We start from the raw sequence: 47,387 nt of genomic DNA, 5'->3' as shown, positions 1-47,387 counted from the left end.
GGCAAATCCTTGACGCGGCCGCCGCGGATCATCACCACGGAATGTTCCTGCAGGTTATGGCCTTCGCCCGGAATATAGCCGATGACCTCGAAACCATTGGTCAAACGAACCTTCGCGACCTTGCGCAAAGCCGAGTTCGGCTTCTTCGGCGTGGTCGTGTAGACGCGCGTGCAGACGCCGCGCTTCTGCGGGCTCGCCTGCAGATGGCGCGATTTCTCGCGATAAATTTTCGGTTGCCGCGGCTTGCGGATCAACTGGCTGATTGTCGGCATCCATCGCCCTTCCGAAGCGAGCAGTGAAACGATTTTCCCCGGATGCGGCGATTGTGTCGCCGGTCCGGCCATCTCGCCATTGGCTGCAAGAGCCTATGGCGAAACGAATGAGCGCCTTCAGCCTGTGGGGCATCCGGCGCTGAAAGACAGAGGAACAACGCGATGCGCGCCATTCGTGTCGATGAACGATCCCCCGAGGGAACCGATTGACTTGTCAAGTCGCAATGCTGGTCAACAGCGTTTAGACTGCCTGGGTTTCCGGCGAGGCGCCAAAAACATGCCCGTCTACGGCCTGTCTGAAGTGCGCGGAACATAGGGGCGGGATTTTGCGCCGTCAAATGGTTTTTGGAGAAATCTGTCGAAAAAATGCGGTTCCGCAGTGAAATCGACCGCTTTGGAAAGGCGAATTTAAGCTTTCGGCTGGATTGCCCGCGCGGAGCGACGCATCTTCGAGTGGATCGGCGTTTCCATCGCCGAATCGGTGGGGAAAGTCACTTGCCATTAGCGCAGGGAATACGTTCGCGTGGGCGAATTGCGAATGGGTCGATGACTCAACCCTGATGGAAGGCTTATTTGGAAACGCCTTGTGCGGAGGCGCAGCGCCGGATCGCCTTGAAATGGTCCATTGGTTGGTCTATTATTGTTAACGATCGCCTAAGGGAAATGCCATGCGCGTAACGGTGACCGAAGCAAAGGGGCAATTGACGGAATTGGTGCGCCGCGCCGAGGCGGGAGAGGAGATTATTCTGACGCGCCACGGCCGTCCAGCCGTCAGGTTAACCCCAGTCCAGAGCGTGCTCAGTCCCGATAAACGACTTGCGCTGCTCGATTTATTGTCATCCAAGGCATCCGCAAAGGCCTCCGACGGCCCGACTGCGGCGCATAGTCAGGACTTTCTTTACGACGAGGACGGACTGCCGAAATGATCGCGGTCGACACTTCTGCGTTGATGGCGATCCTGAAGCGCGAGCCTGAGGGCAATGTATGTTCGCAGGCGCTCGCCAATGCTGGGCGAGTGCTGATTTCCGCCGGAACGGTCGCCGAGGCGCTGATCGTCGCAGGCGGGCGCGCCAATATCGCCGCTGAAATGTTGAGCCTGTTTTACCTGTTCGATTGGGAGATCGTCAGCGTCACCTCAGATTCGGCGCATCGGGTCGCCGAGGCCTACGCCAAGTGGGGAAAAGGCGTCCATTCTGCGGGGCTTAATTTTGGCGATTGCTTCGCTTATGAAGTCGCCAAGACGAATGATTGTCCCTTGCTTTTTGTCGGCAATGATTTTTCCCAGACCGATGTGACGGCGGCGATCTGATCCCATGAAAAGGCGGACGACATGAAATCCTACCGCAAGGAACTCTGGTTCGATACGCCGGGCCGCCGCGCCCTCGTCAATATCACGCCGCAGGTTGAAGCCGCCTTGCGCGAGAGCGGCGTGCAGGAAGGTCTGGCGCTGGTCAACGCCATGCACATCACCGCCTCGGTGTTCATCAACGACGACGAGAGCGGGTTGCATCACGATTATGAAGTCTGGCTGGAAAAGCTCGCGCCGCATGAGCCGGTCGCCTCCTATCGCCATAACCGCACGGGCGAGGACAATGCGGACGCCCATATGAAACGCCAGATCATGGGCCGCGAGGTGGTGGTGGCGATCACCGCCGGAAAACTCGATTTTGGGCCGTGGGAGCAGATTTTCTATGGCGAATTCGACGGCGGGAGGAGGAAGCGGGTTTTGGTGAAGATCATCGGAGAATGACGCCGCTTGTTCCGGCCGCCTTGCGCCCTGGGCTTCAAAAATCTAAACCTCGCGCAAAGCCGAGGATCAAATGACCCCCTTCCAACCCCAATCAGAATTTCTGCGCACCCTTTCCGCGCGAGGGTTCATCCATCAATGTTCCGACCTCGAAGGGCTGGACAGGAAGGCGCTTTCCGGCGACCTCATCGCCTATATCGGCTTCGACTGCACCGCCGCCTCGCTGCATGTCGGCTCGCTGCTGCCGATCATGATGCTGCACTGGCTGCAAAAGTCCGGCGGGAAGCCGATCGCCCTGATGGGCGGCGGCACGACGCGCGTCGGCGACCCGTCCGGCAAGGACGAAAGCCGCAAGATGCTGACTGTCGAGCAGATCGAAGCCAACAAAAGGTCGATCCAGAAAATTTTCGAGAAATTTCTGACCTTTGGCGCGGAAAAGACCGACGCCTTGCTCAGCGACAACGCGGAATGGTTGTGCAAGCTCAACTACATCGACTTCCTGCGCGACGTCGGCCGGCATTTTTCCGTCAACCGCATGATGGCGATGGATTCGGTCAAGCTGCGGCTGGAGCGCGAGCACGAGCTGTCCTTCATCGAATTCAACTACATGTGCCTGCAAGCCTATGATTTCGTCGAGCTGAACCGCCGCCATGATTGCGTCTTGCAGATGGGCGGCTCGGATCAATGGGGCAATATCGTCACCGGCCTCGATCTCGGCCGGCGCATGGGCACGCCGCAGCTTTACGCGTTGACCTCGCCGCTGCTGACCACGGCCTCGGGCGCGAAAATGGGCAAAACCGCCGCCGGCGCGGTCTGGCTCAACGCCGACATGCTGCCGGTCTACGATTACTGGCAATATTGGCGTAACGCCGAGGACGCCGACGTCGCAAGGTTCCTAAAGCTGTTCACGACCTTGCCGCTCGACGAGATCGCCCGGCTGGCGGCGCTCCAAGGCGCGGAAATCAACGAGGCGAAAAAAATTCTCGCCAACGAGGCCACCGCTTTGCTGCATGGACGCGCCGCCGCCGGCCAGGCCGCCGAGACCGCGCGCAAAACCTTCGTCGAGGGCGTGGTGGCGCAGGACCTGCCAAGCGTCGCAATCGCCGCCGCCGAGGTCGCGGCGGGCCTGGGCGTGCTGTCGGCCTTTGTCAAGGCCGGCCTGACGCCCTCGACCGGCGAGGCGCGGCGCCAGATCAAGGGCGGCGGGCTGAAGCTCAACGATGCGACCGTGACCGACGAGCGCTACGTGCTGGGCGCGGTCGATTTTGCCTGTGACGGCGTCGCCAAGCTTTCGGTCGGCAAGAAGAAACACGTGCTGCTCAGGCCGGAGTGAGTGCAAGACCTCAGACTCTCGCGCCGCGTCGCGTCGCTTCGCCGTTGCGCGGACCGCCTCAGTCGCTGTCCACGAAATAGGCGTCCACGGTCGCCTCGGAGACGTCTTCGAGCCGGGCCGGCGACCATTTCGGCTTGCGGTCCTTGTCGATCACCGCCGCGCGAATGCCTTCGCGCATGTCGTGACCGCGCATGATGTGGGTGGCCGCCGTCAACTCCATCGCCAGACAGGGCGCGAGCTTGCCATATTGCCGGCCCTTGCGCAGGGCGCGCAGGGTAATTTTGAGCGAGGTCGGCGAATTGCCGCGAATTTTCTGCAAATCCTCCAGCGATTGGGGTTCGCCCCCCGCCTCCAGCCGCGCGCAGATTTCCTCGACGCTGTCGGACGCATAAGCGGCGTCGATCCGCTGGCGGTCGTCGGCCAGTTGGCCAGGCGCGGGCGGCGTCGCCAGCGCCCGCAGCCGGCTCGCGACATCCTCCGTCGTGCGGCAGTCGCTCAGCAGCCGGGGCAGATCGGCGAGCCGCGCATTCTCGATATGCACATCGGCGAGGCCGAGGAAAAGCGCGTCGGCGGCCCCGATGCGACCGGCGGTCAGCGCCAGCTGGGTTCCGCCTTCGCCGGGCGCCTGCGACAAGAGATAGGAGCCGCCGACGTCGGGCAGGAAGCCGATACTGGTCTCCGGCATGGCGATGGTGGTGGTCTGCGTGACGATGCGATGCGAGCCGTGGGCGGAAAGGCCGATGCCGCCGCCCATGACGATGCCGTTCATCACCACGACGACGGGCTTGGAATAATCGGCGATGGCCTGGTTGAGCGCATATTCGTCGCGCCAGAACGCCGCCGGCCTCGGATCGCCGGCCAGCATGGCCTCGTATATGTCGCGAATATCGCCGCCGGCGCAAAAGCCGCGCTCGCCCGCCCCCCGAATCAGCACGAGATGAACGGAAACGTCGGCGCTCCACGCCGCCAGCGCCGACGCGATGGTCCTTACCATGCCATGGGTCAGCGCATTGATCGCCTTGGGGCGATTGAGCGTGATGAAGCCCACCCCTTCGGCGACATCGACCAGAACTTCCGCTTCCGCATTCATGCCGGCGACCTGCCAATTCTCGTTTGCCCGGGATCACCTAAACCGACCCGGGGCGCCGGCTCAACCCGGTCGAACTGCCTACATATAAAATGGCGTCGATCTCAGCTCTGCGCCTCTTCTTCCGAGCGTTCGTAAATATGCGGCGCAACCCCGCGCTTGCTCAGCGCCGCGCCCAGTTTGGCGCGCAGGAAGCCGCTGGTGGTATAGCGGGTGACCTCGCTGTAATAGGCGTCCATCAGACCCCGCACCATGTCGGAATAGTCGTCGAGCAATTCCGGCATGATGACGAATTTGTCGTAGTTGACCACCGCGCTGACCTTGCGCCCGAGCGGCGCGAGAATCGATTGCACCAGCAGCCTGATGTTCTCGATATCCGCCTTGCTGCGCACCGAATAGCGTTCGAGATTGACGAAGAACAGGCCCTTGCTCGCGTCCCAGTTGAACCTCTGCTCGATCGGCAGGCTCAGGAGATCGTCGCGCAGCCCCATCGGCTTGTCGGCGAAAATCCGCGCATCCATCAAGGCGGGATCGCGCGCGACGATCGGCTTGAAATCCATATGGGACAGAATATCGCGCTCGATATCGACGCCGGGCGCCACTTCGATCAGCTCTATCCCGTCCTCGCGCAGGGCGAAGACGCAGCGTTCGGTGACGTAGAGCACCGGCTGCTGGCGCGAGAAGGCGATCTTGCCGGAAAAGGTGCGGTGCTCGACCTCGGCTACGAATTTGCGCGACTTGCCTTCGCGCAAAATCGCCAATTTCCCCTCCTTGAGCGCCACTTCGAGATTGCCGGCGGTGAAGGTGCCGACGAAAATCACCTTCTTGGCGTTCTGGCTGATATTGATGAATCCGCCGGCGCCGGCCAGTCGCGGACCGAATTTCGACACGTTCAGATTGCCGCTGCGGTCGGCCTGCGCCAGCCCCAGAATGGCGAGGTCGAGGCCGCCGCCATCGTAGAAGTCGAACTGATAGGGCTGGTCGATCACCGCCTGGGTGTTGACCGCCGCGCCGAAATCCGTGCCGCTCGCCGGAATGCCGCCGATGACCCCGGGCTCGGCGGTCAGGGTGAACAGATCGATGATCTTTTCCTCGTTGCCGACGGCGGAGACGCCTTCCGGCATCCCGATGCCGAGATTGACGACGCTGTTGGGCTTGAGCTCCAGGGCGGCGCGGCGGGCGATGATCTTGCGTTCGGACATCGGCATGACCGGCAGGGCGCCGGCGCGCACGCGGATTTCGCCGCTATAGCCCGGATTATATTGGGTGGAGAAGGTCTGCCAGTGGTTTTCGGGCTTGGCCACCACCACGCAATCGACGAAAATGCCGGGAATTTTCACCTGGCGCGGATTGAGGCTGCCGCTTTCGGCGACCCGCTCGACCTGGGCGATGACAATGCCGCCGGAATTATGCGTCGCCATGGCTATGGCCAGCGATTCGAGGGTCAGCGCCTCTTTTTCCATGGTCAGGTTGCCGTCGGCGTCGCCGGTGGTGGCGCGGATGATGCCCACATCGATGGGAAAGGCGCGATAGAACAGATATTCCTTGCCGCCGATGATCATCAGCTCGACGATATCCTCGGTGGTCCTGGCGTTGAGCTTGCCGCCGCCGTTGCGCGGATCGACGAAAGTGCCGAGGCCGACGGCGCTGATATGGCCGGGCCGATGGGCGGCGATGTCGCGAAACAGATGCGAGATCACGCCCTGCGGCAGGTTATAGGCCTCGATCAGGTTGGAGGTGGCCAGCGCTTGCAGTTTCGGCGCAAGGCCCCAATGGCCGCCGATGATCTTCTTGACCAACCCCTCATGGCCGAGGTGATTGAGGCCGCGTTGCTTGCCGTCGCCCTGCCCCGCCGCATAGACGAGCGTGAGGTCGCGGGGCGCGCCGGCCACTTCCGGTTCGCTGGCGCTGCCCTTCAGAAAGCGCTCTTCCAGCGCCATGGCGATTTCTTCGGCGAAACCAATGCCGACGAAGCCGCCGGTGGCGAGGGTGTCGCCATCCTGGATCAGCCGGACCGCCTCGGCGGCGGTGACGACCTTGCCGAGTTCGGAAGCTCTGAGATAGGGCAGCGCGGGATGGTTGGGCATTTTTCTCCCCCTTGTTAGCGATCGGATGGCGCCGCGCCGCGACAGGCAAGACCCGGCCTGCGTTCCGGCATGAACCGATGCGGAAAAGGCGCGGGAATTGAATTTCCAGGACCGGCGCCGGCCGAGTTCGACGGCGGCAAATGCGGCAAACGGCCCGCATCGCCCCGAACAGCGCCAGGGCCGACTATCCAGATCATCGTTTCCTCCGCCTGTTGGCGCCCGTTCGTTCGACGACGGGAAGTCCTTGGCCCGGATATGAACACGGCCCGACGACGGGCGAAAGGCGGTTTCTCATCCGTGTCCGGAAAATTTTGCGGCCAATCGTCGCCGGGCGCGTCGCGCGGCGGCGACCGGCGAAACATTCGAGCACCGGTTGTTGACAGAAAAGGCGCGAAAAAAATCCCTTAAATCGCGCCGGGTTCCTCGGCATCGCAAGAACCAAGGGCCGGGACGAATTTTGCTTTTGCCGCGAAAATTGACAAGTTTGGCTTGTATCGTGGTCCAGTTCGATTTATGTGCTTGGCAGCTTAGTATCTGAAATCTTGGATTTTTCGGCAATTCCGCGACCTTTCGCGCCGAGACGCAGCCGAGCGCCAGCCGTCCTTCGACGCTGTCGGCAGATTGTCGGAAAAGTCCGGGAAAACGCCTTTAGCCCACCTAACCTGATGCGAGCCTTCGATGAAAATTGCAATTTACGGTTTGGGATACGTCGGACTTACCGCCGCCGCCTGCCTGACTTCCGAGGGGCATTGGGTGCTCGGCGTCGATGTCAGCGAACGCAAGGTCAAGGAAGCCAATTCCGGCAAGTCGCCGATCCAGGAGCCGGGTCTCGAGGACCTGCTTTCCAAGGCGGTCGCCGGCGGCCTGCTGCATTGCACGACCGACGGCTCGCAGCAACTCAACCAATGCGACCTGGCGATCGTCTGCGTCGGCACCCCGAGCGGCGTCGACGGGTCGCACAACATGACCTATATCGCCGAAGTGTCGCGCCAGATCGCCACAGCCGTCGATCCCAAACGCCAAACGCCGCTGACCGTCGTCTATCGCTCGACGATTCGTCCCGGCACGATCGAGGAATTGATCAAGCCGATTTTCGAATCGACGCTCGGCAAGAATTTCAGCTGCATCGAACTGGTCTATAATCCCGAGTTCCTGCGCGAAGCCTATGCGATCAACGATTATTTCAATCCGCCGAAAATTGTCATCGGCACGGTCGACAGCCTGCCCAACCCGCGCATGGAAGAATTGAACAAGAACATCAAGGCGCCGGTTTTCTATACGAAATATCGTGAATCCGAGATCACGAAATTCGTCGACAACACGTTTCACGCGGTAAAAGTGGCCTTCGCCAACGAAATCGGCCGAGTCTGCACGCAGCTCGGCATCAGCGCCAGCAAGATGCATGAAATCTTCATCTCCGACACGAAGCTGAACATTTCGCCCTATTATTTCCGGCCGGGCGGCGCTTTCGGCGGCTCCTGCCTGCCCAAGGACGTGCGCGCGCTGCAATATATTGCGGCGGATGTCGGGGCCAACACCCGCCTGATCGACGCCCTGCTGCGCTCCAATGAAGCCCACAAGCATTTCCTCTACGAACAGGTGACGGCGGACCTGCCGCCGGGCGGATCGGTGCTGATGCTTGGCCTGGCGTTCAAGAAGGAAAGCGACGACCTGCGCGAAAGCCCGAAAGTCGACATGGCGCGCAAATTGCTGAACGCCGGATACAAACTTTCGATCTATGACCCCTATCTCCATCCACAACAGCTGATCGGGCAGAATCTCGGATACAGCTTCCTGCATCTGCCGACCCTGCCGGATCTCCTCGTTTCGGCGGAAACCATCGCAACCCAGACCTATGATGTCGTCGTCGACATGAGCGGCATGGCGGCAGGACTGACCCTCAATTGCGGCAAACTCCTCAATCTCGACCGGCTTTCCTGAAATCTTTCGCGTTTCATGCGAACCGCGAAAGACTCCCGATTGCCTTTCTTGCACGCCGCTCCACGGAGAGCCTCAAACATGCGTGAGAATATCTCCCTGCTCCACAGCGCGAACCTCACCCCGACCGACGCGACCGGCGCCGAATCCCGGTCCGACTCCGCGACTCCGCTGGCCGGGCGGAAAATCCTGATCATCGTCGAGAATCTGCCGCTGCCGTTCGACCGCCGCGTCTGGCTGGAGGCGCGGACGCTGAAGGCCGCCGGCGCCGAAGTCTCGATCATCTGCCCGACCGGCAAAGGCTACGAGACGCTCGAAGAGGACATTGAGGGCGTCCATATCTACCGGCACCCGCTGCCGGTGGAAGCGGCCTCTGCGGGCGGCTATCTGCGCGAATATCTCGCCGCCCTGACCGCCGAGACGCGGCTGGCCTGGAAGATTTTCTTCCAGCGCGGGTTCGACGTCATCCAGGGGTGTAATCCGCCCGACCTGATTTTCCTCGTCGCGCTGCCCTTCAAATTGCTCGGGCGCAAATTCATCTTCGACCATCACGACGTCAATCCGGAGCTTTACGAGGCGAAATTCGGACGTCGGGACTTTTTCTGGCGCCTGCTCAATCTCGTCGAGCGCCTGACCTTCATGACCGCAGATGTCTCGATGGCCACCAATGAAAGTTACCGCGCCATCGCCATCCGGCGCGGCAAGATGGACCCGGACAAGGTTTTCGTCGTTCGTTCCGGCCCGGAAATCGAGCGCATCAAGCCGGTCCCGCCCAATCCCGCCTGCAAGCGCGGACGCCGCTACCTGGTCGGCTATGTCGGCGTGATGGGCGACCAGGAGGGCATCGACCTGCTGCTGGAATCGGTTCGCCACATCGTCCACGATCTCGGCCGGACCGATATCCAGTTCACCCTGGCCGGATCGGGTCCAAGCGTCGACGCGCTCAAGGAGCTCAGCCGCAAACTCAAGGTCGACGACTATGTCGCCTTTTCCGGACGCGTCCCGGACGCCGAACTGTTCGAGTTGCTTTCGACCGCCGACGTCTGCGTCAATCCCGACCGCGTCAACGCCATGAACGATCTATCGACCATGAACAAGATCATGGAATATATGGCTTTCGCCAAGCCCATCGTCCAGTTCGACGTCGCCGAAGGCCGTTTTTCGGCGCAAGACGCCTCGCTTTACGCCGACAAGAACGACCCTGTCGATTTCGCCGACCGCATTCTCGAACTGCTGGGCGACGACGACAAACGCCGCGAAATGGGAGAATACGGGCGCAAGCGGGTCGTCGAGGAACTGTCCTGGGCGCGCCAGCGTCCCGCCCTGCTTCAGGCCTACCTCACCGCCCTCGCCTGAGCTTATTTCACAAGTTTCTGATTTTTCAAGTATTTCTCCATCGGGCCCGCTATTTGTGCTAGCGTGCCCTTTATTGATGCGCTGGGCGTCATGATCGGTGGCGGGCCAGCGAGGCCGCTTTCAAACTTGAGCCGGCAAAAAAGTTTAACCTAGGTCAATTCCGCGGCCTCGCGACGCGATATAATCTGGTCTTTTGGATCGTGAACTTTTCATAGACACAACCTGAGATAGTATTGGGCTGTCGTTGACCATCGGCCCGTGAAATGGACCGATGGGTTGCGCCTGCTGGAGCGGCGCCGTCCGGCCGGGCGTCGCGAGACGGCAGTCGTCAGGGACGCGGCGGACGCCGGCAAGCCGGAAGCCCCATAACAAGGGTCCAGGACAAGGTTATCCTGGGCAATGGCATAACGAGGCGATCGATTTGAACCAGAACGTTGACCCCAACCCCTCGCAGGAGCCATTGCGCCATTCGGGTTTGCGGGCCTTGTGCGGCATCGCCGCGTTTTATCGGATCGCCGCCGATCCTGGCCATCTGGCCAAGGAACAGGCGCTGTCCGCCGATGAGGCCAGCCCCCGCGATCTGATCCGCGCGGCCATATCCATCGGGCTCAAGGCCCGCATCGTCGAAAATCCCTCGGCGGCCCGCCTGGCCGGCGCGCCGGTTCCCGCGATCCTGCGGCTTAAGGGGGGCGGCTACATCATTTTCGGCGGCGCCGCGGCGGGCGAGAAATGGCGCGTCGTCGATCCCGTCACCCACATCGCCCGCGAACTGCCGCTCGAAGAATTGCGGGCGGAGATCGAGCCGGAGCTGATCCTGGTCGCCCGCCATTTCAGCGGCGCCGGCATCGATCCGCGCAGCTTCGGCTTTCTGTGGTTCGCGCCCTCGCTATGGCGTTATCGCAAGCCGCTCGCCCATGTGCTGATCGCCTCGTTCTTCGTGCAGATTTTCGCGCTGGTGTCGCCGCTGTTCTTCCAGGTGGTGATCGACAAGGTGCTGACCCATCGCGGTTATTCGACCCTGTTCGTGCTGGTCGGCGGCCTCGCCCTGATCGGCCTGTTCGACGTGGCGCTGCAATATCTGCGCTCCTACGCCCTGTCGCACACCACCAATCGCATCGACGTCGAACTGGGACAGCGGCTGTTTCGTCACCTGACCCGGCTGCCGGTCTCCTATTTCGAGACGAGGCCGACCGGCCAGACCGTGGCGCGGGTGCGCGAACTGGAGACGATCCGCAATTTTCTCACCGGACAGGGCCTGTTTTCGGCGCTCGACCTGTTCTTCACCTTCGTCTTCATCGCCGTGCTGTTCGCCTATTCGTGGAAGCTGACGCTGATCGTGCTGGCGACCATCCCGCTCTACATCGCCATCGCGGCGCTGACCCGCCCGCTGTTGCGCGAAAAGCTCAACGAAAAGTTCAATCGTGGCGCGGAAAGCCAGCAGTTTCTGGTCGAATCCATCGTCGGCATGCAAACCATCAAGGCCGCCTCGGTGGAGCCGGTGGTGGCCCAGCAATGGGAGGAACGGCTCGCGGCCTATGTCCGTTCCGCCTTCGGGACCGCCATGCTCGGCGCAAAGGGCCAGAACGCCATCCAGTATATTTCGAAACTCTCCACCGCCCTGTTGCTGCTGTTCGGCGCCAAGGCGGTGATCGACGGCGAACTGAGCGTCGGCGAGTTGGTCGCCTTCAACATGATCGCGGCGCAGGTGGCGCAACCGGTGCTGCGGCTGTCGCAACTGTGGCAGGATTTCCAGCAGGTGCAGATTTCGGTCGAACGGCTCGGCGACATTCTCAATTCGCCGGTCGAGCCGACCCCGAAAGTGCGCGCCCAATTGCCCCCGCCGCGCGGCAAGATCGAGTTCCGCAATGTCTCCTTCCGCTATCGCCCCGATGCGCCGCAGGCGCTAAAGCAGGTCTCGCTGCGGGTCAAGCCGGGCACGGTGATCGGCATTGTCGGCCCGTCGGGCTCGGGCAAATCGACCCTCACCAAGCTCATCCAGCGATTCTATATTCCGGAAGAAGGACAGGTGCTGCTCGACGACGCCGACCTCGCCCAGGTCGATCCCTCCTGGCTGCGCAGCCATATCGGCGTGGTGCTGCAGGAAAACCTTTTGTTTCACCGCACCATTCACGAGAATATCGCCTTGGCCAACCCGGCCCTGGCGCGGCCGCAGGTGATGGCGATCGCGCGGCTCGCCGGCGCCGACGAATTCATCGGCAAATTGCCCAAGGGCTATGACACGATGATCGAGGAGCGCGGCGCCAATCTCTCCGGCGGCCAGCGCCAGCGCATCGCCATCGCCCGGGCGCTGGCGACCAATCCGCCGATCCTGATCTTCGACGAGGCGACTTCGGCGCTCGATTACGAGAGCGAACGGATCATCCAGCAAAACATGCGGCAGATCGTGCAGAACCGCACGGTGTTCATCATCGCCCACCGCCTCGCGGCGGTGCGCGAGTGCGACGTCATCGTCGGCATGATCGACGGACGGCTGGTCGAAGCCGGATCGCACGCCGAATTGCTGAAAAATCCCCAGGGACTTTATGCGCGTCTGTGGGCGATGCAGAACGAACGGGCGGAAGCATGAGCGAAGTCCAGGAAACCAGGCAAGCCAAAGAAGCCAGGGAAGCCAAGGAAGCCCCGGCTGCGCCGGTCGCGCGCAAACCGCAACCCTTCGTCGCCGACCGGGAATTTTTGCCGGCCGATCTGGAAATACTGGAAACGCCGCCCTCGCCGGTGCGGATGGCGCTGATCCTGCTGATCGGCGCGCTTGTGGTCTGCGCCCTGGTATGGAGCTGGTTCGGCCGTCTCGACATCGTCGCGGTGGCGCAGGGCAAGATCCAGCCAGCCGGCCGGGTCAAGGTGATCCAACCGCTGGAGGCCGGCAAGGTCGCGGCGATTCGCGTCGAAAACGGCCAGCAGGTGAAGGCCGGCGACGTGCTGATCGAAATGGACGCCGGCGATGCGCGGGCCGAGGAGGCCGACGCCCAGGCCGCCTACAACGCCTATGGCGCCGAGGCGCTTCGCCGAAACGCCGCCGTCGCCGCCGCCCAGGCGCGCAAGCTGGCGCCTCCGCCGGCGATCGACTGGCGTCCCGAGATGCCGCAACCGATCCGCCAGCGCGAGGAACAAGTGCTGTCCGGCGATCTGGCGCAACTTTCCGACGCCGTCGCCAGCTTCGACGCGCAGATCCGCCAGAAGGAAATCGAGCGCGACCGCCTGAGCGCCACCATGGCGTCGCAAAGCCAGTTGATCGCGACGCTACAGGAGCGCGTGGACATGCGCTCGTCGCTGGTCCAGTCGGGTTCCGGCGCGAAGTCGGCGCTTATCGACGCCAAGGAGACAATGCTATATCACACGGCGCAACTGTCCACCCAGCAGGGCCAGCGCGACTCGGCCATCGCCAATCTCGACGTGCTGGCGCGCGACCGCGACAAGACTTTTTCCAATTTCATCGCCGAAAACGGCCAGAAACTCGACGAAGCGCAAAGGCAGGCCGACGGCGCGCGCGAAAAGCTGGTCAAGGCCAAGCTGAAGTCGGAGCGCATGGACCTGCGCGCTCCAATCGATGGCGTTGTCTACGGGCTTTCGGTCAGCACCATCGGTCAGGTGGCGGGCAGCGGCGAGGAATTGATGCGCATCGTGCCGGAAGGGGCGACGCTGGAAATCGAATGCTATCTGGCCAACAAGGACGTAGGCTTCGTCAAGCCGGGCCAGGCGGCCGTGGTCAAGATCGAATCCTTCCCCTTCACCCGCTATGGCACGCTGGAGGCGACGGTCGAACGGGTGGCGAGCGACGCCATCCCCGAACCCGAGGCGCAGCAGGCGGAAGGCGATTCGGCGCGCCGGCAGAAGGAAAAAACCTTCGGCGGCGGCCAGCGCACGCAAAATCTGGTGTTTCCGGTGACGCTGAAACCTTCGCGCACCAAAATGAACATCGACGGCCAGACCATCCCGCTGACGCCCGGCATGGCGGTCAGCGTCGAAATCGCCACCGGCAATCGCCGCATTCTGGAATATATCTTCTCGCCGCTGGTCGAAACCGCCTCGCAGGCGATGAAGGAAAGATAGGCGGCGACCTTTTGCCGGAGGTCCTGACCTTCGGTAATACCCGGACTCTGAAGTCGTGACTTCCGAGTCCCGGTCAGGCGCGAATCCGCAGCCGGGCGCGCGCTAGGAAAAAGGAATAGACTTTTGGAAGCGGAGGCGGTCGTCATTGGCGCCGGCGTGGTGGGGCTGGCGGTTGCCCGCCGACTGGCCGAGGCCGGGCGCGAACTCATCGTGCTGGAGGCCGAAAACACCATCGGTTCGCAAACCTCCTCGCGCAATTCCGAGGTGATCCATGCGGGACTTTATTATCCCCGGGACAGTTTGAAGGCCCGGGCCTGCGTCGCTGGCCGGAAAAAACTTTACGCCTATTGCGAATCGCGGAAAATTCCGGCGCGCAACATCGGCAAATTGATCGTAGCGGCCGCGCCGGCGCAAGAGGCCCGTCTCGCCGGCCTGTTGCGTCAGGGCCTGGAGAATGGCGTTGACGACCTGCGCTGGCTCGATGGCGCGGAGGCGGCGCGGATCGAGCCGGAAGTCCGCGCCCACGCCGCCCTCCATTCGCCCTCGACCGGAATTATCGACAGCGCCGCTTTGATGCTGTCGCTTCAGGCGGATGCCGAAAATAGCGGCGCCCAATTCGCGTTTCGCAGCAAGGTGACGCGGATCGACCGCTCGGGCGGGCGTTTCGCCGTCTTTACCGAGGATAGCGCGAACGAGCCGCTGCTCTGCCGGATTCTGGTCAATTGCGCCGGCCATGGCGCCCATGGCGTCGCCCGCGCGATGGAAGGTTACCCATCGGAACTGGTCCCGCCGCGCTTTCTCGCCAAGGGCAATTATTGCTCGGTTTCGGGCCGCTCGCCGTTTTCGCATCTCGTCTATCCCCTGCCCGCGCCGGGGAGCCTCGGCGTGCATGTGGCGCTCGACCTCGCCGGAAACATGCGGCTGGGCCCGGACCTGCACTGGGTGGACGAGCTCGATTATCGGCCGACGCCGGGCGTCGAGCCGGCTTTCCGCGACGCCGTCGCACAGTTCTGGCCGGGGATTCTTTCGCGCGACATTGCCGTGGCTTCCTGCGGCGTCCGGCCGAAAATCGGCGGGCCGGGCGAGGCGGCCGCCGATTTCCGCCTCGACGGGCCGCGCCGCCATGGGATCGGCGGCCTTGTTCATTGTTTCGGGATCGAATCGCCCGGCCTGACCTCGTCGCTGGCGCTGGCGGACCTGATCGCGGCGCAACTCGGGGCGGAATAAAAAGAAGGCGCCGCCGGAACTCACCGGCGGCGCCTTCGATGATCGGCCTGCGCCCGTCCGGTTCACACCGGCTGGGCGGTTTCCTTCGGCTTCCTGCGGGCGCGCACTTCCGGCTCGGCGCGCACTTTCTTGCGGCCGGCCTCGACGATCTCCTTGTCGGGACGCGGCAGCACCGGCCCATCGGGGAAGACGAACACCAGTTTCGATTCCGACCCCTCGCCGGCGACCACCACCCGCACCGTTCCGCCGTTCTTGAGCCGGCCGAACAGCACCTCGTCGGCCAGCGGCGTCTTGATATGGGTCTGAATGACCCGCGCCATCGGCCGCGCGCCCATCGCCTGATCATAGCCGCGCTCGATCAGCCAGAGCCGGGCCTCGTCGGAAAGTTCGATCGCCACATTGCGGTCGGCCAGTTGGACTTCGAGCTGCATGACGAACTTGTCCACCACCTTGGCGATGACCTCGGTGGGCAGATGGCTGAACGGCACGATGGCGTCGAGCCGGTTGCGGAATTCCGGCGCGAACATCCGGTTGATCGCCTCGACGTCCTCGCCGCTGCGCTTGTTCTGGGTGAAGCCGAAGCTCGCCCGCGCCATGTCGGCCGCGCCGGCGTTGGTCGTCATAACCAGGATCACGTTGCGGAAGCTGATCTGCTTGCCGTTGTGATCGGTCAGCTTGCCGTGGTCCATCACTTGCAGCAGGATGTTGTATAGGTCGGGATGGGCCTTTTCGATTTCGTCGAGCAGCAGCACGCAATGCGGATGCTGGTCGACGGCGTCGGTCAGAAGCCCTCCCTGCTCGAAGCCGACATAGCCGGGAGGCGCGCCGATCAGCCGGCTGACCGTATGGCGCTCCATATATTCCGACATGTCGAAACGCACCAGTTCGACGCCCAAAGCCTTCGCAAGCTGGTTGGCCACTTCGGTCTTGCCGACGCCGGTGGGACCGGAGAACAGGTAGGAGCCGATCGGCTTTTCCATGTCGCGCAGACCGGCGCGGGCGAGTTTGATCGCCGAGGTCAACACGCCGATGGCCTCGTCCTGGCCATAGACCACCCGACGCAGGGTCGTATCGAGATGGCGCAGCACCTCCGCGTCGTCCTTGGACACGGATTTGGGAGGGATCCGCGCCATGGTCGCCACGGTCGCCTCGATCTCCTTGACGCCGATGACGCGCTTGCGGCGATTTTCCGGCGTCAGCATCTGCGCCGCGCCCGATTCGTCGATCACGTCGATGGCCTTGTCGGGGAGCTTGCGGTCATGGATATAGCGCGCCGAAAGCTCTACCGCCGCCTTCACGGCCTCCTGGGTGTAGCGCAGCTTGTGATATTCCTCGAAATAGGGCTTCAAGCCCTTGAGGATCTCGATGGCGTCGGGGATCGACGGTTCGTTGACGTCGATTTTCTGGAAGCGCCGCACCAAAGCGCGGTCCTTCTCGAAATATTGCCGGAATTCCTTGTAGGTGGTCGAGCCGATGCAGCGCAGCCCGCCCTGGGCCAGCGCCGGCTTGAGCAGGTTAGAGGCGTCCATCGAACCGCCGGAGGTCGCCCCGGCGCCAATCACGGTGTGGATTTCGTCGATGAACAAAATCGCCTTCTTGTGCTGCTCGATCTCCTTCATCACCTGCTTGAGGCGTTCCTCGAAATCGCCGCGATAGCGTGTGCCGGCAAGAAGAGCGCCCATGTCGAGCGCATAGACCGTTGCGCCGCGCAACACCTCGGGAGTCTCGCCCTTGACGATCTTGCGGGCCAGACCCTCGGCGATCGCCGTCTTGCCGACGCCGGGATCGCCGACCAGCAGCGGATTATTCTTCTGGCGGCGGCACAGGACCTGAATGGTGCGCAGCACTTCAGGCTCGCGCCCGATCAGCGGATCGATCCGCCCATCCTTCGCCTTGTGGTTGAGGTTTACACAGTAAGCCTCTAATGCGGTTTCCTTTTTCTTGGGTTCCTGATCCTTGCTCTCACGCGCGCCTTCCGACCTTTCGGTCTCTTCCTCGGCGCCGCGCGGCGTCTTGGACGGGTCGTTGAGACCGGGGCGCTTGGCGATGCCGTGGCTGATGTAATTGACCGCATCGTAACGCGTCATTTCCTGCTCCTGCAGGAAATAGGCGGCGTGGCTCTCGCGCTCGGCGAAAATCGCGACCAGCACATTGGCGCCGGTGACTTCCTCGCGTCCGGAGGACTGCACATGGATGACCGCGCGCTGGATCACGCGCTGGAAACCGGAGGTGGGCTTGGGGTCCTCGTGCAATTCAGTGGTCAGGTTGTCGAGTTCATGCTCGATGTAACCGACCAGGCTCTTGCGCAAAGCTTCGACATCGACCGAACAAGCGCGCATGACGGCTGCGGCTTCCGCGTCGTCCAGCAGGCTCAACAAGAGATGTTCCAGCGTCGCATATTCATGCCGGCGCTCGGAGGCTACGGCAAGAGCGCGGTGAAGAGTCTGTTCGAGGTTGCGCGAGAAAGACGGCATAAGTTCTGCCTCACTTCTTTTCCATGACGCATTGCAGCGGATGCTGATGCTTTCGGGCGTGATCCATCACCTGGGTCACTTTGGTGTCAGCTACTTCATAGGTATAAACGCCACATTCGCCGACTCCATTATTGTGCACCTGCCACATGATGCGATTGGCGTCGTCGATATTTTTATGGAAATAGGTGCATAATACGGCAATGACGAAGTCCATGGGCGTGTAATCGTCATTGAGCAACAGGACACGATACATCGAAGGCCGCTGGGTCTGGGTCTTCGTCCGGGTAATGACAGCCGTCCCCGATCCGGATCCCTGGCCGTCGCCCGGAGGTTTTTTTCCGCCTTTCGCCGCCAAAACCCGCGCCGCGCTCGCGGGCAAAGGTCCAACCGATCCGCCGACGATCGGCGCCGGTCCGGTCTTCTGCGCCGGTTCGGCGTTGCGCCCCGGTTCATTTTTTCGCCCGGGTTGAGTCTTCTGCCTGAACAAGACCGTCCTCTCCTCAAGATCGAAAAACGTGGCGCTGGCGCCCGACTCCTATTCTAGGCGTCCAATTCGCGTTTAATTTAGGCGCCAAGGGAAATTTTTGGAGAGGCGCCTGCTCCATCATGCAATTTATGCGCCGAACACCGACTCCGCCAGTACCGCCGGAAATTTTATTCGAAATTCCAGCCTGCGCCCGAATTCTTGCCCCAAACTCTTGCCCCAAACTCTTGCCCCAAACCGGTCTGCGCCGGCCCGTGCAATCCTTCGCAACGGGCGATAGCCAAATATACGCGAAAAAAAAGGGCAAAGTTCAAAAAAGCGAAAGCGGATTCCACAGCGCCGGGTTCCGTCGCGAATCGAAAAAGCAAAAGCCCGGTCGAAAAGACCGGGCTTGAGCATGTCGCATCGAACTAAGCAGGAACGACCCATCCGGTAAAACGCTCCGGGACGCGGGCTTACCAACCAGAGCCGGCCTGAAAATCAGTTGGCCGACGCCTTGACCTTGGCGAACGCGGATTCGACCGGCTTGAAAGCTTCCTTGGCGACGTTGGTATAGAGTTCGCCGAGCTTGGTGACCTGGGCGACAAAACCCTCATAGGATGTCTTGGCGAATTCCTGCTGCAACGCGATGGCTTCGTTCAGTTCCTTGACGGCGAGAAGCTTTTCGACGAAAGCCGAACCGCTTTCGACCGACTTCTTGGAATAGTCGGTGGTTTCGACGGCGATCGCCTGGAGCTGCTTGGAGACTTCGGTCGCGGCCGCCTGGACGGCTTCCAGCTGCGCCTTGCCGAAGTTCTGGTATTCCTCAAAATTGATAGCCATTTGGACACCTTCGGATAAGAACCGCCCGGCGGTTCTGGTTGGGGCCGCGTGGCGGCCGAAAATACGAGCAAGCGTTCTCCCCCCCGCTCGATAACCATAATCTATATGCGCTGCACAAAAAGTCAATCGATTTTGCTGCACTGCAATATTGTTTTTGCCTCCGCAGGCCTTTCCCGCCCTCCGACGCAGACTTTATCGCCCCTCGACTTGGCCTCTTGGCGCGTCGGCGCCGCCCGGCGAATTTCCTGGCAACGCTCTGCGCGATTTAGCCGCAGTCGGCCTGCTTTTTAACCGCCGGGTAACCGCGTTCCCTTAGTGTTGGCTCATGTTCGCGTCGTAACGCCGCCGTATGCGGCGCGGCGACCTCACATGCCGGACGGCGATCGGGTTCGTCCGGTCGAAAATCGGGATTGGTTTGTATGTTCAAGCGTAGCGTTCAAGGCCGCTTTGCGTCGAGCGCGGCCCTGCCGGCCCTTGTTGTCGCTCTCATCGGGGCGAGCGTCGCGACGCCCGCCGAGGCGCGCCATCATCATCGCGGCCACCGGGTCGCCTATCACGCCCACATCCGTCACCACGCCCATCACGGCCCTCGCCGCCTCCAGGCCGCCGTCGGCGGCGTCGGCGCCAGCGCGGCGATCGTCGTGGACGGCGCCACCGGACGCGTCCTCTATGGCATGAACGAGGATGCGCCGCGCCATCCGGCTTCCGTCACCAAGGTGATGACGCTTTACCTGCTGTTCGAACAGCTCGAAAAAGGCCGCTTTTCGCTCGACAGCGAAATCCCGATCTCCGCCCATGCGGCGGCGCAGGCGCCCTCGAAACTGGGGCTGCGTCCCGGCCAGAGCATTCGCGTCGAGGACGCGATCAAGGCAATCGTCACCAAATCCGCCAATGACATCGCCGTCGCGGTCGGCGAAGCGGTCGCCGACGGACCGGAAAGCGAGTTCGCCGAGTTGATGACGCGCAAGGCCCATGCGCTTGGCATGACCCACACGCTTTATCGCAACGCCTCGGGCCTGCCCAATGACGAGCAGATCACCACCGCCTCCGACCTGGCGCTGCTCGGGCGCGCCATTCAGGATCGGTTCCCCCGATATTACCGCTATTTCTCGATCCACGAATTCGCTTATCGCGGCCAGCGCATTCACAACCACAACCGTCTGATGGACCGCTGCGAAGGCATGGACGGCATCAAGACCGGCTATACCGCCGCCTCGGGTTTCAATCTTCTGTCCTCGGTCAAACGGGACGGCCATTACATCGTTTCGGTGGTGATGGGCGGGAAATCGGCGCGCGCGCGTGACAATTTCATGGACGCCCTGATCGAGGACCATATCCAGGAGGCCGGCGCCTGGCGTCCGGGCGCCCGATTCGCCGAGCAGGATCCGCCCGCCGCGGCCAGACCGCAAAGCGTGGCTCAAGAATCGGCGCCAGGCGCTTCCCAAGGCGCTTCCCAAGGCTGGTCCCTCTGGCCGAAAGCCTCCCGTGAAGACGAGGAGCGGGCCGTGCAAAAGGAAGCAGCGCGAGGGGAGCCCAAGGTCGCCCCTCCGGCGCCGGCGCCGGTCGAACGGGTCGCCGCGGCGGACAAGGGCGCGCTGCTGCCCATCGCCGCGCTCAGCCCGACGCCGCGTCCGCGCCCTGCCTATGTATCGGCCATGGCGCAAGGCGACGCCGACGATCCGCGCGGCGCCACCGCTTCGATCCCCCGCCATGTTACGACGACCGACGGTTCGACCCTTCATCAGGGCCGCCCGGGCAGCGGCTCCGCGACTCCAGCCGCCACGCATCTGATCCCCGGCCCCTCCGCCAAGACGGCCTATCGCGCCGCGACCCGTTTCGAGCCCCCCGTCAAATCCGATGCCGCAAGCGAAAACAAAGCGGATTCCAGGACGCAAGCCAAAGGCAAGGCCGACCAGGAGACCGTCGTTCAGGCCCGGCAGGCGACTGGCAAACCCGCGGTTCCCGGTTGGGTCATCCAGATTGGCGCCACCGACGACGCCGACAAGGCGGCGGCCCTGCTCTCAAAGGCCAGAAGCCAGCACGGCGCGGCGCTCGGCGCGGCCCGGCCCTTCACCGAAATGATCCGCAAGGGCGGCGGCACGCTTTATCGCGCGCGCTTCGCCGGGCTTGAGGAATCCAAAGCCGAAGCCGCCTGCAAGGCGCTGAAAAATTCCGGCTTCAATTGTTTCGCCACCCGAAACTGAGCGGCGTTTTCGCCCGGCGTTCGGTCCGCCGGGAAGATGAGTTGAAAAGTTCGTTTGCGTATCTTGTGGAGCGTATCAACCGTGTCGACGCAACAGCCTGTCCTTGGCCTGATTGATCCGGGCCGCATCGTCCGTCGTCCCCCCGTGGTCGGGATGGCGTTCCTTCATGAGGCGCCGGTGCGCCCGGATAATTTCCTGCGCGCTCGCGCCCGCACGAAGACCGAGCGTCTCATAAGCTTCCTGCTCGCTCATATCGCCGGAGCCGAAACCGCCGCGCCGCGTCCTTCCCCGCGCGTCCGCGTCACCCTCTCCTGCCGCGCGCCATCCGGCAAAGCGGCGGTCGAAATAAGCCTCTAGCAGGCGCGCGGATTCGCCATCCCGGCCGAGGCAGTCGCGATAAAGCCGGTCGCAATCCTCGCGCGGCATCGCCGATAAGCTGAGGCCCGCGAAAGGCCCCGCCAGCACCTCGCCATCGATGTCCCCGGTGACGAGGTCCAGCGTCATCTCCAGCAAGCCGGTGCGAACCCGCGACATTTGCCGCGCCTTCTGCCGTTCGGCATAAAGATCGGCGAATTTGCGCCAGCTGAATTTCTCGCCGGCGAAAAAATAAAACGACAGGCCGCCGAGTCCCGCCGCGAGGCCCAGCCGGCCGCGCAGCAGCAACAGCAGGGCGGCGGCCAGCGCCATCGCGCCGCCGCTGTTGCGCATTCCCGCCGCGACCTGCGCCGGCGAGGCGCGTCCCAGCATTCGCAATCCATAGACGCAGAGAACCAGCGCCAGCAGGCCGATCAGAAGAATGGGCATCACGTCTCCGTTTATTTCATTTGCCCGAGCAGCAATTTCGCCTCGGCCTCGCCCCGCTTCGCCCTCGCCTCCAGCGCCGCGAAACCGCCGGCGGCATAGGCGGCGGCCGCCTTGAGCAGCCCGGCGAGCCGGCCGGCTGCGCCCGCATCGAAGGCGGCATAGGCGCCGCCGGTGATCCGCGCCAGATCCTTGAAACAGGCGGCGACCTGCGCATTGCCGCCTTCCTGAAAAAAGAAGCCCTTGACGCCGCGCAGGCCGAGTTCGCCGGCGATGCGCGCCAGATCGTCGGGCTTTTCCTCCATCGCGTCGCCGATGAAGACAAAGGCTCCGACCGGCCCCTCGGCCTGCTCGGCCTTGACATGGCGCAGCACCTTGGCGATCTGGGTCTGGCCGCCGCGCACCGAGATTTTCGACATGACGCCGGCGAGCCCGGCGCCGTCGCGCACAAAGCGCGAGGCGCGGCATTCGCCGAAGCCGCGAAAATAGACGAGCTGGATGTCGAGGCCGCCGCAACCGGAGGCGGCGGAAAACATTTCCGCCTGAAGTTTTTGCGCCAGATCCCAGCTCGGCTGCCGGCTCATGGTGGCGTCGAGCGCGAAAATCAGCCGGCCGCGATCCGATATCGTCCGAACCGGGACATTTCGCGCCTTTTCAAGAAAATTCTCGACCTGGCGCTGCCGCTGCGCCGCCATGGCCGCGCCCTGCCGTTCGATCTCGCTGACCATTTTTCCTCCGCCGGCCTCGCCCTGTCGGGATAAGATGGCGAGCCTTGGGCGAAAGGCAAGCGGTCCGATTTGCGGCGGCGGCCCGAGACGGCTAGAAAAAAGAATGACCCTGCATCTCGTCAAACTCTGCGTCGGAGCGCAATCCATCGCCGACCTTCAGGCCTGGGTCGCCCTGCGGCGAAAACAGAGAGCCGGGGTTCACACCCACGTCACCCGGATGACGCCGAAACGCGCGCCGGAATTGCTCGATGGCGGCTCGCTCTACTGGGTCATCAGGGGCCAGATCGCCGCGCGCCAGCGGCTGATCGGCGTCGAACCCTTTATCGACCCCGCGGGCGTCAAGCGCTGCGCCCTGCAACTCGACGACGACATCGTCGCCGTGCGGCCCCGGCCCTGCCGCGCTTTCCAGGGCTGGCGCTATCTTGCGCCCGACGACGCTCCGCCCGACCTCGCCGCCGGGGGCGCGGGTTCGGACGAAATGCCGGAAAAACTCCGCAGCGAACTAGCCGGCCTCGGCCTGATCTGAAGTTTCCGTCTCCTGCTCCGCCTGCGGCTCGGTGGCGTGGAGCATGCGGTAATCGAGCTGCGGCAACCCGCCTTCGGAAGTGGTGAGAATGTCGGCGAATACATGGCCAAATCGCAGGTTCTGCAAGTCATAGCCCTGGCGCGCATTGACCCTCTGGCCGGAGGTGTCGTCGAGGCCGTCGAAGATCACCACAAAAAAAGCGTCCATTTCCTCGAGTTCGGCGCGTCCGAGTCCGAACAGCGGACTGGTCTCGTCGATCGGATGAAACAGGGTCCAGGAAAAGGCGAAAATCGGATTGCGGCGCTGGACCAGCGCCAGATTCCTGAAACGGCGATAGCGCACGCCCTCCGCTGTCGCCTCGGAAAACAAAAGCCAGATGTCGGCCTGCGCTTCGTTGACCGCGCTATGGCGGGCGTTGGCGATCCGGGCCATCAGCATTTGCCTGCCATCCTGCCAACCCAGCGTCATCGCGTCGGCGAACAGCACCTTGGCGCGGGGGCGGGAAAAGCGGGCGAAGACCAGACCCGTATAGACCGCCAGCGTCGACATGCCGGTGAAGATTTCCAGCGTCGTCACCAGGTGACCGTAATCGTTGGCCGGATGCATGTCGCCATAGCCGACCGTGGCGAGCGTCTCGATGGAGAAATAAAAGCGGTCGGCGAAATGGTCCGGGCGGGCGTTGGCGATGCAATCGCCGCCAAACCAGAACAGGGCGGCGAAAATCATGTTGATGGCGACAAAATAGACGGCGAATCCGAGAAAAAAGCGCGGCCAGGACACGCTCATGCAATTGTGGAAGGCGTCGCTCCAGAACGAATGCTCGAGTCCTTTGGTCAGGAATTCCCGATCGCCGATTTTGACGCTTTTGGTGCGGTCGGATTTTCTGGCGCGAATCATCGGTTGGCTCCCATGCAGGGAAAATGCCGCGCGACCGACAAAAGGCAAGCGGGAGCGTCCAAAATCCCCGGATGACGGCGCGCGCCTCAACCCCTATGCTGGCCGCGTGCCGAAAAATCCCAAACCCTTTCCGAGCCGCGAGGAAATCGTCGCCTTCATCGCCCGCGAGCGCGAGGAGGCGGAAAAGTCCGGCGCCGGCCAGCCCGACAAGATCGGCAAGCGCGAGATCGCCCGCGCTTTCGCCATTCGCGGCGACGACAAGATATTGCTCAAGAAAATCCTGAAGGAACTGGAACTCGAAGGCGCGGTCAAAAGATCGCGCGCCGGCCTGCACGAACCCGGCGCCCTGCCCCAGATCGTGCTCGCCGATATTTTGTCGCGCGACCGCGACGGCGAGTTGATCGCGGTCCCGGCCGAATGGGACGAGGCGCTCGGCCCCACCCCGCGAATCGTCGTGTTCGCGCCAAAAAAGCCGCGCGGAAATCTTCCCGCGCCGGGTATCGGCGACCGCGTGCTGTTGCGCGTCTCCCCCTTGCGCGAGACCGCCGGCCCCGCCTGGTCGGGCCGCGTGGTCAAGCTGCTGTCGCGCGCGGCGCATCGCCTGCTCGGCGTGTTCCACGAAGACCCCGCTTCGCGCGGCGGGCGCATTTCCCCCGTCGACAAGAAGCAGCGCGAAAGAGTTTTTTTCGTCTCGGAGGCCGATCGCGGCGAGGCCCGGGACGGCGATCTGGTCAGCGTCGAGACTTTTGCCCGGGGACGGACCGGCCAGCCCGGCGCCAAGGTGCGCGAGCGGCTCGGATCGATGAGCAGCGAAAAGGCCATCAGCCTCATCGCCCTCCATATTCATGCGATTCCCGACCTGTTCCGCCCCGAGACCATCGAGGCTTCGGAGGCGGCCAAAGCGGCGCGGCTCGAATCGGAAGGGTTTCGCCGCGAGGACTGGCGCGCGCTGCCGCTCGTGACCATCGACCCGCCCGACGCCAAGGATCATGACGACGCGGTCTTCGCCTGTCCCGACGACGCCCCCGACAACGCGGAAGGCTTTGTCGTCACCGTCGCCATCGCCGACGTGTCTTATTATGTCCGGCCAGGCGGCGCGCTCGACCGCGAGGCGCTGGATCGCGGCAATTCGGTCTATTTCCCCGACCGCGTCGTGCCGATGCTGCCCGAACGCATTTCCAACGATCTCTGTTCGCTGCGCCAGGGCGAGGACCGTCCGGCGCTGGCGGTAAGGATGCGTATAGGCAAGGACGGCCACAAGCTCGACCATTGCTTTTTCCGCGTGACGATGCGCTCCGCCGCCAAGCTTTCCTACCAGCAGGCGCAGGACGCCATCGACGGTCGCCCCGACGAGACCACGGCGCCCCTGCTCGATTTGGTCCTGAAACCCTTGTGGCGCGCCTATGAAGCGGTGAAACTCGCCCGCGTAAAGCGCTCGCCGCTCGATCTCGACCTGCCCGAGCGCAAGATCCTGCTCAAACCCGACGGCACGGTGGATCGCGTGCTGACGCCGCCGCGTCTCGACGCCCACAAGGTGATCGAGGAATTCATGATCCTCGCCAATGTCGCCGCCGCCGAAACTTTGGAGGCGGAAAAATCCCATCTGATCTATCGCGCCCATGACGAGCCTTCGGTGGAAAAGCTCAATGCGCTGTCGGAGTTTCTCGCCACCATCGGGATCAAGCTGGCCAGGGGCCAGGTCGTCAAGCCGATGCAGTTCAACGAAATTCTGGCGAAAGTGCGCGGCACGGAACATGAGAACGTCGTCAATGAAATCGTGCTGCGCACCCAGGCGCAGGCCGAATATGTCGCGGAAAATTACGGCCATTTCGGCCTGCACCTGCGCCGTTACGCCCATTTCACCTCGCCGATCCGCCGCTATGCCGATCTGATCGTTCATCGCGCGCTGGTGCGGGCGCTCGGCCTCGGACCCGGGGGGCTGCCCGAGATGAGCCGCGAACATCTCGCCGAAATCGCCGCGCGCATTTCCGCTTCCGAACGCCGCGCCATGGCCGCCGAGCGCGAAACCACCGACCGGCTCATCGCCACTTTTCTGTCCGACTGTATCGGCGCGACCTTTGAAGGCCGCATAGCGGGGGTCACCCGCTCCGGCCTGTTCGTCAAGCTGCGCGATACCGGCGCCGACGGCTTTGTTCCCGCCGCGACGCTCGGCAAGGATTATTACAGCTACGACGAGGCCCACCACGCCTTGATCGGCGCGCGCAGCGGCGAGAGTTTTCAGCTCGGCGACGCGGTGACGGTCAAGCTGATGGAGGCCGCGCCCTTCGCCGGCGCCTTGCGTTTCGAGATGCAGAGCCAGGGCAAGGCGCGGGTCGGCAAGGCGGGCGCAGGCAAGGCGGGCCCCCGCAAGACCGGCGCGGGAACGCCGCGTTCCAAGCCGGCGCGGTCGAAGTCGGCGGGCGCCAGGTCGGCGCGTTCCAAAGCCCAGCGACGGCGGACGCCCCAATGAATTGGCCAGCCGGCGCCGACCTGACCCTCCTGAAACGACCCGTCTGGCCAGCCGTGCTGCGCGGCCTCAAAAAGCTCTGCCCCGCCTGCGGCAAGGGCAAAATCTTCTATGCCTATCTCAAGGTCAACGACTTCTGCCCGCAGTGCGGCGAGGCGCTTTATCACCAGCGCGCCGACGACATGCCGCCCTATGTGACCATGCTCATCGCCGGCCATTTCATCGTCGGCGGCGTGATCGCGGGGCAGGACTGGTTTCCCGGCTTCCCCGACTGGGGGCAGATGATTTTCTGGCCGGTCGTCGCGGCGCTCTTCTGCCTGTGGCTGCTGCCCGTCGTCAAGGGCTCGCTGATCGCTTACCAATGGGCTTTGTTGATGCATGGCTTCGGCTCCGCCCGGCCGGAAGTCGCCGGATGAACGACGTCCCGGCCATTACGCCGCCGCGCAGGGCGCCCCGTCCGCGCGACGCCGCGACGCTGATCCTGCTCGACGGCAAGGGCAAAAACACCAAAATCCTGCTCGGCCGGCGCCATGGCGATCATAAATTCATGCCGGGCAAATTCGTCTTTCCCGGCGGCCGGGTCGAGGCCTGCGACCGGTCGATGAATGTCGCGGGCGCGCTCGATGCTCTGGTCGAGGCGCGGCTGATCGCGCGGCGGCCCGGCGTCGGGCCGATTTTCGCCCGCGCCCTCGCTCTGGCCGCGATCCGCGAGACGTTTGAAGAGACCGGTCTGGCGCTCGGCGCCACCGAATTCGGACCGCCGGAAAAGGCGCCCGCCGGGGCCTGGAGCGCCTATGCCGCGACCGGTTGCATGCCCGATCTGCAGGAGATGCACCTGATCGCCCGCGCCATCACGCCGCCATCGCGTCCCAAGCGGTTCGACACAAGGTTTTTCGCGATGGACGCGCGCCATATCGCGGCGCGCGTCGAGGGTTTCGTCCATCAAGACGCCGAACTGGTCGAACTGGTGTGGATCGGCCTCGACAAGGCGGAAACGCTCGATCTTCCGGAAATCACCCTGCGCGTGCTCGGCGAATTGCGCGCGCGGCTGGCCGCGGGCATGAGCCGCTTCCTGCCCGTGCCGTTCTTCTACCGGCATTATGGCCAATGGCGGCGCGACGAGCTTTGACGCCAATAAAGAAAGGCCGCCTCGCGGCGGCCTCTCAAACGATCCATCGGTCGCAGGATCAGGCCTTGACGGCCACGGCCTTGTTGCGGCGATAGCCGGCGAAGCCGAGACCGGCGAAGCCCGCCAGCATCATCGCCCAGGTCGAGATTTCCGGAACGGCGGTCGTGTAGGAGAAGCCGGCGGTGTAACCGGCGTTCGCGCCGCTCAGATCGCCGCCGTTGAATACGACGTTGACGAAGTAAGTATCGCCGTTCGACAGGAATACGCCCGTCGGAGCATGGAAGCCGACGACCTTGGTGCCGTCGAACACCGGAGTCCACGCCGTCAGCGTACCGCCGACGTCGGAGGTGAACCGGGTCTGGTCGTTATAGCCGCCCGGGCCGGACGAAGGGGTCTGGTCGATCCCGGTGGTGCTGAAGTAGACGAAGGAGATCTCGAAGTTGTTGGCCTTGTAGCTGGTCAAGGTATTGAAGGTGTTTTCACCCAGCCCGATACCCGGAGCTCCCCAGGCGCTGTTGCCGCCGAGGCTGAAGCCCCACGACCACGGCTGTCCCTGGGCGTCGGTGCCGGAATTGACGGGCGGGTTGCCGGCGGCCGTCGAATAGCTGTCGAAGATGATGGTGCCGGCGTGAGCCGGAGCCCCGACGACCGCAAGAAGCGCCAGGCTTGCGAGAAGTGCCTTGATGTTCATTCAGACCCCCAAATAGCAGTAAATCATCGGCTTGATGACAAAGGTACCCTACGTCATCTGCGTCGATAACGAAGAGATTACCTAAAGTTAATTTGGCGCGCAAGAAAATTTTTCAGCTTCTCTTCGCCTCGTTGCGGCTCCAGCCGAAGAACCAGACAGCAGGGAGCCCCGCGAGTATCGAAATCGGGGCTGTTTCCTCAGCGGCGCCCGTCAAGAACGCCGGTTAACTTGGCATCGATCCAGATCGATGTTTTGCAACATGCAATTGTCTATTTAGCTGTTCTACAAAGGACTTCATCCCTTGCCATGCCTGCCCAACGTGAAACATCAGGCCATTCGATCGCGAGGTCTGGCGAGAAAGGTTCGCGTGTCGGGCGGCGAAGGTTCGCCATGCCGATGCCGAAGAAAGCGGCCCGCAGCATCGCCAGGGTCGAGAATTCGGGAGTCGGCGCCACCTCGATCGTGTCGATTTTGCCGCCAAGGACATTTCCCTCGCTGAAAACGCAGGTCAGCGGGGTCGGGTTGGCTATAGCGGCGCCGGCAGCAGTCGATCGTCGTCCGTTCTTGCGGACGGACTGTGGCTTCCGACCGGTCGGAAGCAAAGGCCGATGGTATAAGGCCGCCGAACAGCGCCGGGCCGCGCTCGTCGAATTACGAGCCGTCGAAAAGGTCGCCGCCGTCCCGGAAGACGAAAGTGTCGCCAACCTCGACGCCATCGGTCATCTGCGCGATCGGGCCGAGAGAAAAAAAGCGGTCCGGGGAAGAGGCGTTTTGCCGGGCTTCGAGAGCGAACCTGAATTCGGTCGTCGGGTCGCCGGCGCCGGAGATGGCTTTCTTGGATTCGGCGGCTACGGCTTGCGCGCCGACATTGAGCAGGCTGCTGGCGACCAGAGCCGCGCCGATACGCGTCGATTTCCTTTTCATCTGGTTCCCCGACATGCAGCGCGAAATCCGGCCCTCGCAACGCCACCGCTGTTCCCGGGCCGGCGCCTTGCTACTAGCTAAGCACTCCGGGGTTTCCGATCAATGTTTTGGTTTGTTAAAATGTTGTTTTTAAACATTTTTTAATGATTTCGGGAATCGAGACGAAGGCGATTCCGCCTGTTGCCGCCGGGCCGGCGGTCGCCGAGGATGCGCCCGACCAGCTCAAAAAAATTTGGCCCGCGAATTTTCCGTCAAGGCCCGGACGCCGATATCCAGAGCAAGTTCATGTTTCGCGGAAACATCGGCTTGCTCTGGATTTTTTGTTTTTGACGCATATTCCTGTCCAAAAGGTCTCCAACCTTTTGGACAGGAATATGCTCTAGTGTCGCCCATGTTCGCAGCCTTCGATTCACCGACGCGCAAAAAGCTTGGCGCCGCCATCTCCTGCATTTCCATTGTCGGAGTCGGCCTGTCGCTGGTCATCCCGCTGCTGGCGCTGCGAATGGAGGCCGCCGGCATCCCCGCGCGGACCAATGGCCTGCATATCGCCGTCACCGGCTTCGCGACGCTGGTCGCCGCGCCGCTGACGCCGCCGCTGGCCCGCGCGCTCGGCATCCGGCCGGCGCTGTTCCTCGCCATCGGCGTGAGCGTCGCCGCGCTCGTCGCTTTCGCGTTCGTCGATGATTTCCGGCTCTGGCTGGCGATCCGCGCCGTTTTCGGACTGGCGTTGACGGTCGTTTTCGTGATCAGCGAATTCTGGATCGGCGCCGCCGCGCCGCGCGGCCAGCGCGGCGTGGTGATGGGGCTTTATGCGACCGTGCTGGCCATCGGCTATTCGGTCGGCCCGACCCTGCTCACGCTGGTCGGCATCGAAGGAAAGGCGCCCTTTCTGTTCGCCGCCGGACTGATCTCGGCCGCCGCCCTGCCGGTGGCGCTGGCCGGCCGCGAGGGATCTGTCGCCATGGAAGGCGGGGGACGCGGCAAGCTCCGGCCGATTTTCGTCGCGGCGCCGCTGGCCATGGCCGCCGGTCTGTTCTACGGCGCCGTGGAGACCGGGATGAGCGGCCTGTTGCCGGTTTTCGGCCTGCGCGCCGGAATGACGCCGGCCTGGGCGACCTTTCAGCTCACCTTATGGGCGCTCGGCAATGTGGTCTTTCCGATCCCGGTCGGCCTGATCGCCGACCGCGTCAACAAGATCAAATTGCTCGGCCTGCTGTCGCTTCTCGGCCTCATCGGCGCCTTGAGCCTGCCCTCGCTGGTGGAAAACCGGCTGGCCTATGCCGTCGCGCTGTTCGTCTGGGGCGGGATCATCAGCGAATTCTACCCCGTAGGCCTCGCGCTGCTCGGCGAAAAATTCCAGGGCGCGCAGCTTGGCGCCGCCAATGCGGCCTTCGTCATGACCTATGCGCTGGGCATGATGGTCGGACCGCCGATGCTCGGCCTCGGACTCGACCTTTCGGCGCGGCATGGGCTGTTCGATGCGCTGGCGCTGCTTTTCGCAGGCTATCTGGCGCTGGTCGCGGTCTTCGCCGGCCCCTTCGCGCCGGGAAGACGGCGCGGCGCGGCTTGACAAGTTCGCGACGATTTGTATGGTGCGCGCGAGTTTGGGCCGGAGACGATCCGGCCCCTTTTTTTCCCTGGCGCGGTCCCTTCGACCCGCCAGATCGTTATCAGGACAAAGTTCATGGCCAAGGCCGCCACCATCAAGATCAAGCTTTTGTCGACCGCCGACACCGGCTATTTCTATGTCTCCAAGAAGAACGCGCGCACCAAGACCGACAAGCTGGCGTTCAAGAAATACGATCCCGTCGTGCGCAAACACGTCGAGTTCAAGGAAACCAAGATCAAGTAAGACTTGGACTTTTTGTGCTCACAGCCGCCTAAGGGCGGCTTTTTGCGTTTTTGGGCGCGGCCTTTTGGCATTGGGACGAAGCCGGCTTACGCCAGAAAACCCTCAAAGATAATCTGGTCGGCATGGGCTTTGACGCGCTCCGCCTGTTGGGCCGAGCGAATCGTCCAGCTCAAGACTGGCGTCCCCGCGCAGGCGCGGGCGAATTCGCAGGTTGGATTGGGCAGGTCGCCGGCGCGCCAGGACAGGAAATCCGGCCTTGTCTCCCCGGCATGGGTGAAACGGCTCAAGGCGAAACGCTGCGCGTCGCTCAGGCCGGCCCATTCCTCTTGGCCGTACTCGGCCTGCGCGACGATTCCGAGCGGCCAAGGGGCGTCGATCCGGCGCAAGGCGACGATCAAATCGGGATCGAAGCTTTTGACCGCCACGGGGCCGGGATAGTCGCGCAAGGTCGCGGCGACGGCGGCGGCCAGCGCCACGTCGCCCGAAAAATCGCTCTTGAGTTCGACGATCAGCGGGACCGCGCTCTGCGCCACGCCTAGCAATCGTTCGAACGGCAGAATCGTCTCTCCCGAGCCAAGCAGCACTTTGCGCTGCGCCTGCGCGGCGTCGAGATCGCGGAACAGGCCGGTCTCGCCGCACAGCCGGTCGAGCCCGTCGTCATGGAAAACAAAAACCTTGCCGTCGCGCGACAGCCGCAGGTCGCATTCCATTGCATAATTTGCGGCAAAGGCCGCCCGCGCCGCGCCGAGCGAATTTTCGACCACGCCACGTGAAGAGTCGTGCAGGCCGCGATGGGCGATCGGCCGCGCCGTCAGCCAGAAGAGCGCCTCACGACGCGGTTTCACGGGGTGATTTCGAAAATCGCCTCGACCTCGACGCAGGCGCCGAGCGGGAGTTGCGCGACGCCGACCGTCGAGCGCGCGTGGGTTCCCTTTTCGCCGAGCGCCGTCGCAATCAGGTCGGAGGCGCCGTTCATCACCAGAGCGAGTCGGGTGAAATCCTCGGCGCAATGGATGAAACCGCCGAGTCGGATGCAATGGCCGATACGGTCGAGATCGCCAAGATGCGCCCGCGCCTGGGCCAGACAGTTCAACGCGCAAAGCGCCGCCGCCTCGCGCGCCGCCGCCTCGTCCACGCTCGCTCCGACCTTGCCGAGATGGGCCTCCGCCAGCTTGCCGTCCGGCCCCAGCGGCAATTGCCCGGAAATGAACAGCAGCGCGCCGCTGCGCGTCGCCGGGACATAATTGGCCAGAGGCGCGGCGGGCTCCGGCAGGACGAAACCGAGGTTGGCGAGACGGCGTTCGACCTCGCTGGAGATTTGTCCCATAGCGGCGTCCTTTCAAATCCGATACGCGCCCGCGACCGTAAATTCACCACGGGCTTCCCGCAATGCTTTCTCGCGGTTAGACTGCATAAATCGTGGCGCGGAACTTTTCATGGATAAGGCCCTCATGCGTAACCCTAAAATCCTGCTGGTCATGGCCTTCGTCCTTGGCGCCTGCTTGCCGGCGCTCACGGCCGCCCCCGGAACCGCGACCGCCGGGCCGGCGATGAACGACGCCGCCAAACCCGACGCCGTCAAGCCGGATCCCGCCTCCCCTGCGCTCGCCAGCCACAAGGCGATCTACGAGTTGCGCCTGCTCGAAGGCGCGGGGACCAAGGCGCCGGCGGGCGCCTCGGGCCGGATCGCCTTCGATTTCTCCTCGGCCTGCGAAGGTTATGCCCAGACGCTGAGGCAGGTGGTCGATATGCAGCCGCAGGAAGGCGAAAGGCAGATCACCGAAACCCGCACCACCACCTATGAGGACGCCAAGGGCTCGGATTTCCGCTTCAACGTCGCGTCCGCCGGCGGCAAGGACGAGGAGGTGGACGGCCATGCCGAGCGCACGCGCGGCGCGCTCTCCATCGCCCTGACCCGCCCGAAGCCCTTCACCCTCAGCGCCGACAACGCCGTGCTGTTTCCCACCCAGCATATTGGCAGGGTGATCGCGGCGGCGAGCGCCGGCGAGAAGATTTTCCTGTCGCGCGTCTATGACGCTTCCGACGATGGACGCAAGATTTTCGACGTCACCGCCATCATCGGCGCGCTCGAACAGGGGCCCGACGCCGACAAGGGCGCGCAGGCCGCGAATTTGCGCGGGCTGCGGCGCTGGCCGGTGGCGCTGGCCTATTTCCCGCCCAACCAGCGCGACGGCGCGCCCGATTACGTGCTGTCGTTCCATCTCTATGAAAACGGCGTGTCGTCGGGCCTGAAACTCGATTACGGCGATTTCGTCCTGACCGGCGAACTGACCGAAATCGAATTCCCGGCCCCCGCCAAATGCCGCCGATGAATGTCACGCCAGAGCCGTAATTGAAAAACACCCTCCCGCCGGCCCGGCGCGAGGGTGTTTTTAACGGCAAGACGCGGGGCTTACAGCGGAATATTGTCGTGCTTCTTCCAGGGGTTCTCCAACTCCTTGTGGCGCAGCATGGCCAGCGCGCGGGCGACGCGCTTGCGCGTGCCGAAGGGCTGGAACACCTCGTCGATATAGCCGCGTTCGGCGGCGACGAAGGGCGAGAGAAAGCGGGTTTCATATTCCTTGGTGCGCTCGGCGATTTTTTCCTTGTCGCCGATGTCCGCCCGGAAGATGATCTCCACCGCGCCCTTGGCGCCCATCACCGCGATCTGCGCCGTCGGCCAGGCGTAATTGACGTCGCCGCGCAGATGTTTGGCGGCCATGACGACATAGGCGCCGCCGAAGGCTTTTCGGGTGATCACGGTGATCTTCGGCACGGTGGCTTCGCCAAAGGCGAACAGCAACTTGGCGCCATGCTTGATCAGACCGCCATATTCCTGCGCCGTGCCGGGCAGGAAGCCCGGAACGTCGACGAAAGTGACGATCGGAATGTTGAAGGCGTCGCAGAAGCGCACGAAACGCGCGGCTTTGCGCGAGGCGTCGGAATCGAGCACGCCGGCCAGAACCAGCGGCTGGTTGGCGACAATGCCGACGGTGCGCCCGTCGAAGCGCCCGAAGCCGACGATGATGTTTTTGGCGTGCGCCTCCTGGATTTCGAAGAAATCGCCCTCGTCCACTACTTTGACGATCAATTCCTTCATGTCGTAGGGCTTGTTGGGATTGTCGGGAATCAGGGTGTTGAGCGACATGTCATAGCGGTCGTCCTGATCGAAGGTCGGCCATTCCGGGACCTCGTCGGTGTTGGACGATGGCAAAAAGTCGATCAGGCGGCGCATCTGCAACAGCGCCTCCAGATCGTTGTCATAGCCCTTGTCGGCGATCGAGCTCTTGGTCGTATGCACCGAGGCGCCGCCGAGTTCTTCCGCCGTCACCGTCTCGTTGGTCACGGTCTTGACCACATCCGGGCCGGTGACGAACATGTAGCTCGTCTCCTTGACCATGAAGATGAAGTCGGTCATGGCCGGCGAATAGACGTCGCCGCCCGCGCATGGACCCATGATCAGCGAAATCTGCGGGATGACCCCCGAAGCGATCACATTGCGCTGGAACACCTCGCCATAGCCGCCGAGCGCCGCCACGCCCTCCTGGATGCGCGCGCCGCCGGCGTCGAACAGGCCGATGATCGGCGCGCGGTTTTGCAGCGCCATGTCCTGGATTTTGGTGATCTTGGCCGCGTGGGCCTCCGACAGCGAACCGCCGAAAACCGTGAAATCCTTGGCGAAGACATAGACGATGCGGCCATTGATCGTGCCCCAGCCGGTGACGACGCCGTCGCCGGGGATTTTCTCGTCCTTGTCCATCCCGAAATCGACGCAGCGATGCTGCACGAACATGTCGAATTCCTCGAAGGAATTATGATCGAGCAGCAGGTCGATGCGTTCGCGCGCCGTCAGTTTGCCGCGATTATGCTGGGCGTCGATACGCTTCTGGCCGCCGCCGAGACGGGCGCCTTCGCGGCGTTCGGAGAGAATTTCGAGAATATGTTTCATGGGCAATGATCCAGGCAAACACGGCGAGGGCGACGCCGACCGAATTTCGGCGTCGGTTTAACATGGCTTTGCAAATGCCGAAACCCGACAGATGACGTATGTGTGAAAATGGCGACGGTCGAGCGCGCCTGCGCCGTCAGCCGTCCAGCGCCTCCAAAACCTCCAGCGCCGAGCGCATTTCCGCCTTTCGCGCGTCGCGCCGGGCCAAAGCCTCGTCGTCGGGGCCCCACAAGCGCGCCTGAAAATCCTCGTCGACATGGGCCGCCGCCCAGGCGGAGTCGAAATCGAGGCCGCCGCGAACCAGCGCCAGCGCGATCAGCGCCGAACCGGTCAGCGTGGTCATGACATGGAGCGCCGCAAGCCTGAGCGCGCCGTCGGCGCTCGCCGCCTGTTCTTCCACCGCGCCCAAGACCGCCGCAAGCGATTCTTCCGGCTGGGCGACGAATACCACCCCTTGCGAACAGGCGAAGCGGACGGAAAATTTTTCGCGGAAAAAGTCGAGAACCGGGTTCCACGCCGCGTCCTGTTCCGCAATCAGACTCTGCGGCGCGTCCGCGCGATAGCAGACGAGGTCGGAACCGGCGAATTTGGCGATTTCCTCGGCCACGGCCTGTTTTTCGCGCGAAACCCCGTCGAGCGCCGTATTGACCAGCCGGGTCTTCGGCATTTTCGCCGGGTCGATCTCCGCCCCTTGCGCGCGCCATTCCTCGGCCAAGGCCTCGGCCAACCGCCGCGTCGGAACGACAAGGCGAACGCGCGCCGGGGTGTGGACCGGCTTGCCGTCGAGCGCGATCCCGAAACCTTCCGCCAGCGGCTGAACGGCGACTTCGGTGTAAAAGCGCTTCGGCAGCGGGCGCTTCATGTCGCGCTGCGCAGCCTTGAGTGGATCGCGTTCGCCGGTTTCGAAGAAAATATCGGTCAGATCGTCGCGCATGGCGCAACCGCCTCCAGAATGTCGCGCAAGGCGCCAAAATCCTCGGCGATCGTTGCGGCCCCGGCTTCGAGCAGCAGGTCGGAGCCGTGATAGCCCCAGCCGACGCCGATGGCGCGGGCGCCGGCGTTGCGCGCCATCGCCATGTCGAAGGTGGTGTCGCCGATCATCCAGCATTCCCGCACGCTGACGCCGGTCTCCGCCAGAGCCTGAAAAATCATGTCGGGCGCCGGTTTGGAGGGCGCGTCGTCGGCGGTCTGCACGGTGGCGAACAGCCCGCTCCAGCCCCGGCGCTCGAACAGCCGCGACACCCCGGCACGGGATTTTCCCGTCGCGACGCCGAGCAGGCAGTCTTCCCGCCGCGCCAGTTCGCGCACCAGCTGTTCCGCGCCCGGATAGAGCGGATCGTCAAAGCCCGGATCGGCGTGCAATTGCTTCCAGGCGAGCTTGTAGGCCTCGGCCAGCTGTTCGCTAGGGCCCTGCCCAAGGGTCAAGACGTCGAAAGCCTCAATGAGCGACAGACCGACCACCGACAGCGCGCGCCCACGATTCGGCACGGGCAGACCGAGCGCGTTGAAGGCCTGCTTCTGCGCCTCGACGATGAAATTCTGGCTATCGACCAGCGTTCCATCAATGTCGAAAATAATCAGTTTCACTTGCAGCTTCCTCGCCCGGCGCGCTGTTTCGGCGGACGCCGCGAACAGCCGCCGCGCCAGCCCCGCCTATCGACTCCAAGCCACGCCTCTCGACTCAACGACTTATAGACCCAACCCCGATTCGCGCCAAACGCCGACGGCGCGAGGCCCCAACGTGGAGAAAATGCCATTTTCATGACCGCGCCAAGAACCAAACCCCCGGCACTTGCGTTTTGACGACAATCCGATGAAATTCAGCTCGGATACAATGTGCGGCCGTTGCGGGGGTCGCTCCTGGGGAGGAAATCAAACATGGCGACTGCGCAAGCGGAAAAAAATTCGGCGCTTTCATGGCTGGCGTGGCTGGCGATCTCGGTGCTGGGCGCCTTCGCCCTCGGCACGGTGGCGCTGCATCGGGGCGAGACGATCAACGCGCTCTGGGTGGTGACGGCGGCGATCTGCGTCTATCTCGTCGCCTATCGATTCTACAGCCGGTTCATCGCCCGGCAGGCGCTGGTGCTCGACGATTCGCGCCCGACTCCGGCGGTGCGGCGCAATGACGGTCTGGACTATGTGCCGACCGACAAATATGTGCTGTTTGGCCATCATTTTGCGGCCATCGCCGGCGCCGGGCCGCTGGTCGGACCAGTGCTCGCAGCGCAGATGGGCTATCTGCCGGGCGTCATGTGGCTGCTGACCGGCGTGGTGTTCGCCGGCGCGGTGCAGGATTTCGTCATTCTTTTCATCTCGACGCGGCGCGACGGCCGCTCGCTCGGCGACATGATCCGGACGGAAATGGGCGCGACCGCCGGGACAATCGCGCAATTCGGCGTGCTGGCGATCATGATCATCCTGCTCGCGGTTCTCGCCCTCGTCGTCGTCAAGGCGCTCGCCGGCAGCCCGTGGGGCACCTTCACCGTTCTTTCCACCCTGCCCACGGCCGTGCTGATGGGCGTCTACAACCGCTTCATCCGGCCGGGCCGCATCCTGGAAATGTCGGCGATCGGCTTCGTCCTGCTGATGGCCGGCATTGTCTTCGGCCAGACCGTGAGCGAAAGCCCGACGCTCGCGCCGCTGTTCACCTACAAGGGCGAGACCCTGGCGCTGATGCTGATCGGCTACGGCTTCGTCGCCTCGGTGCTGCCGGTGTGGATTTTGCTGGCGCCGCGCGACTATCTCTCGACCTTCCTGAAAATCGGCACGATTCTGGCGCTCGCCATCGGCATCGCCTTCGTCATGCCCGATCTCAAAATGCCGGCGGTCACCAAATATATCGACGGCACCGGCCCGGTGTTCAAAGGCGCGCTGTTCCCGTTCCTGTTCATCACCATCGCCTGCGGCGCGGTGTCGGGCTTCCACGCGCTGATCGCCTCCGGCACCACGCCGAAAATGCTGACCAACGAAAGCGAAATGCGCTTCATCGGCTATGGCGCGATGCTGATGGAAAGCTTTGTCGGCATAATGGCGCTGATCGCGGCGACGGCGCTTCAGCCGGGCGTCTATTTCGCGATGAATTCGGCGCCTGGCGTCATCGGGACGACGGCGGCGCAGGCGGCCCAGACCATTTCGCAATGGGGGTTCGTCGTCACGCCGGAAATGCTGACCGAGACCGCGAAAAGCGTCGGCGAAACCACGATCCTGTCGCGCGCCGGCGGCGCGCCGACGCTCGCGGTCGGCATGGCGCAGATTCTGTCGTCCTTCGTCGGCGGCCCCGGCATGACCGCCTTCTGGTATCATTTCGCGATCCTGTTCGAGGCCCTGTTCATCCTGACGACGGTGGACGCCGGCACCCGCGTGGCGCGATTCATGATCCAGGACCTGCTCGGCAATTTCGTCCCGGCCATGGCGCGCACGCAAAGCTGGCCCGCCAATCTTCTCGCCACCGGGCTCGCGGTTTCCGGCTGGGGCTATTTCCTCTACCAGGGCGTGATCGATCCGCTCGGCGGCATCAATACCCTGTGGCCGCTGTTCGGCATATCGAACCAGATGCTCGCGGCGATCGCGCTGATCCTGGCGACCGCCGTGCTGTTCAAGATGAAACGCCAGCGCTTCGCCGCCATCACCTTGGCGCCGGCGAGCTGGCTGATCGTCTGCACGCTGACGGCAGGCTGGCAGAAATTGTTCCACGAAAATCCGGCGATCGGCTTCCTGGCCCATGCGCGGCTGTTCTCCGACGCAGTCGCCCAGGGCAAGATCCTGGCGCCGGCCAAGACGCTGGAGGAAATGCAGCGGGTGATCGTCAACGACCGCGTCGACGCCGCGCTGACCGCGATCTTCATCGCCGTGGTGCTGGCGATGATCGTCGCCGGCATCGCCACGGTCCGCAAGGCCTTGGCCAATCCGAAGGCTTCAACCAGGGAGACCGGCGATGACCTGCCAGGATTGCAGCCCTCCAAGGCTTAGCTTCGGCGAATTCGGCCGCCGGCTGCGCCAGACGGCGCGGCTGATGGTCGGCCAGCCCGATTACGAAAATTATGTCGCCCATAGCGCAAAGCTCCATCCGGATCTGATCCCGATGACCCGGACGGAATTTTTCCGCAACCGCGAGGACCGCCGCTTCGGCGGCGGGACCGACACCGGCGGCTTTCGCTGCTGTTGAAGATCGTGCGCTTTGCAAAAATGAATCGGGGCGGCAAGGGCCCTTCTTGTGACCCTGCCGCCCCGTTGCTTTCCCGGCCGTGTCTCGCGGCTGCAAGGAAAGTGTTGGCTTAGCGCGCGATGTCAATTAAGCGTCGTGGAGCTTATATGCGGCCTCGGAAGTCGTGACTTCCGAGGCCGGGCTAGGAGCGAAATGCGACGCCGAGCTTATGCGAGGAACCTCCTTAATCGCGACGAGTCGCGATTAAGGAGAATGGGTATTAGAGTCCCGCCAGATAGGTCGAAGGATCGACTGGTTTCGAACCTTTGCGGAGTTCGAAGTGCAATTGCGGCGAGGCGACATTGCCGCTCTGCCCGGACAGGGCGATGGTCTGGCCGCGCTTTACGGTCTCGCCGCGCTTGACGTTCAGCGATCCATTATTGGCGTAGGCCGAGACGAAGCCATTGGGATGGCGGATCAGCACGAGATTGCCATAGCCCTTCAATTCGCTGCCGGCATAGGCGACGACGCCGCCTTCCGAGGCCTTGACCTGCGTGCCTTCCGGCACGGCGATATTGATGCCGTCATTGCCGCCCGCCCCGAAAGCCTGAATCACCCGGCCGCGCGCCGGCCAGCGGAATTCGGGATTGGCGGAATCGCTCGACGCGCCGCCGGAGGCTGACGGCAGGCTGGCCGTGGACGAGGTATCGACGGCGGACGCAGCGACGGCCGGCGCCTTTTCGAATTTGCTCGCCACCGGCTGGGACGCAGCGATGGTCGCCGAAACCGGCGCGACCGGCGTGGCGCCCGCGAGTTGTTTTTTCTCGGCCTGCGCGGATTTCAGCTGCGCGGTTTTGGCCTGCTCGGCTTTCGCTTGCGCAAGTTTCGCGGCGTCGGCGGCGGCTTTGGCTTCCTGCAGCTTTGCTTTTTCGGCTTTTTCGGCTTTGGCGGCTTCCGCCTTCAGGACCGGCGCGCCGGCCTTGGCGGCATTGGCGGCGCCGGCCTTGGCGGCGTTGACCTTGGCGGTCTGCGCCTCGGCCAATTTACGCGAGGCTTCATCCGCCTTGGCCGCCGCGATCTTGGCGCGTTTTTCGGCCAGAGCGGTCGCCGGATCGGGCCGGATCGCCGGCTCCGCCTTCGCCAATTTTGCCGGCGCCTGCGGCGCGGCGGCCGGAGAGGCGGCAACCCGCGCGCCATTGGCGTGATAGACTGGTATCACCAGCCGCGCGCCGGGCTGAACCTGGGCGCGGTTGGCATAGCCATTGAGGCTCAGCAAGGTCGCCGTCGGCACGCCAAAGCGCTGGGCGATGGTCTCGGCGTTTTCACCCTGGGCGACCACCACCGGCGTGCCGCCCTGGGCGCTCCAGCCGCCGACTCCACCGGGAGCGGCTTGCAGGGCCGAAGCCGCAGGCGCCACCGGAAGGCTCGGACGCAAGGCGACAGCGGGCGCCGCGACGGCCGCGGCCGCGGCTGCGGGCGGCGCCGCCAGAGGCTGGCGGTCGATCGGCGCGGCAGGCGGCGCGAGCGGCGGCGGGCTGACGACCGGCGCCGCGGGAGGGCTGGCGGAATGGTCGTCGAAGGGCTTGAACGCGTCGGCGAAGAAATTGGAGGCCTGCTGCTGCAATTGCGGCTGCTGCGGCTGCGGCGGCCGGACCGTGGTTCCAGTCGGGCTGCGATCGAGACTGGAGGTTTTCTGAAACGGATCGGCGAAGGGATCGCCCATGCGTCCCGTATCCGCGCAGCCGCCGAGCATTATCGTCGCCACGCCGATCACCGCCAACCTAACGGGTTTTCCGGACTTCCCCAGCGTCTTGCTCATCACGCATCCTACCCACACTGAACCAACAGAACCGATTAAAGAGGAAGTCGGTTAAAGGAGCGTTTAAGATGAACGAAAATTCAGCGAATGATTTTTTATTAACGGTTTATTTGCCTCGATTGCCGCCGAACAGGCCATGAGCCAGGTTTTGCGCGCGAACCGGCCCAAGGGCTTCGGCCTCGATCTGTTCGCCCTGGCGGCGGAATCGAAACAGCTGGCCCTGCGCCGCGCCCTCGCCCTTGCGCGGCGCCACCAGAACGCCCCCGTCGCGCAAAACGCCGATCAGCCGGTGCGGCGGTTCGTTCAGCGCGCCATGGACCAGAATGCGGTCGAATGTTCCAAGGCTCGGCGACAGGTCGAGACCGTCGGCCCAAAGCACATGGACATTGCGGACCCCCAGATTTTCGAGCCGGGCGCGCGCCGCCTCGGCGAGAACCAGAAAACATTCGACGGCGACCACTTCGCGTCCGAGCAGCGACAATACGCCTGCCGAATAACCCGAGCCGGCGCCGATTTCGAGAATGCGGTGCGGCGGGCGCGGCGCCAGCAGGCTCAGCATATGCGCGAGCAGCGACGGCGGCTCCATGGTCTGGCCGCAGGGCAACGGCAGCGCGACGTCGCGCAAAGCCATTTCAGCGAAAGCCGGTTCGACGAAATCTTCACGCGGCGTGTTTTCCAGCGCCCGCAGCAAGGCCAGATCGCGCAGGCCTTTCGCGCGCAGCCGCAGCATCAGCTGCGCCTTGGCCTGCGCGCGCGCGTCGGGCGGAGCGGCGGAGGGCGCCATCGCCGCTCTCAGCCGAACATTTCGGCGAAATGCTTTAGCGCCGGATCGTCGGTCAGGTCGAGGCGCAAGGGCGTCACCGAAATCCGCTTGCGCGCCACGGCTTCGAGATCCGTGCCGGCGCCGGCGATGAAATCCGGCCGCTCGAAGGCGATCCAGTAATAGGGATTGCCGCGTCCGTCGAACCGGGATTCGATCTTCATCAGTTCGGCGTCGCGCCGCCCCTGCCGCGTCAACAGGGTCCCGGCGACCGCGCCGGCGGGACAGGCCGGAAAATTGAGATTCATCAAGACGCCGGGCGGCAGGCCCTTTTCCATCAATCGCGCGATCAGGCCCGGCGCATGGGTCTCGCAACAGTCCCAGAAAACGCCTTCCGGCGAATAGCATTGCGACAGCGCCAGCGACGGAAAGCCGAGCAAGGTGCCCTCCATCGCCCCGGCGATGGTGCCGGAATAGGTGACGTCCTCGGCGACGTTCTGGCCCTTGTTGACCCCGGACAGGATCAGATCGGGCGGATTGTCGATCATCAATTTGCGCACGCCCATGATGATGCAGTCGGTCGGCGTGCCCTTGACCGCAAAATGGCGCTCGGAAATCTTGCGCAAGCGGAGCGGATCGGCGAGCGACAGCGAATGGGCGACGCCCGACTGGTCGGATTCCGGCGCGACGACGAACACATCGTCGGAAAGCTTTGCGGCGATGCGCTCCAGCACCTTGAGGCCGGTGGCGTGAATGCCGTCGTCATTGGTGATCAGAATGCGCATTCGTCGCCAGCCGCCCGATTCGATGGATCCGTTTCGAGGCGTCTTATAGGCCGCTGGAGGAATGACGCAAATGCGGTGTTTCCCTTCTCCCCTCGCGGGAGAAGGTGGCTCGCCGAAGGCGAGACGGATGAGGGGGTGGCCGCGAAAACGCTCACAATGGGAATGGGCGGCCCTCGTCTGAATCGCGCGTTACGCGGAATCGCCCCCTCATCCGGCGCCATAGCCCGTCGAAAGACGGGCGTCTTTCGACGCCCTATGTCGCCACTTTCTCCCGCAAGGGGAGAAGGGAAGGCACCGGTGTCGCTTAGCGCGAAATCTTTTCCAGCCCGCCCATATAGGGCCGCAATACCTCCGGGACGGTCACCGAACCGTCCTCGTTCTGGTAATTTTCCAGCACCGCCACCAAGGCGCGGCCAACGGCGACGCCCGAGCCGTTGAGCGTGTGGACGAAACGCGTCGTCTTGCTGTCCGCTGGGCGATATCGCGCGTTCATCCGCCGCGCCTGAAAGTCGCCGCAGACCGAACAGGAGGAGATTTCGCGATAGCGGTCCTGGCCGGGCAACCAGACCTCGAGGTCATAGGTTTTCTGCGCGGCAAACCCCATGTCGCCGCTGCAGAGCGCCACCACCCGATAAGCGAGGCCGAGCCTTTTGAGAACTTCCTCGGCGCATTGCGTCATGCGTTCATGTTCGGCGAGCGATTGTTCCGGCGTGGTGATCGACACCATCTCGACTTTCGAGAACTGATGCTGGCGGATCATGCCGCGCGTGTCGCGGCCCGCCGAACCGGCCTCGGCGCGGAAACAGGCGGTGCCGGCGGTCATGCGCAAGGGCAGCGTCGCCTCGTCGAGAATCTGCTCGCGGACCAGATTGGTCAGCGGCACTTCGGCGGTCGGGATAAGCCAGAAATGATCGGTCTCGAAGCTTGCCGCCCTGGGCAAGCCGGCGAGCTTCGTCGCCAGATCGCCGCCCTGCTCCGCCGTCGACTCGATATTTTCGAGCGTCTCCCTGAGTCCCTCTACGCCGACAAGTCCAACCGCGGCGAATTGATCGTCCTTGAATTTCGGCAATTGCGCGGTGCCATACATGGCTTGGTCGCGCACCAGCAAGGGAGGCGCGACTTCCTCGTAGCCGTGCTGCTCCGTGTGCAGATCGAGCATGAACTGCATCAACGCCCGCTCCAGCCGCGCCAGCTTGCCCTTGAGCACGACGAAACGCGCGCCGGACAGCCGCGAGGCCGCTTCAAAGTCCATCAGGCCGAGCGCTTCGCCGATGTCGAAATGTTCCTTCGGCTTGAAGGAAAAGGCGGGCTTGTCCCCGACGCGCCGAACTTCGACATTGTCCGCCTCGTCGGCGCCTTGCGGAACATCCGGCAAAGGGCGGTTGGGAATGGCGGCCAATTCCGTTTCGAACGCGAGAATCGCGGCTTTTTCATCGGCCTCTGCCGCGCCCATGCCGTTTTTGAGCTCGGCGACTTCCTGCTTGAGCTTTTCGGCGAGCGCCGCATCCCCGGCCTTCATCGCCGCGCCGATCTCCTTCGAGGCGGCGTTGCGTCGCTCCTGCACGCCTTGGGCGCGGGCGATAGCCGTGCGGCGGGCGTCGTCAAGCGCGATCAGCCGCGCCGCCAGCGCGTCGGCGGCGGCCTCGTCTGGCTTGCGGCGCAGCAGATCGGCGCGAAAACCGGCCAAGTCGTCGCGAATCGCTTTGATGTCATGCATGCTTAAACTTCCAAACTCGCAGCCCGAATCTCGAAGCCCGAATGAAAATGGGTCAAGTCGCGACGAAAACGGTCCTTTTCGAGCACCGAAGCGGAGCTTACTTCAGTACGTGAGCATCGGAGCGAAGGCAAAGGGCCGTTTGCAGCCCGACTTCACCCATTTGCGTCGGGCTTCGCGGCTCGGCGGCGCTCGATGATCCCCACCGCGAAAACCGCACCTTCGTAAAGAAGCAGCATCGGAACGACAAGGGCGCACATCGAAATCAGGTCGGGCGGCGTCAAAATCGCCGCGACCACAGTAATCAGCACAATCGCATAGCGACGCTTTTCGCGCAAAAACGCCTGGTCGATGACGCCGATGTGGCCGAGCAGGGTCAGGATCACCGGCAGCTGGAAGGCGATGCCGAAGGCGAAGACCAAAGTCATGATCAACGACAAATATTCCGAGACCTTGGGAAGAAGCGCGATGGTCGGTTCGCCCTTGACGTCGATCTGCTGGAAACTGACGGAGAATTTGATCAAGAAGGGCATGACCGCGAAATAGACCAGGAGCGCGCCGAGAAAGAAAAACAAGGGCGTGGCGACGAGGTAGGGCGCGAAGGCGCGGCGCTCGTTCTGGTAGAGGCCGGGGGCGACGAATTTATAGAGCTGCGCGGCGATGATCGGAAAGGCGATAAAACCCGCGCCGAACATCGACAATTTGAGCTGGGTGAAAAATTGTTCGAGAAAATGCGTGGCGATCAGCTTGGCGTTCTCCACCCCGACCACCGAGACATAGGGGCCGAGCAGGATGTTGTAGATCTGGTGCGAGAAATAGAAACAGAAGACGAAGGCGACCAGAAAGGCGATCAGCGCCTTGATCAGCCGGGCGCGCAATTCGATCAGGTGATCGATCAGCGGCGCCTTGGTGGCGTCGATATCCGCCTGGGTCATGAATGGCTTCCGGCGGCGACGGGGGGAACGGGCGCGGGTTCCGGCGCGGCTTCAGTCGCCGGCGGAACAGCCGATTCAGCCTCCGGCGGGGCCCGGGGGCTCTCGACGGCCGTGGCGGCGGGTTCGGGAACCGTCGCCGTTTCGACCATCTGGGAAAATTCCTTCAGGGCCATTTCGGCAGAGGCCTGGTCTTTCAAATGGCGGAACTCGTTCTTGAGATCGTCGAGTTCGGCGTCGCGAATCGCCTCGTTGAACTGGCTCTGGAATTCGCCGGCGAGGCGGCGCGCCTTGCCGACCAGCCGGCCCAGCTGGCGCAGGGTTTCCGGCAGGTCCTTGGGCGGAATGAAAATCAGGGCCACGACGCCGATCAGCAGCAGTTTGCCTATATCGAAGTCGAACATGAGAAACCCTTTACCACCCCTTTACCGCCTCAAATCGCGCGCAGGCTCGTTCAGCCGACCTTGTGCTGGTCGCGCGAAGGCTCGACCGACGTCGGGGCCTGAAGCTCGATGGTGCGCGCGGGCTCGCCCGGCGGCGTCGGCGCCTTCGCGTCGTCGTCGGACAGGCCCTTCTTGAAGGATTTGATGCCCTTGGCGACATCGCCCATGATTTCGGAAATCTTGCCCTTGCCGCCGAAAAGAATCAGCACGACGACTCCGAGGAGCAACAGATGGGGCAACGAAAGACCGCCCATGACAATAACCTCCGAATTGGCGTAAACCGCCGCGCATCGCGGCGTCGGGCGCTTGAGACCGCAAACTAGAGCGGCGCGCGGTCAAGTGGAGACCGGTTTTCGCACAAAAAGCTGCACATACAAAGAGGCTAAATCCTTCTCCGATTCAGCCAAATCGGAGAAGGATTTAGTGCGCCAAAGCCGCAAAAACAAGGCGGCGCGCCATGCTTGCGCGCGCGGGACTTTCTTGACGCTTTCAAAGCCTGCTTAAAAAGTCTATACGCTGGGCTGCTTGATTCCGGATGGGCCGCCGATTCCGTGTGCCGGCGCCTTCGGGCCGATCGAGCCAAAGCTCAGGAAGGCCGCAACAAAGAATGAGCAAAACCAGCTCCTCCATTCCAAAACCCTCCGCCGGCAAGGAAAAGCCGCCCGTTGCAAGCCAATCCGGGAAAATAGACCCCAGACTGGTGCGGGAAATCGCCAATCTGCTCAGCGCAAGCGATCTCACCGAGATCGAGGTGGAAAAAGGCGATTTGCGCATCCGCGTGGCGCGGCAGAACGCTTTTCTTGCGCCCTCTCCGCATTTCGCGACAAATTTCGTCCCCGCCTACGCCGCCGCGCCCGCCGGCGCCGCCGCGCCCGGAACGGCGACAGCCGAGACGCCGGCCGACGCCCATGCCGCCGCCGACCTGCTCAAGTCGCCGATGGTCGGCACGGTCTATCTGCGTCCGAGCCCCGACGCCAAGGCTTTCATCGATCTCGGAAGCCATGTGACCGCCGGCCAGAAAGTCCTGCTGGTCGAGGCCATGAAGACCTTCAACGATATTGTCGCCCACAAGAGCGGCGCGGTTTCCGCCATATTGGTCGAAGACGGCCAGCCCGTCGAATATGGCCAGCCGCTGCTGGTGATCGCCTGAGGTCGCCGGGCCGGAAGCGAATGCGACGTCGGGCTGGCGCGAGGGATTCGCGAGGGATTCACGGGTCCCTGATGCGGCGCGATCAATGTAACAACGAGAAAATGGATGTTCGAGAAAATCCTGATCGCCAATCGGGGCGAAATCGCCCTCCGCATATTGCGCGCGGCCAAGGAGCTTGGCATCGCGACCGTCGCCGTCCATTCGACGGTCGACGCCGACGCGATGCATGTCAAGCTGGCCGACGAATCGGTTTGCATTGGGCCGGCGCCGGCCAAGGATTCCTATCTCAACATCCCGGCCCTGCTCGCCGCCTGCGAAATCACCGGCGCCGACGCCATCCACCCGGGCTATGGTTTTCTGTCGGAAAACGCCAGGTTCGCCGAAATCCTGCACGATCACGACATCGCCTTCATCGGCCCGAGCGCCGAGCATATCCGCATCATGGGCGACAAGATCGAGGCCAAGCGCACCGCCCGCGCGCTGGGAATCCCTTGCGTTCCAGGATCGGAAGGCGCCATTACCGAAGACGAGGAAGCCCTGCGCGTCGCCGGGGAGATCGGCTTTCCGGTACTGG

The 47,387-nt window shown here is 63.4% G+C and carries 45 protein-coding genes; 21 read left to right on the top strand and 24 right to left on the bottom strand.

Annotation, left to right across the window (positions count from 1 at the left end; genetic code table 11):
- The coding region (gene rpsL / locus QZY01_RS22685; protein WP_294541830.1) for a 30S ribosomal protein S12 at positions 1-272 on the bottom strand (272 nt) is incomplete at its 3' end.
- Between the two features lie 668 nt (positions 273-940).
- On the opposite strand from rpsL, the gene QZY01_RS22680 reads away from it, so the two are divergent.
- The 4 genes from QZY01_RS22680 (at position 941) to tyrS (ending at position 3,352) form a co-directional block, all read left to right on the top strand.
- Entirely contained in the window at positions 941-1,198 is a 258-nt protein-coding gene (locus QZY01_RS22680; RefSeq protein WP_294541828.1) for a type II toxin-antitoxin system prevent-host-death family antitoxin, read from the top strand.
- Positions 1,195-1,581 carry a type II toxin-antitoxin system VapC family toxin gene (locus QZY01_RS22675; RefSeq protein WP_294541826.1) on the top strand — a complete coding sequence of 129 codons (387 nt, stop codon included), beginning with the start codon at positions 1,195-1,197 and terminating at the stop codon, positions 1,579-1,581. Before QZY01_RS22680 ends, QZY01_RS22675 begins: the two co-directional genes overlap by 4 nt.
- Positions 1,582-1,602: 21 nt before the next feature.
- Entirely contained in the window at positions 1,603-2,022 is a 420-nt protein-coding gene (locus QZY01_RS22670) for a secondary thiamine-phosphate synthase enzyme YjbQ (protein ID WP_294541825.1), read from the top strand.
- Positions 2,023-2,092: 70 nt separating this feature from the next.
- Positions 2,093-3,352, top strand: a complete 1,260-nt coding sequence (tyrS, locus tag QZY01_RS22665) for a tyrosine--tRNA ligase (RefSeq protein ID WP_294541823.1) — start codon at positions 2,093-2,095, stop codon at positions 3,350-3,352.
- 58 nt (positions 3,353-3,410) lie between these two features.
- Here the strand turns inward: tyrS and QZY01_RS22660 are convergent, their stop codons facing one another.
- Together QZY01_RS22660 and QZY01_RS22655 are read right to left on the bottom strand one after the other, a co-directional pair.
- Positions 3,411-4,442 carry an enoyl-CoA hydratase/isomerase family protein gene (locus QZY01_RS22660; RefSeq protein ID WP_294541820.1) on the bottom strand — a complete coding sequence of 344 codons (1,032 nt, stop codon included), beginning with the start codon at positions 4,440-4,442 and terminating at the stop codon, positions 3,411-3,413.
- Positions 4,443-4,543: 101 nt separating this feature from the next.
- Positions 4,544-6,526 carry an acyl CoA:acetate/3-ketoacid CoA transferase gene (locus QZY01_RS22655; protein ID WP_294541818.1) on the bottom strand — a complete coding sequence of 661 codons (1,983 nt, stop codon included), beginning with the start codon at positions 6,524-6,526 and terminating at the stop codon, positions 4,544-4,546.
- Between the two features lie 678 nt (positions 6,527-7,204).
- On the opposite strand from QZY01_RS22655, the gene QZY01_RS22650 reads away from it, so the two are divergent.
- The 5 genes from QZY01_RS22650 to QZY01_RS22630 all read left to right on the top strand — a co-directional run bounded on the left by QZY01_RS22650 (position 7,205) and on the right by QZY01_RS22630 (position 15,118).
- On the top strand, positions 7,205-8,467 hold the full coding sequence (locus QZY01_RS22650) for a nucleotide sugar dehydrogenase (RefSeq protein ID WP_294541816.1): 1,263 nt from the start codon (positions 7,205-7,207) through the stop codon (positions 8,465-8,467).
- A 78-nt stretch (positions 8,468-8,545) separates the two neighbouring features.
- Entirely contained in the window at positions 8,546-9,820 is a 1,275-nt protein-coding gene (locus QZY01_RS22645; protein ID WP_294541814.1) for a glycosyltransferase family 4 protein, read from the top strand.
- Between the two features lie 421 nt (positions 9,821-10,241).
- Positions 10,242-12,407 (top strand): type I secretion system permease/ATPase, encoded by a 2,166-nt coding sequence (locus tag QZY01_RS22640; protein WP_294541811.1) that lies wholly within the window; start codon positions 10,242-10,244, stop codon positions 12,405-12,407.
- The gene (locus QZY01_RS22635) at positions 12,404-13,891 is read left to right on the top strand and encodes an HlyD family type I secretion periplasmic adaptor subunit (RefSeq protein WP_294541809.1); all 1,488 of its coding nucleotides are present in this window, start codon (positions 12,404-12,406) and stop codon (positions 13,889-13,891) included. The genes QZY01_RS22640 and QZY01_RS22635 overlap by 4 nt, the downstream gene beginning before the upstream one ends.
- A gap of 123 nt (positions 13,892-14,014) precedes the next feature.
- Positions 14,015-15,118: an NAD(P)/FAD-dependent oxidoreductase gene (locus QZY01_RS22630; protein ID WP_294541807.1), complete on the top strand. Its 1,104-nt coding sequence runs from the start codon at positions 14,015-14,017 to the stop codon at positions 15,116-15,118.
- 62 nt (positions 15,119-15,180) lie between these two features.
- Here QZY01_RS22630 and clpA read toward each other — a convergent pair whose 3' ends face one another.
- The 4 genes from clpA to QZY01_RS22610 form a co-directional block, all read right to left on the bottom strand.
- A complete protein-coding gene (gene clpA / locus QZY01_RS22625) occupies positions 15,181-17,592 on the bottom strand; it encodes an ATP-dependent Clp protease ATP-binding subunit ClpA (RefSeq protein ID WP_294541805.1) in 2,412 nt (803 codons plus the stop codon).
- 10 nt (positions 17,593-17,602) lie between these two features.
- The gene (gene clpS, locus QZY01_RS22620; protein ID WP_294541834.1) at positions 17,603-17,947 is read right to left on the bottom strand and encodes an ATP-dependent Clp protease adapter ClpS; all 345 of its coding nucleotides are present in this window, start codon (positions 17,945-17,947) and stop codon (positions 17,603-17,605) included.
- Between the two features lie 258 nt (positions 17,948-18,205).
- Positions 18,206-18,475: a hypothetical protein gene (locus QZY01_RS22615; protein WP_294541802.1), complete on the bottom strand. Its 270-nt coding sequence runs from the start codon at positions 18,473-18,475 to the stop codon at positions 18,206-18,208.
- Between the two features lie 81 nt (positions 18,476-18,556).
- On the bottom strand, positions 18,557-18,898 hold the full coding sequence (locus tag QZY01_RS22610; protein ID WP_294541800.1) for a phasin family protein: 342 nt from the start codon (positions 18,896-18,898) through the stop codon (positions 18,557-18,559).
- A 419-nt stretch (positions 18,899-19,317) separates the two neighbouring features.
- Here QZY01_RS22610 and QZY01_RS22605 point away from each other — a divergent pair, with 419 nt between their 5' ends.
- Positions 19,318-21,102: a serine hydrolase gene (locus QZY01_RS22605; RefSeq protein ID WP_294541798.1), complete on the top strand. Its 1,785-nt coding sequence runs from the start codon at positions 19,318-19,320 to the stop codon at positions 21,100-21,102.
- Between the two features lie 75 nt (positions 21,103-21,177).
- Here QZY01_RS22605 and QZY01_RS22600 read toward each other — a convergent pair whose 3' ends face one another.
- Both QZY01_RS22600 and QZY01_RS22595 read right to left on the bottom strand, forming a co-directional pair.
- A complete protein-coding gene (locus tag QZY01_RS22600) occupies positions 21,178-21,906 on the bottom strand; it encodes a DnaJ domain-containing protein (RefSeq protein ID WP_294541796.1) in 729 nt (242 codons plus the stop codon).
- An 11-nt stretch (positions 21,907-21,917) separates the two neighbouring features.
- Positions 21,918-22,631: a VWA domain-containing protein gene (locus QZY01_RS22595; protein ID WP_294541794.1), complete on the bottom strand. Its 714-nt coding sequence runs from the start codon at positions 22,629-22,631 to the stop codon at positions 21,918-21,920.
- A 103-nt stretch (positions 22,632-22,734) separates the two neighbouring features.
- Between QZY01_RS22595 and QZY01_RS22590 the strand changes: the two genes are divergently transcribed.
- Positions 22,735-23,157: a DUF1489 domain-containing protein gene (locus tag QZY01_RS22590; protein WP_294541791.1), complete on the top strand. Its 423-nt coding sequence runs from the start codon at positions 22,735-22,737 to the stop codon at positions 23,155-23,157.
- Here QZY01_RS22590 and QZY01_RS22585 read toward each other — a convergent pair.
- Positions 23,134-24,054, bottom strand: a complete 921-nt coding sequence (locus tag QZY01_RS22585) for an ion channel (protein WP_294541790.1) — start codon at positions 24,052-24,054, stop codon at positions 23,134-23,136. The genes QZY01_RS22590 and QZY01_RS22585 overlap by 24 nt on opposite strands.
- Before the next feature lie 106 nt (positions 24,055-24,160).
- Here QZY01_RS22585 and rnr point away from each other — a divergent pair, with 106 nt between their 5' ends.
- The 3 genes from rnr to QZY01_RS22570 are packed head-to-tail and all read left to right on the top strand — an operon-like array spanning position 24,161 to position 27,650.
- On the top strand, positions 24,161-26,524 hold the full coding sequence (gene rnr, locus QZY01_RS22580; protein ID WP_294541787.1) for a ribonuclease R: 2,364 nt from the start codon (positions 24,161-24,163) through the stop codon (positions 26,522-26,524).
- Positions 26,521-26,937 (top strand): DUF983 domain-containing protein, encoded by a 417-nt coding sequence (locus QZY01_RS22575; protein ID WP_294541784.1) that lies wholly within the window; start codon positions 26,521-26,523, stop codon positions 26,935-26,937. The genes rnr and QZY01_RS22575 overlap by 4 nt, the downstream gene beginning before the upstream one ends.
- Complete coding sequence (locus QZY01_RS22570; RefSeq protein ID WP_294541782.1) at positions 26,934-27,650, top strand: NUDIX domain-containing protein; 717 nt, start codon at positions 26,934-26,936, stop codon at positions 27,648-27,650. The genes QZY01_RS22575 and QZY01_RS22570 overlap by 4 nt, the downstream gene beginning before the upstream one ends.
- 58 nt (positions 27,651-27,708) lie before the next feature.
- Here the strand turns inward: QZY01_RS22570 and QZY01_RS22565 are convergent, their stop codons facing one another.
- Both QZY01_RS22565 and QZY01_RS22560 read right to left on the bottom strand, forming a co-directional pair.
- Positions 27,709-28,341, bottom strand: coding sequence for a hypothetical protein (locus tag QZY01_RS22565; RefSeq protein ID WP_294541781.1), 633 nt, complete (start codon positions 28,339-28,341; stop codon positions 27,709-27,711).
- 651 nt (positions 28,342-28,992) lie between these two features.
- Positions 28,993-29,265, bottom strand: a complete 273-nt coding sequence (locus QZY01_RS22560; RefSeq protein WP_294541779.1) for a hypothetical protein — start codon at positions 29,263-29,265, stop codon at positions 28,993-28,995.
- A gap of 391 nt (positions 29,266-29,656) precedes the next feature.
- Here QZY01_RS22560 and QZY01_RS22555 point away from each other — a divergent pair, with 391 nt between their 5' ends.
- Together QZY01_RS22555 and rpmG are read left to right on the top strand one after the other, a co-directional pair.
- Positions 29,657-30,835, top strand: a complete 1,179-nt coding sequence (locus QZY01_RS22555; RefSeq protein WP_294541832.1) for an MFS transporter — start codon at positions 29,657-29,659, stop codon at positions 30,833-30,835.
- 114 nt (positions 30,836-30,949) lie between these two features.
- Positions 30,950-31,117, top strand: coding sequence for a 50S ribosomal protein L33 (gene rpmG, locus QZY01_RS22550; RefSeq protein ID WP_294541778.1), 168 nt, complete (start codon positions 30,950-30,952; stop codon positions 31,115-31,117).
- Between the two features lie 86 nt (positions 31,118-31,203).
- Here the strand turns inward: rpmG and QZY01_RS22545 are convergent, their stop codons facing one another.
- Both QZY01_RS22545 and QZY01_RS22540 read right to left on the bottom strand, forming a co-directional pair.
- Complete coding sequence (locus tag QZY01_RS22545; RefSeq protein WP_294541776.1) at positions 31,204-31,962, bottom strand: glycerophosphodiester phosphodiesterase family protein; 759 nt, start codon at positions 31,960-31,962, stop codon at positions 31,204-31,206.
- Entirely contained in the window at positions 31,959-32,444 is a 486-nt protein-coding gene (locus QZY01_RS22540) for a RidA family protein (protein WP_294541774.1), read from the bottom strand. The genes QZY01_RS22545 and QZY01_RS22540 overlap by 4 nt, the downstream gene beginning before the upstream one ends.
- Positions 32,445-32,553: 109 nt before the next feature.
- Between QZY01_RS22540 and QZY01_RS22535 the strand changes: the two genes are divergently transcribed.
- Complete coding sequence (locus tag QZY01_RS22535; protein ID WP_294541773.1) at positions 32,554-33,450, top strand: cell envelope integrity EipB family protein; 897 nt, start codon at positions 32,554-32,556, stop codon at positions 33,448-33,450.
- 80 nt (positions 33,451-33,530) lie between these two features.
- Here QZY01_RS22535 and QZY01_RS22530 read toward each other — a convergent pair whose 3' ends face one another.
- The 3 genes from QZY01_RS22530 to QZY01_RS22520 all read right to left on the bottom strand — a co-directional run bounded on the left by QZY01_RS22530 (position 33,531) and on the right by QZY01_RS22520 (position 36,653).
- On the bottom strand, positions 33,531-35,066 hold the full coding sequence (locus QZY01_RS22530; RefSeq protein WP_294541771.1) for an acyl-CoA carboxylase subunit beta: 1,536 nt from the start codon (positions 35,064-35,066) through the stop codon (positions 33,531-33,533).
- A gap of 136 nt (positions 35,067-35,202) precedes the next feature.
- The gene (locus QZY01_RS22525; protein ID WP_294541769.1) at positions 35,203-36,000 is read right to left on the bottom strand and encodes an ATP12 family protein; all 798 of its coding nucleotides are present in this window, start codon (positions 35,998-36,000) and stop codon (positions 35,203-35,205) included.
- Positions 35,985-36,653: an HAD-IA family hydrolase gene (locus QZY01_RS22520; RefSeq protein ID WP_294541767.1), complete on the bottom strand. Its 669-nt coding sequence runs from the start codon at positions 36,651-36,653 to the stop codon at positions 35,985-35,987. The genes QZY01_RS22525 and QZY01_RS22520 overlap by 16 nt, the downstream gene beginning before the upstream one ends.
- A 291-nt stretch (positions 36,654-36,944) precedes the next feature.
- Between QZY01_RS22520 and QZY01_RS22515 the strand changes: the two genes are divergently transcribed.
- Positions 36,945-39,035 carry a carbon starvation CstA family protein gene (locus tag QZY01_RS22515; RefSeq protein ID WP_294541766.1) on the top strand — a complete coding sequence of 697 codons (2,091 nt, stop codon included), beginning with the start codon at positions 36,945-36,947 and terminating at the stop codon, positions 39,033-39,035.
- Positions 39,001-39,231: a YbdD/YjiX family protein gene (locus tag QZY01_RS22510; protein ID WP_294541763.1), complete on the top strand. Its 231-nt coding sequence runs from the start codon at positions 39,001-39,003 to the stop codon at positions 39,229-39,231. Before QZY01_RS22515 ends, QZY01_RS22510 begins: the two co-directional genes overlap by 35 nt.
- A gap of 259 nt (positions 39,232-39,490) precedes the next feature.
- Here QZY01_RS22510 and QZY01_RS22505 read toward each other — a convergent pair whose 3' ends face one another.
- The 7 genes from QZY01_RS22505 to QZY01_RS22475 all read right to left on the bottom strand — a co-directional run bounded on the left by QZY01_RS22505 (position 39,491) and on the right by QZY01_RS22475 (position 45,917).
- Complete coding sequence (locus tag QZY01_RS22505) at positions 39,491-41,029, bottom strand: peptidoglycan DD-metalloendopeptidase family protein (RefSeq protein ID WP_294541761.1); 1,539 nt, start codon at positions 41,027-41,029, stop codon at positions 39,491-39,493.
- A gap of 106 nt (positions 41,030-41,135) precedes the next feature.
- Complete coding sequence (locus QZY01_RS22500; RefSeq protein ID WP_294541758.1) at positions 41,136-41,813, bottom strand: methyltransferase domain-containing protein; 678 nt, start codon at positions 41,811-41,813, stop codon at positions 41,136-41,138.
- Positions 41,814-41,821: 8 nt separating this feature from the next.
- Positions 41,822-42,574 (bottom strand): 5'/3'-nucleotidase SurE, encoded by a 753-nt coding sequence (gene surE, locus QZY01_RS22495; protein WP_294541757.1) that lies wholly within the window; start codon positions 42,572-42,574, stop codon positions 41,822-41,824.
- A gap of 304 nt (positions 42,575-42,878) precedes the next feature.
- Positions 42,879-44,291 (bottom strand): serine--tRNA ligase, encoded by a 1,413-nt coding sequence (gene serS / locus QZY01_RS22490; RefSeq protein ID WP_294541754.1) that lies wholly within the window; start codon positions 44,289-44,291, stop codon positions 42,879-42,881.
- A gap of 152 nt (positions 44,292-44,443) precedes the next feature.
- Positions 44,444-45,223, bottom strand: coding sequence for a twin-arginine translocase subunit TatC (gene tatC / locus QZY01_RS22485; RefSeq protein WP_294541752.1), 780 nt, complete (start codon positions 45,221-45,223; stop codon positions 44,444-44,446).
- On the bottom strand, positions 45,220-45,624 hold the full coding sequence (gene tatB / locus QZY01_RS22480; protein WP_294541749.1) for a Sec-independent protein translocase protein TatB: 405 nt from the start codon (positions 45,622-45,624) through the stop codon (positions 45,220-45,222). The genes tatC and tatB overlap by 4 nt, the downstream gene beginning before the upstream one ends.
- A gap of 50 nt (positions 45,625-45,674) precedes the next feature.
- Positions 45,675-45,917: a twin-arginine translocase TatA/TatE family subunit gene (locus tag QZY01_RS22475; RefSeq protein ID WP_294541747.1), complete on the bottom strand. Its 243-nt coding sequence runs from the start codon at positions 45,915-45,917 to the stop codon at positions 45,675-45,677.
- 353 nt (positions 45,918-46,270) lie between these two features.
- Here QZY01_RS22475 and accB point away from each other — a divergent pair, with 353 nt between their 5' ends.
- Together accB and QZY01_RS22465 are read left to right on the top strand one after the other, a co-directional pair.
- Complete coding sequence (gene accB / locus QZY01_RS22470) at positions 46,271-46,813, top strand: acetyl-CoA carboxylase biotin carboxyl carrier protein (protein ID WP_294541745.1); 543 nt, start codon at positions 46,271-46,273, stop codon at positions 46,811-46,813.
- Positions 46,814-46,918: 105 nt separating this feature from the next.
- Positions 46,919-47,387, top strand: a 469-nt coding sequence (locus tag QZY01_RS22465) for a biotin carboxylase N-terminal domain-containing protein (RefSeq protein WP_294541742.1), incomplete at its 3' end; no start/stop codon positions are given.

This window comes from uncultured Rhodoblastus sp., assembly GCF_903903185.1.
Classification (GTDB): Bacteria; Pseudomonadota; Alphaproteobacteria; order Rhizobiales; family Beijerinckiaceae; genus Rhodoblastus.
Note: the sequence above shows the minus strand (reverse complement) of the source record. Positions and strands in the feature narration are given on the sequence as shown.

Excerpts from the sequence above, each read along its gene's own strand:
- QZY01_RS22670 (WP_294541825.1), top strand. The coding sequence starts at position 1,603 with ATGAAATCCTACCGCAAGGAACTCTGGTTCGATACGCCGGGCCGCCGC.
- QZY01_RS22540 (WP_294541774.1), bottom strand. The coding sequence starts at position 32,444 with ATGGGACAAATCTCCAGCGAGGTCGAACGCCGTCTCGCCAACCTCGGT.
- QZY01_RS22600 (WP_294541796.1), bottom strand. The coding sequence starts at position 21,906 with ATGCCCATTCTTCTGATCGGCCTGCTGGCGCTGGTTCTCTGCGTCTAT.
- tatC (WP_294541752.1), bottom strand. The coding sequence starts at position 45,223 with ATGACCCAGGCGGATATCGACGCCACCAAGGCGCCGCTGATCGATCAC.
- serS (WP_294541754.1), bottom strand. The coding sequence starts at position 44,291 with ATGCATGACATCAAAGCGATTCGCGACGACTTGGCCGGTTTTCGCGCC.
- QZY01_RS22575 (WP_294541784.1), top strand. The coding sequence starts at position 26,521 with ATGAATTGGCCAGCCGGCGCCGACCTGACCCTCCTGAAACGACCCGTC.
- surE (WP_294541757.1), bottom strand. The coding sequence starts at position 42,574 with ATGCGCATTCTGATCACCAATGACGACGGCATTCACGCCACCGGCCTC.
- QZY01_RS22650 (WP_294541816.1), top strand. The coding sequence starts at position 7,205 with ATGAAAATTGCAATTTACGGTTTGGGATACGTCGGACTTACCGCCGCC.
- QZY01_RS22525 (WP_294541769.1), bottom strand. The coding sequence starts at position 36,000 with ATGCGCGACGATCTGACCGATATTTTCTTCGAAACCGGCGAACGCGAT.
- QZY01_RS22605 (WP_294541798.1), top strand. The coding sequence starts at position 19,318 with ATGTTCAAGCGTAGCGTTCAAGGCCGCTTTGCGTCGAGCGCGGCCCTG.
- QZY01_RS22500 (WP_294541758.1), bottom strand. The coding sequence starts at position 41,813 with ATGGCGCCCTCCGCCGCTCCGCCCGACGCGCGCGCGCAGGCCAAGGCG.
- QZY01_RS22645 (WP_294541814.1), top strand. The coding sequence starts at position 8,546 with ATGCGTGAGAATATCTCCCTGCTCCACAGCGCGAACCTCACCCCGACC.
- QZY01_RS22510 (WP_294541763.1), top strand. The coding sequence starts at position 39,001 with ATGACCTGCCAGGATTGCAGCCCTCCAAGGCTTAGCTTCGGCGAATTC.
- rpmG (WP_294541778.1), top strand. The coding sequence starts at position 30,950 with ATGGCCAAGGCCGCCACCATCAAGATCAAGCTTTTGTCGACCGCCGAC.
- QZY01_RS22565 (WP_294541781.1), bottom strand. The coding sequence starts at position 28,341 with ATGAACATCAAGGCACTTCTCGCAAGCCTGGCGCTTCTTGCGGTCGTC.
- QZY01_RS22555 (WP_294541832.1), top strand. The coding sequence starts at position 29,657 with ATGTTCGCAGCCTTCGATTCACCGACGCGCAAAAAGCTTGGCGCCGCC.
- QZY01_RS22585 (WP_294541790.1), bottom strand. The coding sequence starts at position 24,054 with ATGATTCGCGCCAGAAAATCCGACCGCACCAAAAGCGTCAAAATCGGC.
- QZY01_RS22505 (WP_294541761.1), bottom strand. The coding sequence starts at position 41,029 with ATGAGCAAGACGCTGGGGAAGTCCGGAAAACCCGTTAGGTTGGCGGTG.
- clpA (WP_294541805.1), bottom strand. The coding sequence starts at position 17,592 with ATGCCGTCTTTCTCGCGCAACCTCGAACAGACTCTTCACCGCGCTCTT.
- QZY01_RS22635 (WP_294541809.1), top strand. The coding sequence starts at position 12,404 with ATGAGCGAAGTCCAGGAAACCAGGCAAGCCAAAGAAGCCAGGGAAGCC.
- QZY01_RS22560 (WP_294541779.1), bottom strand. The coding sequence starts at position 29,265 with ATGAAAAGGAAATCGACGCGTATCGGCGCGGCTCTGGTCGCCAGCAGC.
- QZY01_RS22675 (WP_294541826.1), top strand. The coding sequence starts at position 1,195 with ATGATCGCGGTCGACACTTCTGCGTTGATGGCGATCCTGAAGCGCGAG.
- QZY01_RS22610 (WP_294541800.1), bottom strand. The coding sequence starts at position 18,898 with ATGGCTATCAATTTTGAGGAATACCAGAACTTCGGCAAGGCGCAGCTG.
- QZY01_RS22595 (WP_294541794.1), bottom strand. The coding sequence starts at position 22,631 with ATGGTCAGCGAGATCGAACGGCAGGGCGCGGCCATGGCGGCGCAGCGG.
- QZY01_RS22475 (WP_294541747.1), bottom strand. The coding sequence starts at position 45,917 with ATGGGCGGTCTTTCGTTGCCCCATCTGTTGCTCCTCGGAGTCGTCGTG.
- QZY01_RS22615 (WP_294541802.1), bottom strand. The coding sequence starts at position 18,475 with ATGCTCAAGCCCGGTCTTTTCGACCGGGCTTTTGCTTTTTCGATTCGC.
- QZY01_RS22660 (WP_294541820.1), bottom strand. The coding sequence starts at position 4,442 with ATGAATGCGGAAGCGGAAGTTCTGGTCGATGTCGCCGAAGGGGTGGGC.
- QZY01_RS22655 (WP_294541818.1), bottom strand. The coding sequence starts at position 6,526 with ATGCCCAACCATCCCGCGCTGCCCTATCTCAGAGCTTCCGAACTCGGC.
- QZY01_RS22515 (WP_294541766.1), top strand. The coding sequence starts at position 36,945 with ATGGCGACTGCGCAAGCGGAAAAAAATTCGGCGCTTTCATGGCTGGCG.
- QZY01_RS22535 (WP_294541773.1), top strand. The coding sequence starts at position 32,554 with ATGGATAAGGCCCTCATGCGTAACCCTAAAATCCTGCTGGTCATGGCC.
- accB (WP_294541745.1), top strand. The coding sequence starts at position 46,271 with ATGAGCAAAACCAGCTCCTCCATTCCAAAACCCTCCGCCGGCAAGGAA.
- QZY01_RS22530 (WP_294541771.1), bottom strand. The coding sequence starts at position 35,066 with ATGAAACATATTCTCGAAATTCTCTCCGAACGCCGCGAAGGCGCCCGT.
- QZY01_RS22570 (WP_294541782.1), top strand. The coding sequence starts at position 26,934 with ATGAACGACGTCCCGGCCATTACGCCGCCGCGCAGGGCGCCCCGTCCG.
- QZY01_RS22590 (WP_294541791.1), top strand. The coding sequence starts at position 22,735 with ATGACCCTGCATCTCGTCAAACTCTGCGTCGGAGCGCAATCCATCGCC.
- tatB (WP_294541749.1), bottom strand. The coding sequence starts at position 45,624 with ATGTTCGACTTCGATATAGGCAAACTGCTGCTGATCGGCGTCGTGGCC.
- QZY01_RS22680 (WP_294541828.1), top strand. The coding sequence starts at position 941 with ATGCGCGTAACGGTGACCGAAGCAAAGGGGCAATTGACGGAATTGGTG.
- tyrS (WP_294541823.1), top strand. The coding sequence starts at position 2,093 with ATGACCCCCTTCCAACCCCAATCAGAATTTCTGCGCACCCTTTCCGCG.